41 protein-coding genes and 1 pseudogene (1 of these 42 running past the window's edge) are annotated in these 54,005 nt (G+C 70.7%); 24 read left to right on the top strand and 18 right to left on the bottom strand.

The window, feature by feature from the left end; translation table 11 throughout:
• The 3 genes and pseudogenes from hisC to M4D53_RS01140 all read left to right on the top strand — a co-directional run.
• Nucleotides 1-815, top strand: a pseudogene (gene hisC / locus M4D53_RS01130) (histidinol-phosphate transaminase) (it extends 252 nt beyond the left edge of the window).
• Nucleotides 812-2,230 carry an amino acid permease gene (locus M4D53_RS01135; RefSeq protein WP_259951487.1) on the top strand — a complete coding sequence of 473 codons (1,419 nt, stop codon included), beginning with the start codon at nt 812-814 and terminating at the stop codon, nt 2,228-2,230. Before hisC ends, M4D53_RS01135 begins: the two are co-directional and overlap by 4 nt.
• A gap of 1 nt (nt 2,231) precedes the next feature.
• Nucleotides 2,232-2,711: an Lrp/AsnC family transcriptional regulator gene (locus tag M4D53_RS01140; RefSeq protein WP_259951488.1), complete on the top strand. Its 480-nt coding sequence runs from the start codon at nt 2,232-2,234 to the stop codon at nt 2,709-2,711.
• A gap of 22 nt (nt 2,712-2,733) precedes the next feature.
• On the opposite strand, the gene M4D53_RS01145 is transcribed toward M4D53_RS01140, so the two are convergent.
• Complete coding sequence (locus tag M4D53_RS01145; RefSeq protein ID WP_259951489.1) at nt 2,734-4,287, bottom strand: dolichyl-phosphate-mannose--protein mannosyltransferase; 1,554 nt, start codon at nt 4,285-4,287, stop codon at nt 2,734-2,736.
• A gap of 96 nt (nt 4,288-4,383) precedes the next feature.
• Here M4D53_RS01145 and rsmI point away from each other — a divergent pair, with 96 nt between their 5' ends.
• The 10 genes from rsmI (at nt 4,384) to M4D53_RS01195 (ending at nt 16,394) form a co-directional block, all read left to right on the top strand.
• Entirely contained in the window at nt 4,384-5,205 is an 822-nt protein-coding gene (gene rsmI, locus M4D53_RS01150; RefSeq protein ID WP_259951490.1) for a 16S rRNA (cytidine(1402)-2'-O)-methyltransferase, read from the top strand.
• Nucleotides 5,202-5,915 (top strand): class I SAM-dependent methyltransferase, encoded by a 714-nt coding sequence (locus M4D53_RS01155; RefSeq protein WP_259951491.1) that lies wholly within the window; start codon nt 5,202-5,204, stop codon nt 5,913-5,915. Before rsmI ends, M4D53_RS01155 begins: the two co-directional genes overlap by 4 nt.
• A 199-nt stretch (nt 5,916-6,114) precedes the next feature.
• On the top strand, nt 6,115-7,209 hold the full coding sequence (locus tag M4D53_RS01160; RefSeq protein WP_259951492.1) for a LacI family DNA-binding transcriptional regulator: 1,095 nt from the start codon (nt 6,115-6,117) through the stop codon (nt 7,207-7,209).
• Between the two features lie 156 nt (nt 7,210-7,365).
• Nucleotides 7,366-9,030 (top strand): ABC transporter substrate-binding protein, encoded by a 1,665-nt coding sequence (locus M4D53_RS01165; RefSeq protein ID WP_259951493.1) that lies wholly within the window; start codon nt 7,366-7,368, stop codon nt 9,028-9,030.
• Entirely contained in the window at nt 9,027-10,007 is a 981-nt protein-coding gene (locus M4D53_RS01170; RefSeq protein ID WP_187661998.1) for an ABC transporter permease, read from the top strand. Before M4D53_RS01165 ends, M4D53_RS01170 begins: the two co-directional genes overlap by 4 nt.
• Complete coding sequence (locus M4D53_RS01175; RefSeq protein ID WP_259951494.1) at nt 10,004-10,936, top strand: ABC transporter permease; 933 nt, start codon at nt 10,004-10,006, stop codon at nt 10,934-10,936. Before M4D53_RS01170 ends, M4D53_RS01175 begins: the two co-directional genes overlap by 4 nt.
• 5 nt (nt 10,937-10,941) lie before the next feature.
• Nucleotides 10,942-12,642 carry an ABC transporter ATP-binding protein gene (locus tag M4D53_RS01180; protein ID WP_396817794.1) on the top strand — a complete coding sequence of 567 codons (1,701 nt, stop codon included), beginning with the start codon at nt 10,942-10,944 and terminating at the stop codon, nt 12,640-12,642.
• 41 nt (nt 12,643-12,683) lie between these two features.
• A complete protein-coding gene (locus M4D53_RS01185) occupies nt 12,684-13,853 on the top strand; it encodes a glycoside hydrolase family 1 protein (RefSeq protein ID WP_259951496.1) in 1,170 nt (389 codons plus the stop codon).
• 49 nt (nt 13,854-13,902) lie between these two features.
• Nucleotides 13,903-15,480, top strand: coding sequence for a methionine--tRNA ligase (metG, locus tag M4D53_RS01190; protein ID WP_259951497.1), 1,578 nt, complete (start codon nt 13,903-13,905; stop codon nt 15,478-15,480).
• A 17-nt stretch (nt 15,481-15,497) separates the two neighbouring features.
• Nucleotides 15,498-16,394, top strand: a complete 897-nt coding sequence (locus M4D53_RS01195; RefSeq protein WP_259951498.1) for a TatD family hydrolase — start codon at nt 15,498-15,500, stop codon at nt 16,392-16,394.
• On the opposite strand, the gene M4D53_RS01200 is transcribed toward M4D53_RS01195, so the two are convergent.
• Nucleotides 16,373-17,659, bottom strand: a complete 1,287-nt coding sequence (locus M4D53_RS01200; protein ID WP_259951499.1) for an MFS transporter — start codon at nt 17,657-17,659, stop codon at nt 16,373-16,375. The genes M4D53_RS01195 and M4D53_RS01200 overlap by 22 nt on opposite strands.
• Before the next feature lie 73 nt (nt 17,660-17,732).
• Between M4D53_RS01200 and rsmA the strand changes: the two genes are divergently transcribed.
• The 3 genes from rsmA to M4D53_RS01215 are packed head-to-tail and all read left to right on the top strand — an operon-like array spanning nt 17,733 to nt 20,619.
• Entirely contained in the window at nt 17,733-18,602 is an 870-nt protein-coding gene (gene rsmA, locus M4D53_RS01205) for a 16S rRNA (adenine(1518)-N(6)/adenine(1519)-N(6))-dimethyltransferase RsmA (protein WP_259951500.1), read from the top strand.
• 9 nt (nt 18,603-18,611) lie between these two features.
• Complete coding sequence (gene mgrA, locus M4D53_RS01210; protein ID WP_187661993.1) at nt 18,612-19,679, top strand: L-glyceraldehyde 3-phosphate reductase; 1,068 nt, start codon at nt 18,612-18,614, stop codon at nt 19,677-19,679.
• Between the two features lie 7 nt (nt 19,680-19,686).
• Entirely contained in the window at nt 19,687-20,619 is a 933-nt protein-coding gene (locus M4D53_RS01215) for a 4-(cytidine 5'-diphospho)-2-C-methyl-D-erythritol kinase (RefSeq protein WP_259951501.1), read from the top strand.
• 46 nt (nt 20,620-20,665) lie between these two features.
• Here M4D53_RS01215 and M4D53_RS01220 read toward each other — a convergent pair whose 3' ends face one another.
• From M4D53_RS01220 to M4D53_RS01280, 13 genes are all read right to left on the bottom strand, one after another.
• Nucleotides 20,666-21,145, bottom strand: coding sequence for an Lrp/AsnC family transcriptional regulator (locus tag M4D53_RS01220; RefSeq protein WP_259951502.1), 480 nt, complete (start codon nt 21,143-21,145; stop codon nt 20,666-20,668).
• Nucleotides 21,146-21,385: 240 nt separating this feature from the next.
• Complete coding sequence (locus M4D53_RS01225) at nt 21,386-23,047, bottom strand: PucR family transcriptional regulator (protein WP_259951523.1); 1,662 nt, start codon at nt 23,045-23,047, stop codon at nt 21,386-21,388.
• Nucleotides 23,048-23,159: 112 nt separating this feature from the next.
• Nucleotides 23,160-24,266 (bottom strand): o-succinylbenzoate synthase, encoded by a 1,107-nt coding sequence (gene menC / locus M4D53_RS01230; protein WP_259951503.1) that lies wholly within the window; start codon nt 24,264-24,266, stop codon nt 23,160-23,162.
• Entirely contained in the window at nt 24,263-25,138 is an 876-nt protein-coding gene (locus M4D53_RS01235; RefSeq protein ID WP_259951504.1) for a GNAT family N-acetyltransferase, read from the bottom strand. Before M4D53_RS01235 ends, menC begins: the two co-directional genes overlap by 4 nt.
• A complete protein-coding gene (locus tag M4D53_RS01240) occupies nt 25,135-26,271 on the bottom strand; it encodes a M20/M25/M40 family metallo-hydrolase (protein ID WP_187661988.1) in 1,137 nt (378 codons plus the stop codon). Before M4D53_RS01240 ends, M4D53_RS01235 begins: the two co-directional genes overlap by 4 nt.
• Nucleotides 26,271-29,606: a serine hydrolase gene (locus tag M4D53_RS01245; protein ID WP_259951505.1), complete on the bottom strand. Its 3,336-nt coding sequence runs from the start codon at nt 29,604-29,606 to the stop codon at nt 26,271-26,273. The genes M4D53_RS01240 and M4D53_RS01245 overlap by 1 nt, the downstream gene beginning before the upstream one ends.
• A gap of 19 nt (nt 29,607-29,625) precedes the next feature.
• Entirely contained in the window at nt 29,626-30,645 is a 1,020-nt protein-coding gene (locus M4D53_RS01250) for an ABC transporter ATP-binding protein (RefSeq protein ID WP_259951506.1), read from the bottom strand.
• Nucleotides 30,642-32,564 (bottom strand): dipeptide/oligopeptide/nickel ABC transporter permease/ATP-binding protein, encoded by a 1,923-nt coding sequence (locus M4D53_RS01255; protein ID WP_259951507.1) that lies wholly within the window; start codon nt 32,562-32,564, stop codon nt 30,642-30,644. The genes M4D53_RS01250 and M4D53_RS01255 overlap by 4 nt, the downstream gene beginning before the upstream one ends.
• Nucleotides 32,561-33,559, bottom strand: a complete 999-nt coding sequence (locus M4D53_RS01260; protein WP_187661985.1) for an ABC transporter permease — start codon at nt 33,557-33,559, stop codon at nt 32,561-32,563. Before M4D53_RS01260 ends, M4D53_RS01255 begins: the two co-directional genes overlap by 4 nt.
• 12 nt (nt 33,560-33,571) lie before the next feature.
• Nucleotides 33,572-35,164: an ABC transporter substrate-binding protein gene (locus M4D53_RS01265; RefSeq protein WP_187661984.1), complete on the bottom strand. Its 1,593-nt coding sequence runs from the start codon at nt 35,162-35,164 to the stop codon at nt 33,572-33,574.
• Nucleotides 35,165-35,237: 73 nt separating this feature from the next.
• Complete coding sequence (locus M4D53_RS01270; protein ID WP_259951508.1) at nt 35,238-36,161, bottom strand: serine hydrolase; 924 nt, start codon at nt 36,159-36,161, stop codon at nt 35,238-35,240.
• The gene (locus M4D53_RS01275) at nt 36,158-37,546 is read right to left on the bottom strand and encodes a serine hydrolase domain-containing protein (protein WP_259951509.1); all 1,389 of its coding nucleotides are present in this window, start codon (nt 37,544-37,546) and stop codon (nt 36,158-36,160) included. Before M4D53_RS01275 ends, M4D53_RS01270 begins: the two co-directional genes overlap by 4 nt.
• Before the next feature lie 151 nt (nt 37,547-37,697).
• On the bottom strand, nt 37,698-39,182 hold the full coding sequence (locus M4D53_RS01280; RefSeq protein WP_259951511.1) for an amidohydrolase family protein: 1,485 nt from the start codon (nt 39,180-39,182) through the stop codon (nt 37,698-37,700).
• A 167-nt stretch (nt 39,183-39,349) separates the two neighbouring features.
• On the opposite strand from M4D53_RS01280, the gene M4D53_RS01285 reads away from it, so the two are divergent.
• The 4 genes from M4D53_RS01285 to M4D53_RS01300 all read left to right on the top strand — a co-directional run bounded on the left by M4D53_RS01285 (nt 39,350) and on the right by M4D53_RS01300 (nt 44,585).
• On the top strand, nt 39,350-40,363 hold the full coding sequence (locus M4D53_RS01285; RefSeq protein WP_187661980.1) for a LacI family DNA-binding transcriptional regulator: 1,014 nt from the start codon (nt 39,350-39,352) through the stop codon (nt 40,361-40,363).
• A gap of 132 nt (nt 40,364-40,495) precedes the next feature.
• Complete coding sequence (gene mmsA / locus M4D53_RS01290) at nt 40,496-42,037, top strand: multiple monosaccharide ABC transporter ATP-binding protein (RefSeq protein ID WP_259951524.1); 1,542 nt, start codon at nt 40,496-40,498, stop codon at nt 42,035-42,037.
• Nucleotides 42,034-43,401 carry a multiple monosaccharide ABC transporter permease gene (gene mmsB, locus M4D53_RS01295; RefSeq protein WP_187661979.1) on the top strand — a complete coding sequence of 456 codons (1,368 nt, stop codon included), beginning with the start codon at nt 42,034-42,036 and terminating at the stop codon, nt 43,399-43,401. The genes mmsA and mmsB overlap by 4 nt, the downstream gene beginning before the upstream one ends.
• 62 nt (nt 43,402-43,463) lie before the next feature.
• Complete coding sequence (locus tag M4D53_RS01300; protein WP_187661978.1) at nt 43,464-44,585, top strand: substrate-binding domain-containing protein; 1,122 nt, start codon at nt 43,464-43,466, stop codon at nt 44,583-44,585.
• A gap of 108 nt (nt 44,586-44,693) precedes the next feature.
• Here M4D53_RS01300 and M4D53_RS01305 read toward each other — a convergent pair whose 3' ends face one another.
• On the bottom strand, nt 44,694-45,902 hold the full coding sequence (locus M4D53_RS01305) for a Cmx/CmrA family chloramphenicol efflux MFS transporter (RefSeq protein ID WP_259951512.1): 1,209 nt from the start codon (nt 45,900-45,902) through the stop codon (nt 44,694-44,696).
• A 235-nt stretch (nt 45,903-46,137) separates the two neighbouring features.
• The gene (locus M4D53_RS01310; protein WP_259951513.1) at nt 46,138-47,481 is read right to left on the bottom strand and encodes an HNH endonuclease signature motif containing protein; all 1,344 of its coding nucleotides are present in this window, start codon (nt 47,479-47,481) and stop codon (nt 46,138-46,140) included.
• A 90-nt stretch (nt 47,482-47,571) separates the two neighbouring features.
• Between M4D53_RS01310 and M4D53_RS01315 the strand changes: the two genes are divergently transcribed.
• From M4D53_RS01315 to M4D53_RS01325, 3 genes are read left to right on the top strand one after another with little or no spacing between them, the layout of a single operon-like run.
• Entirely contained in the window at nt 47,572-48,348 is a 777-nt protein-coding gene (locus M4D53_RS01315) for an alpha/beta fold hydrolase (RefSeq protein WP_259951514.1), read from the top strand.
• Between the two features lie 42 nt (nt 48,349-48,390).
• Nucleotides 48,391-50,289, top strand: coding sequence for an ABC-F family ATP-binding cassette domain-containing protein (locus M4D53_RS01320; RefSeq protein ID WP_259951515.1), 1,899 nt, complete (start codon nt 48,391-48,393; stop codon nt 50,287-50,289).
• A 39-nt stretch (nt 50,290-50,328) separates the two neighbouring features.
• On the top strand, nt 50,329-52,107 hold the full coding sequence (locus M4D53_RS01325) for a Na+/H+ antiporter (RefSeq protein WP_259951516.1): 1,779 nt from the start codon (nt 50,329-50,331) through the stop codon (nt 52,105-52,107).
• 110 nt (nt 52,108-52,217) lie between these two features.
• Here the strand turns inward: M4D53_RS01325 and M4D53_RS01330 are convergent, their stop codons facing one another.
• Nucleotides 52,218-52,856, bottom strand: coding sequence for a hypothetical protein (locus tag M4D53_RS01330; RefSeq protein ID WP_259951517.1), 639 nt, complete (start codon nt 52,854-52,856; stop codon nt 52,218-52,220).
• 264 nt (nt 52,857-53,120) lie between these two features.
• Here M4D53_RS01330 and M4D53_RS01335 point away from each other — a divergent pair.
• Nucleotides 53,121-54,005, top strand: an 885-nt coding sequence (locus tag M4D53_RS01335; protein ID WP_259951518.1) for a MetQ/NlpA family ABC transporter substrate-binding protein, incomplete at its 3' end; no start/stop codon positions are given.

The raw sequence follows: 54,005 nt of genomic DNA on the forward strand, positions 1-54,005 counted from the left end.
GTGGAGATCGCCGCCCAGCTCATCCACGCGGTCGCCGGCGAGGGCGACGAGGTCGTCTTCGCATGGCGGTCCTTCGAGGCGTACCCCTCGCTCGTCCGGATCGCGGGCGCCACGCCTGTCGCCGTGCCGCTGGACGCCGGCCACGGACACGACCTCGACGCGATGCGCGCCGCGATCACCCCGCGCACGCGTCTCGTGTTCGTGTGCAACCCCAACAACCCGACCGGCACCGTCGTCGACGCCGAGGCGCTGGAGCGCTTCGTCGCCGCGGTGCCGCACGACGTCCTCGTCGTCATCGACGAGGCCTATGTGCACTTCGACCGCACGGACAGCCGCGGTGCCGGGATCGAGCTGTTCCGTCGGCACCCGCACGTCGCGGTGCTGCACACGTTCTCCAAGGCGTACGGCCTGGCCGGCCTCCGCATCGGCTACGCGATCGCCCCCACCGCGATCGCGAGGCGCAGCGCAAGGTGGCCGTGCCGTTCGGGGTCACCGACCTCGCCCAGGCCGCGGCCCTCGCCTCGCTCGCCGCGGAGGACGAGCTCGCCGTCCGCATCGACGAGGTCGTGGCGCAGCGCGATCGGCTGTACACCGTGCTCACCGCGGCAGGCTGGCCCGCCGTCCGTTCGCAGGCCAACTTCGTCTGGGTCCCGGCGGGGGAGCGCACCGGCGAGCTCGACGCCCTCCTGCACGCCGGGGGCGTGGTCGCCCGCGCCTTCCCCGGCGAGGGCGTGCGCATCTCGTCCGGATCCGCCGCTGACATCGACCGGGTGGAAGCCGCCCTCGAGACCGAGCTCGCCGAGGTGAACGCATGAGCGATGGACGCTTGACCAACGATCCCGTGACCGAGGTCCCCGTCACCACGACGACCACGAAGGGCCTGCACCCGGGCCTCACCCGCCGCCAGATCTCCATGATGGGGCTCGGCGGCGCGATCGGCGCGGGGCTGTTCGTCGGCTCAGGGCAGGCGATCAGCGTCGCCGGACCCGCCGTGCTGATCTCCTACCTCGTCGCGGGCGGCATCGTCGTGCTCGTGATGGCGATGCTCGCCGAGATGGTCGCGGCCCGCCCGAGCTCCGGCGCCTTCAGCTCCTACGCCCAGAAGGCCATGGGGCGCAGCGCCGGAAGCGCGGTGGGCTGGCTGTACTGGATCCAGCTGGTCGTCGTGATCGCCGCGGAGGCGACCGGCGCGGCCGGGATCGTGGCGAACTGGGTGCCCGGGATCCCCGCGTGGGTCTGGGTGCTGGTCTTCGTCGTCGCCCTCACCGCGGTGAACCTCTTCGGCGTGCGCAACTACGGCCGTTTCGAGTTCTGGTTCGCGGCGATCAAGGTCGCCGCGATCATCGCCTTCCTCGTCGTCGGCGTGTGCGCGATCGTCGGACTCATCCCCGGTGTGCCGGCGACGGGGATCTCGAACCTCGTGGACGAGGGCGGCTTCGCCCCGCACGGGATCACCGGCATCGCGGCGGCGCTCCTCATCGTCGTCTTCGCGTTCGGCGGCACCGAGGTCGTGGCGATCGCCGCGGCCGAGTCCGACGACCCCGCGCGGAACATCCGCCGGATCGTGCGCGAGGTGCTCGTGCGCATCCTCATCTTCTACGTCGGCTCGATCTTCGTCATCGTCGCGGTGCTCCCGTGGGACGACCCCGCCGTGCAGGCCGGTCCGTTCTCGGCCGTGCTGGACACGCTGAACATCCCGGGCGTCGGTCTCGTGATGGACCTCATCGTGGTGATCGCGCTGCTCTCGGCCATGAACGCCAACATCTACGGCGCCTCCCGGATGGCGTACTCGCTGGGGGAGCGGGGACTGGCGCCGCTGTCCGTCACCCGGACGAGCCTCAAGGGCGTCCCGTTCGTCGCGGTGCTCGCCTCGGTGGCCTTCGGGTTCGTCACCGTCGGACTGAACTGGGCGTTCCCGGACGTCGTGCTTCCGGCGCTGCTGAACGTCGTCGGGTCGACCCTGCTGGTGATCTGGACGGCGACGGCGATCTCGCAGATCGTGCTGCGACGTCGGGCCGACCGCGCCGGCGAGGCGATGCCCATGCGGCTCTGGGGCTTCCCCTGGGTGTCGTGGCTGTGCCTGGTGCTGCTGGCCGCCGTGATCGCGCTCGCGATGATCGACCCGGCCGCGCGCATCCAACTGCTGCTCACGCTCGGGCTCACCGCGGTGCTGCTCGTCGTCGCCCGCCTGACGCGGGGTGTCTCCCGCCCCGGCATCGTCAGGGAGTGACGTGCGGATCGATCGCCTCGACGCCGCGCTGATCCGGCTGCTGACGGAGTCGCCGCAGCTGCCTCTCCTCGAGTGCGCGCGCCGGCTGGGCATCGCGCGAGGGACCGCCACCAGCCGTCTCGCGCGGCTGCACGAGGGCGGGGTGATCGAGGCGATCGTGCCGCGCATCGACCCCGCCGGCTTCGGCTACGGCGTCGTGGCGTTCTGCCTCGTCGAGATCGACCAGAAGGTCGGGCACGACGATGCGGCGACGGCCCTCGCGGACGCGGTGCCGGAGATCGTCGACATGCACACCGTGACCGGCGCGAGCGACATGCAGCTCCGGCTCGTCGCGCGCGACGCGACCCGGCTCCAGGAGGTGCTGGACCGGGTCGCCCTGGTGCCGGGCGTCGCGCGGACGGCGTCCTCGATCGCCATGCGCACCCACCTCTCCGGTCGCGTGCTCCCGCTCGTGGAGCACGTGGCCGACGAGATCCCCTGACCGGGGTTCACGGCGCGGCGGGTCAGACCCAGCCGGGCAGCCAGTTGTGCAGGCGCCAGAAGTCGTACGGCACGCTCATCCCCGTCCACAGCGGCAGGAAGAACGCCGAGACGAGGACGACGACGCCGAGGAAGATCAGGACGGTCCGCTCTCCGGACTGGCGGCGCACGAGCGGATCCTCGCGGCGCCCCGCGATGATCCGCAGCGTGACGGTGAGCGCGAGCACGAGGAACGGCATCATCACGACCGTGTAGAACTGGAAGATGGTCCGCTCAGGGAACATCAGCCAGGGGAGGTAGGTGACGGCGAGCCCCACGAGCGGAAGACTCAGGGCCGGGCCGACCGGCTGTCGGGTGATCCAGCCGCGGATGAGGCGGTAGAGCAGGTACACGCCGGCCGCGACGCCGCCGTACCAGATGAGCGGGTTGGGGACCGCCGAGATCACGCCGATGCAGTGGTCGACGCCGCAGCCGGTGGGGTCGCTGTCCACCCACACCGCCGTCGGGCGGAGCAGGAAGGGCCACTCCCACGCCGGGCTCGCGTACGGGTGTCCTCGGGTGAGGCCCACGTGGAAGCCGAGCATCGCCTCGTGGTAGTTCCACAGCGCGACGAGCGGGTTCGGATCGCTGCCGCGGTCGTAGCCGTTCGCCGTCACCAGCCATCCGGTCCAGCTCGCGAGGTACACCGCGAGCGCGGGGACGACGAGGAGCACGAACGACACCGGCCCCTGCCGGAAGACCGCGGATGCCGGCCATACGACGACCCCGCCGCGGCGGCGGGCGAGGGCGTCGGTGATCACGACGTAGAGGCCGAAGCCCGCGAGCACGTACAGTCCCGACCACTTCACCGCCGAGGCGGCGCCGAGCGCGAGACCCGCGGCGACGAGCCACGGACGGCGCCACAGGATCGGTCCCCACAGCGGATCCTCGTCGTCCGGATCCCGACGTTCGAGCAGCGGGATCGTGTGCTGGCGGTCGATGAGCACGAACAGCACGCCCAGCAGTACGAAGAAGGTGAGGATGCCGTCGAGCAGCGCGATCCGGCTCATCACGATGCTGAGGCCGTCGATCGCGAGGAGCGTGCCGGCCACGGTCGCCGCCACGACCGAACCGGTCAGACGTCGGGCGATGAGGTAGACCAGCAGCACGGATGCTGCGCCGAGCACGGCGGTCGCGAGACGCCAGCCGGCGCTGTTGTCCGGTCCGCCGATGGCCATGCCCAGCGCGATCAGCCACTTCCCGAGCGGCGGGTGCACGATGAACGCACCCTTGTTCGTCAGGGGGAGCTCCTGCAGGGTGATGAACGCGTCGTTCGCGTTCTCTCCCCACACCCCCTCGTAGCCGAGGCTCCACAGCGACCAGGCGTCCTTGACGTAGTAGGTCTCGTCGAAGGCGAGCTGATGGGGATGGCCGACGTTCGCCAGGCGCAGCACCGCGGCGAGGGCGGTGATCAGCAGCGGGGCCAGCCAGCCCATCGCCCGGCCCCAGTCCGGGGCGTGCAGCACGCGGTCGCGGAGCCGCTCGTAGCGCGTGAGCCGCTCCTCGGGGGCGGGCAGCAGGGGCTCGGGCGCGGTCACCGGTCCAGCCTAGACACACTCCGCCCTGTGCTCCCGGTATGCCGGCCCCGGTCCGCTCCGACGCCCCCGACTCAGACCCGCGCCTAAGCTGGGCGGGTGATCATCCTCGCCGCGACTCCGATCGGAAACCTGGGCGATGCGTCGCGGCGACTCGTGGAGGTGCTGGAGAACGCCGAGATCGTCGTCGCGGAGGACACCCGCACGACACAGCGACTCCTGCAGGCCCTGAAGATCGACAACCGGCCCCGGCTGATCGCGCTGCACGACCACAACGAGAAGCAGAAGGCCGCGGAGCTGGCCGCGCTCGCCGCGGAGACCGACCTCGTGGTGCTGAGCGACGCGGGGATGCCGACCGTGAGCGATCCGGGATACGGTCTCGTCGCCGAGGCCGTGGCGCAGGGGGTCACGGTGACCGCCATTCCGGGACCCAGCGCGGTGCTCATGGCCCTGGCGATCTCGGGGCTTCCCACGGACCGCTTCACCTTCGAGGGGTTCCTGCCGCGGAAGCCGGGGGAGCGCCGGGCGACCCTCTCCGCCCTCGCCGCCGAGCCCCGCACGATGGTGTTCTTCGAGTCGCCCTCGCGCCTCGCGACCACCCTCACCGACATGGGGGCTGCCTTCGGCGCGGACCGCCGGATCGCCGTGTGCCGGGAGCTGACGAAGCTGTACGAGGAGGTCCGTCGCGGCACCGCGTCCGAGCTCGCCGCCTGGGCCGCCGACGGCGTGAAGGGCGAGATCGTCGTGGTCGTCGAGGGTGCGCCGCGGCGGGAGGCCTCACCGGAGGACGCCCTCGCTCAGGTGCAGGCCCTGGTCGCGGACGGCACCCGGTTGAAAGACGCGGCCTCCGAGGTCGCGGCCCTGACGGGCCTGTCCTCCCGAGACCTGTATCAGGCCGCCCTCGCGGCGCGGTCACGGTGACTCCGGTCGCAGATTCGCACCCCGGTCGCAGGGATTCCGGGGAGGCGTGCGACGCGGGTCCGGATCTGCGACTTCCCGCCGACGGGGAGTCCGTCGCGCGAGCCTACGACGAGAGGGCCGCGGAGTACCTCGAGGTCGCGGGGGACCTGGGGCTGATGGATCCGCGCGACCGCGAGCTCATCCGCCGCTGGCGCGATGAGACTCCGGGGATGCTGCTCGACGCGGGATGCGGTCCCGGTCACTGGACGGCCTTTCTCCACGGGGATGACGGCGCAGAGTTCGAAACCGGGCGCGACGTCGAGGGGATCGACCTCTCCACGGCCTTCATCCACGGGGCGAGGGTTCGGTATCCGCACCTCACGTTCCATCACGGGTCGTTCCGGACGCTGCCGCAGGCATCGGGCACGGTCGGCGGCATCCTCGCGTGGTACTCGGTGATCCACACGCCTCCGGCCGAGCTCACGGAGGTGTTCGCCGAGTTCGCTCGGGTTCTCGCCCCCGGCGGGAGCCTGCTCCTCGGATACTTCGTCGGCGAACCCCGGGCGGCCTTCGCTCATGCGGTCGCACCCGCGTTCTTCTGGACCGCCGAGGCCCTGTCCCCGCTGCTCGCCGCGGCCGGCCTCGAGCTGCAGTGGTCCGAGGCCCGCGAGCGAGAGCCCGGCGAGATCAGCTCCCGCCCCCACGGCGCCCTCCTCGCCCTCCGCTCCTGATCCGGCCCCAGCCCGGCGTCGCAGATCTGCACCGTGTCGCAGGTTCTGGCACCATCCGTGCGACACCGACGCGAATCTGCGCCCGCGCGCGGGAGAGGACGGGGGCACCGGGGGAGACTGTCCTACGCTGACAGAACCAGAACCGGAACCGGAACCGGAACCGGAACCGGAACCACCACCGCGGGGGAGAGGAGCACGCGTGAGCAAGGCCGCGACGGTGTACGACGTCGCCGAGCGCGCCGGAGTGTCGATCGCGACCGTCTCGCGTGTGCTGCGCTCGCCGGAGGCCGTCCGTCCGGTGACCCGAGAGCGGGTGCTCGACGCGGTCGCCGCGCTGGGCTACGTCCCCAGCGGCAGTGCGCGGGGTCTGGCCGAGCGTCGGACGGGGGTGCTGGGGCTGTACTTCCCCCAGTTCGACGCCGCCGAGGACGCCCCGCCCCTCGACGTGCTGTCCGCCGCTGCTCGCCCGCCGTTCACGGTCGTGTCGGACGAAGCCGACCCGCCGCACTCCTCGATGCTGTTCCTCGATGAAGTCCTGCGGGGGGCCGAGCTGGAGGCGTGGAAGCAGGGGTTCGTGCTCATGGTGGGCGTCGGACGTGACGACCCCGACCGCTCGACCGTCCGCGACATGGCCGGCCGGGTGGACGGACTCATGGTGCTCGCCCGCAGCGTGCCGGACGAGGTGCTGGCGCGGCTGGGGCGGCGTATCCCGGTGGTCGTGCTGTCCGGGCCGCCGCGGGGCGATGCCTACGACCATGTCACGGTGAGCAACGCCGAGGCGATGGGGGAGCTGACCCGCCATGTGCTGTCGCAGGTCGGGGAGGGGGAGATCGCGTTCCTCGCCGGGCCGGCCGACTCGCCGGACGCGGAGCAACGGTGGGAGGGCGTGTCGACCGCGCTCGCCGCAGCGGGGCGTGATCCGGCAGCGGTGCGCGTGCTGCGGGGCGACTTCACACGGGCCTCCGGGCGCCGGGCCGGGCAGGAGCTCACGCGCGACGGCGTGCCCGCCGCGCTCATCGCCGCCAACGACCAGATGGCCCTCGGGGCGATGGACGTGTTCCGTGCTGCGGGCGTGCAGGTGCCGGACGACGTGCTCGTGACGGGGTTCGACGGCATCGAGGCGGCGACCCTGGTGTCGCCGCCGCTGACCACGATCCGGCAGCCGATGATCGAGCTCGGACGCGCGGCCGTGCAGGTGCTCGCGCGACGGCTGGAGCAGCCGGACGCCCCGCCGCTCACCACGCGTCTGCCCCTCCAGATCCTCCTCCGCGAGAGCTCCACGCGCCCGGCCTGAGTCGCCGCGACCGCGCCGCCCCGGAGGACCCCCTGGCTCATCATGGGGTTGCCGATTCAAAATGTATGCGCTTACAATCTGGTGTACGGCTTCGGCCGGCAGGACTCCCCACCCCCCGGGGCGCCCTTCATGACAGAGACGACATGAGGTCATCCAGTGGCAGAGACGCACACCTTCCGACGCTGGCGCCGCGCCGCCGTCGTGGGGCTCGCGGCCGCAGCGGTCGCGCTCAGCGGCTGCAGCATCCAGATCAGCTCGCAGCCCGACCCGTCGATCGGCGACGACACGATGCTCATCAACGCCGACAAGGGAAACCCGTTCTTCACGCAGAACTTCAACCCCTACCTCACCAACACCAGGACCGCCTCGCGGTGGATCTACGAGCCGCTCATCCTGGTGAACCCGCTCGACGGCGAACTCACCCCGTGGCTCGCGTCCGAGTGGACCCAGCCCGACGCCCGCACGATCGTGATGACGATCCGCGACGGCGTCGAGTGGAGCGACGGCGAGGCGCTCACCCCGGAGGACGTGGCGTTCACGTTCCAGCTCATCAAGGACGAGCCCTCGCTCGACATCAAGGGCGCGTGGCAGCACATCGACCGCATCGAGATCGACGGCGACGACATCGTGTTCCACCTGCAGAGCGACGACGCGCCCTCGCTCTCGATCCTCGGGCAGACCATGATCGTCCCCGAGCACCTGTGGACGGATGTGAAGGACCCGGCCACCTGGCGCAACGAGGAGCCGGTCGGCACCGGGCCGTTCGTGCTCGGCAACTACAACGACCAGCAGTACTCGATGGACCGCAACCCGGACTACTGGCAGGCGGACAGGATCGAGATCGAGCACATCATCCTGCCCGCCACGAACACGCAGCTCGACACCGTGACCCGCGGCTACGACTGGGCCTACTCCTTCATCTCCGACGTCGAGGGCACCTGGGGAGCGGCGAGTCCCGACAACACCTGGTGGTTCCCGCCGGGCGGCGTCATCTCGCTCGTGCCGAACCTCGAGGTCGCGCCCTTCGACGACGTGAACGTCCGCCGCGGCATCGCGCTCGCGCTCGACCGGGAGGAGATCGCGGAGACCGCCTCCGAGGGGTACATGCAGCCCGCAGGGCAGACCGGGCTCATCCTGCCCAACCAGGAGCAGTACCTCGACCCGGAGATCCCCGATCAGGGCATGCTCGCGCAGGACCGCGACGCCGCGCTCGCGGCGTTCGCCGAGTCCGGGTACGCCCTCCAGGGCGACCAGCTCGTCGGCCCGGACGGCGAGCAGCTCGCGTTCTCGTTGACCACCGCCAACGGTTTCTCCGACTGGACGCGCGCCGCTCAGACCGTGCAGCGGCAGCTGGCAGACATCGGCGTCAAGGTGTCGCTCAAGCTCCCGCAGCCCGCGGGCTACCAGAGCGCGATCGGCACCGGCGACTTCGAGATGGCGATCGGCGGCATGGGAAACGGCGACGTGTACCAGGCCTACAACAGCCTGCTCTCCAGCGACTTCTACGTGCCGGCCGGCGAGGTGACCACCAACAACTTCGAGCGCTACCGCTCGCCGGAGGCCGACGCCCTCCTGGAGGAGTTCCGCGCGACGATCGATCCCGAGCGCCAGACCGAGATCGTGCACGAGCTGCAGAGCATCGTGTACGAGGAGGTCCCCGTGATCGGCATGTACTACGGCGGGATCTGGGGCCTGTTCAACGACGCGAAGTTCACCGGCTGGCCCTCCGCGGACGATCCGTACATGATCCCGCAGAACTACGACTCGGCGCCCCTGGGGATCTTCACCCACCTGAAGCGCACGGACGGGGGAGACCAGTGAAGTACGTCCTCCAGAAGATCGGCCTGTTCGTGCTCACCCTGTGGGCCGCGATCACCCTGAACTTCTTCCTGCCCCGCCTGATGCCCGGCTCTCCCGCCGACGCCGCGATCGCGAAGCTCTCCCAGAACGGTCCGGTCTCCGACGCCACGCGCGCCGCGATCGAGGCCCAGCTCGGGGTGCCGACCGGTTCGATGTGGGACCAGTACGTGGCCTACCTCGGCCAGGTCGTCCGGCTCGACTTCGGCGTCTCGTACACGTTCTACCCGCAGACCGTGTCGAGCATGGTCTCCACCGCGCTGCCCTACACGCTCGGCCTCGTCGGCATCGTCACGATCCTCGCGTTCGTGATCGGCACGCTGATCGGCGTGATGGCCGCCTGGCGGCGTGGCACGTGGCTGGACTCGCTGCCGACGCTGACCGGGTCGTTCCTCAGCACGTTCCCGTACTTCTGGACGGCGCTGCTGCTGCTGTTCTTCCTCGGCTACGTGCTGCATTGGTTCCCGACCACCGGCGCCTACTCGGCGACGACCACCCCGGGGTTCACCTGGGACTTCATCGTCGACCTCGTCCGGCACGCGTTCCTGCCCGCGCTGACGATCCTGCTCACCTCCCTCGGCGGCTGGATCATCGGCATGCGCAACGCGATGATCAACACACTCGGCGAGGATTACATCACCTTCGGCGAGGCGAACGGCCTCCGCGGTCGCACCATCGCCCTCCGCTACGCGGCCCGCAACGCGATCCTGCCGAACCTCACCGGCTTCGGGCTCACGCTCGGCGGCGTGGTGGGCGGCTCGATCCTCGTCGAGCAGGTGTTCGGATACCCGGGCATCGGCTACCTGCTGTTCAACGCCGTGATCGGGCAGGACTACCCGCTCATGCAGGCGCTCTTCCTGATGATCACCGTGAGCGTGCTCATCGCCAACTTCCTCGTGGACATCCTCTACGGGGTTCTCGACCCGAGGACTCGACGATGACGACCCCGAACCCCACCCCCAGCACCGTGACCGTCAAGGTCCCGACCGACCGCATCGCGGCGCCCAGACCCTGGCGCGCCTTCGGCCGCGTGGTCGGCACCCTGTGGTCCAACGGCAAGGCCCGCATCGGCCTCTGCCTCCTCGCGTTCTTTGTGCTCGTCGCCGTGTTCGCCCCGTTCCTGGCCCCCTACGGGCCGAAGGAGAACGGCTTCCCGCGGAACGCCGACGCCTCGTGGGAGCACTGGCTCGGCACGACCGCCGCAGGGGAGGACGTGCTCAGCCAGCTCATCTACGGAGCGCAGGTCAGCCTCCTCGTGGGCTTCGCGGCGGGGCTCCTCTCCACGATCGTGGCCGTGCTCATCGGACTGAGCTGGGGCTACATGCGCGGCTTCGCGGGCGAGGTCGTCGGGTTCATCGTGAACCTCTTCCTCGTGATCCCCGGCCTTCCGCTGATGATCGTGATCGCCGCCTACCTGCAGAACGGCGGCATCCTGATGATCATCGCCGTGATCGTCGTGACCGGATGGGCGTGGGGTGCGCGCGTGCTGCGCAGTCAGACCCAGTCCCTCCGCGGCAACGACTTCGTCACCTCGGCGCAGTTCTCCGGCGACAGCAGGGCTCGCATCGTCTTCCGGGAGATCCTGCCGAACATGACCTCGATCATCGCCGGGACGCTCTTCGGGGCGGCGACGGCGGCGATCCTCGCAGAGGCGGGGCTGGAGTTCCTCGGGCTGGGCGACTCCAGCATCGTCAGCTGGGGCACGATGCTCTACTGGGCGCAGAACTCGAACTCCCTGCTCACCGGCCAGTGGCTGCTGCTGTTCGCGCCCGGTCTGTGCATCGCGCTGCTCGCCCTCAGCCTCACACTCATCAACTTCGGCGTGGACGGCATCTCCAATCCGCGCCTCCGCGAAGGGAAGGGCCGATGAGCGCCATGGAGCACGACGACATCCTCCTCGACGTCCAGTCGCTGTCCGTGGAGTACGCCTCCCCGGGACAGGTGCCGGTGCCGGCCGTGCACGACGTGTCGTTCGCGCTCCGGCGCGGCGAGTTCGTCGGGCTCGTCGGCGAGTCCGGGTCGGGCAAGTCCACGCTCGGCTTCGCGCTCACGCGGCTGCAGAAGCCGCCGGCGCGCATCAGCGGAGGACGCATCCTCTTCGACGGCCGCGACATCCGCGAGCTCGACGCCGAGGAGCTGCGGCGTCAGCGGCAGGGCGGCTTCGCCATGGTGCTGCAGTCCGGCATGAATGCGCTGAACCCCGTGCGGACCGTGGGCAACCACTTCCGCGACATCTTCGCCGCGCACGGCCATGTGCCCGCGGAGCAGCGCGAGGCCAGGGCGCGGGAGCTGGTCGGCAAGGTGGGGCTGAAGCCGGAGGTGCTCGACCGGTACCCGGGGGAGCTCTCCGGCGGGATGCGGCAGCGCGCCTCGATCGCCCTCGCCCTCTCGCTCGAACCCCAGCTGATGGTGTTCGACGAGCCCACCACGGCGCTCGACGTGCTCGTCCAGCACGCGGTCATGGACACGATCCAGGAGCTGCAGAGGTCGGAGCGGTTCACGGCCATCCTCATCAGCCATGACCTCGGCATCGTCCTCGAGGCGACCGACCGGGTGATGGTCATGCACGAGGGGCGCATCGTGGAGGATGCCTCCAGCCAGGACATCCTGCACCGTCCGCAGGACGAGTACACCCGGATGCTGTTGAGTCACTACGCCGACCCGCGCGCCGAGAAGATCGAGATCCCCGGGTTCGTCGATCTCGGCACCCGTCGCCGGGAGGGGCGCAGCCGCACGGACGTCACCGAGACGTTGCCGACGGTGTCGCCGCGGGACGCCCGCCGCGCCGACGCTGCGATCGTGGTGGAGGGCGTCTCCAAGCGCTATCCGGCTCCGCGACGCGGACAGGATCCCGTCGTCGCGGTCGACGACGTGTCGTTCCGGCTGGAACCGGGGGAGGCTCTCGCTCTCGTGGGCGCGTCGGGTTCGGGCAAGTCGACGATCGCGAAGATGCTCACCGGGGTCGAGAAGCCGACCTCCGGCAGCATCCGGTTCGGCGATACCGACGTCGCGTCCTTGAAGCGTCGGGGCCTCCGCGACCTCCGCAAGGACCTGCAGATGGTGTTCCAGGATCCGTACGCGGCCCTGAACCCGCTGCACACCGTCGAGTACGCGCTGACCCGTCCGGTCGTGAACTACACGAGGCTGCGCGGGGCGGAAGCCAGGGCCCGTGTGCTCGAACTGCTGGAGACGGTGGGTCTGACGCCCGTCGAGCAGTTCGCCGCCAAGCTGCCGCACCAGCTCTCCGGCGGGCAGCGGCAGCGCGTCGTTATCGCCAGGGCGCTCGCGAGCGACCCACAGGTGCTGATCGCGGACGAGCCGGTGTCGATGCTCGACGTGTCCCTCCGCGCCGGCGTGCTCGCGCTGCTGGAGGACCTCCGCGAACGGTGGGGCATCAGCATGCTCTACATCACGCACGATCTGCTGAGCGCGCGTCTGGTCACCGAGAACATCATCGTGCTCAACAGCGGCCGCGTCGTCGAGCGGGGCGAGACCTCCCAGGTGCTGCAGCATCCGGAGGACCCGTACACGGTCGAACTGCTCGACGCCGTGCCGAACCCCGCCCGCGCTCGCTGACGCGCGCCGAACGACTGCAAGAAAGAGAGAGGAGCGCATCCGTGCTCGCATTCCCCGACGGCTTCCTCTGGGGCGCCGCAACGGCCGCCCACCAGGTGGAGGGCAACAACACCACGAGCAACTGGTGGGCGATGGAACACGCGCCGGACTCGACCATGGTCGAGCCCTCCGGTGACGCCGCCGACCACTTCCACCGGTATCCGGAGGACATGCGGCTGCTCGCCGAGGCGGGGCTGAACTCCTATCGCTTCTCGGTCGAGTGGGCGCGGATCGAGCCGGAGCGCGGGTTCGTCTCGCGGGCGATGCTCGACCACTACCGCCGCATGATCGACACCGCGCGGGAGAACGGTCTGGACCCGACGGTCACCCTCATGCACTTCACGGTGCCGCAGTGGTTCCAGAAGGACGGCTTCTGGCGTGCGGACGACGCGGTGGACCTGTTCTCCCGCTACGTCGAGAGGGTGCTGCCGATCCTCGACGGGGTGCGCTACGTGTGCACGATCAACGAACCGAACATCGCGGCGATGCTGGCCGGGGGAGAGGACGCGGCGAACCTCGTCGCCTACGGCCTCCCGAACCCCGACCTCGGCGTCGCGGACACCCTGCTGCAGGCGCACCGGCGCGCGTCCGAGATCCTGCACACGGTCCCCGGTGTGCAGGCGGGGTGGACGATCGCCACCCAGGCGTTCCACTCCACGGGGGAGCCCGGCGCGGACGAGATGCTCGCGACGTACGGCGACCCGCGTGACCACTGGTACCTGGAGCAGTCCGCCGGCGACGACTTCGTGGGCGTGCAGGCCTACACCCGCACGTTCATCGGTCCGGAGGGTCCGCTGCCGGTGTCGCCGGATGTGGAGACGACACTCACGGGCTGGGAGTTCTTCCCCGAGGCCCTCGAGCTGGGCGTGCGCAGCGCGTGGGAGCGCAGCGGCGGCGTGCCCGTGCTCGTCACGGAGAACGGCATCGCCACGGCCGACGACACCCGGCGCATCGCCTACACGCAGGGGGCGCTGGAGGGGCTGCACCGCGCCATCAGCGACGGCATCGAGGTCCGCGCCTACCAGCACTGGAGCGCGCTGGACAACTACGAATGGGCGAGCGGATTCCGGCCGACGTTCGGTCTCATCGGCTTCGACCACGAGACCTTCGAGCGGTTCCCGAAGCCCTCGCTGGCCTGGCTCGGCGAGGTCGCCCGCCGCAATGGGCTCTGACGAGCCGCACGGCGTAACCACGGGCATGGGGGCACCTAGAATTGTCCCCATGCCCGCTGGCGACTCCTTCTACATCACCACGCCCATCTACTACCCCTCCGATGTGCCGCACATCGGCCACGGGTACACGACGGTGGCCGTCGACACCCTCGCGCGGTGGCACCGCCAGGCGGGGGACGACACGTGGATGCTCACGGGGACGGACGAGCACGGGCAGAAGATGCTGCGGGCCGCGGCGGCGAACGGCGTCACCCCGCAGGAATGGGTCGACAAGCTCGTCAGCGAGAGCTGGTTCCCGCTGCTGAAGACCCTCGACGTCGCGAACGACGACTTCATCCGCACCACGCAGGAGCGGCATGAGACGAACGTGCAGACGTTCTTCCAGCGCCTGTACGACCGCGGGTACATCTACGCGGGAGAGTACGAGGCGCTCTACTGTGTGGGCTGCGAGGAGTTCAAGCCGGAATCGGAGATCGTCGACGGCACGGGTCCGTTCGAGGGGCTGAAGGTCTGCGCCATCCACTCGAAGCCGCTCGAGCTGCTGCAGGAGAAGAACTACTTCTTCAAGCTCAGCGAGTTCCAGGACCGCCTGCTCGAGCTCTACAAGACGGAGCCCGACTTCGTGCGCCCCGACTCGGCGCGCAACGAGGTCGTCTCGTTCGTGAGCCAGGGGCTCAAGGACCTCTCGATCTCCCGCTCGACCTTCGACTGGGGCATCCCGCTGCCGTGGGACGAGTCGCACGTCATCTATGTGTGGGTCGACGCGCTGCTCAACTACGCCACGGCCGTCGGCTACGGCTCCGACGAGGAGACCTTCGAGCGCCGCTGGCCCGCCTACCACGTGGTCGGCAAGGACATCCTGCGCTTCCACGCCGTGATCTGGCCCGCGCTGCTGATGGCCGCGGGGCTCGACGTCCCGAAGGGCGTGTTCGCGCACGGCTGGCTGCTCGTGGGCGGCGAGAAGATGTCGAAGTCGAAGCTCACCGGCATCGCGCCGACCGAGATCACCGATGTCTTCGGCTCCGACGCGTACCGCTTCTACTTCCTGTCCGCGATCGCGTTCGGACAGGACGGCTCCTTCTCCTGGGAGGACCTCTCCGCCCGGTACCAGGCCGAGCTCGCGAACGGCTTCGGCAACCTCGCCTCGCGTACGACCGCGATGATCGAGAAGTACTTCGAGGGCATCGTGCCGCCGGCGGCCGCGTACACCGAGGCGGACCTCGCGATCCAGAAGATCGTGGCGGACGCCGCGACGAAGGCGGACGCCGCGATCGGCCAGTTCCGCATCGACGAGGCCATCTCCGCGATCTGGACCATCGTCGACGCGCTCAACGGGTACATCACGGAGAACGAGCCGTGGGCCCTCGCCCGCGACGAGGACCAGCGCGAGCGTCTGGGCACCGTGCTCTACACGTGCGCCGAGGGGCTGCGCGCGCTCGCCGTGCTGCTGTCGCCGGTGATGCCGCAGTCCACCGAGAAGCTGTGGATCGCCCTCGGCGCCGCGGAGACCCTCGGCCGCCTGCAGGACCAGCCCATCCGCGAGGCGGGAGCCTGGGGCGTGCTGAAGCCGGGCACGAGCGTCAACGGCCTCGCTCCGTTGTTCCCGCGCGTGGAGTCCACGGCCTGACATCCGGGCAGGACACCATGGCGGAGACCTACGTGCGCGAGCGCTCGGGCGACGGGCGCAAGGATCGGACCTATCCGGCGGCCCCGGAACCCCTCGCCGCGCCCGTCTACGACAACCACGCGCACCTCGAGATCGCCGATGGCCCTTCGACAGGCTCAGGGACCCAGGGGCTTTCCCTCAAAGCCCAGCTCGACCGGGCGGAGGCGGTCGGCGTCATCGGGGTCGTGCAGGCGTCCGGAGACATCGAGTCGTCCCGCTGGGCGGTCGAGGCCGCCGTGTCCGATCCGCGGGTCCTCGCCGCGGTCGCCATCCACCCGAACGACGCGCCGACCTACGCGGAGGAGGGCCGTCTCGACGAGGCGCTCGCCGTGATCGACGAGCTCGCCGCGCATCCGCGCACGCGGGCGATCGGCGAGACCGGCCTCGACTTCTTCCGCACCGAGCCGGAGCGCCGCGCTCCGCAGTTCGCCTCCTTCGAGGCGCACATCGCGCTCGCCAAGAAGCACGGCATCGCGATGCAGATCCACGACCGGGATGCGCACGAGGCCGTGCTCGAGACGCTGACGCGGGTCGGCGCTCCCGAGCGCACCGTGTTCCACTGCTTCTCGGGGGACGAGGCGATGGCGCGGGTCTGCGCCGATGCCGGGTACTACCTCTCGTTCGCCGGGAACGTGACGTTCAAGAACGCGCAGAACCTGCGGGACGCCCTCAAGGTCACCCCGCTCGACCGCCTCCTCGTCGAGACGGATGCCCCGTTCCTCACGCCGGTCCCGCTGCGGGGCCGCCCGAACGCGCCGTACCTCGTGCCGCTCACGGTGCGATTCCTGGCCGCGGAGCTCGGCCTGGACGTGGACGATCTCTCCGCGCAGCTCGCCGAGAACACCCTCCGGGTCTACGGCTCGTTCGCCGACTGACCCTCCGGCTCGACGTCGTCCGGCCCCGTCTCGGCGACGGGCTTCGCGCTGACGATGTGCGAGATGGGCTTCCACACCAGCAGCAGGGTGATCGCCGCCCCGCCGAACGCGAACCACCACGGTGCCGTCAGGCCCCAGGTCTGCGCGATGACGCCGCCGAGGGCCTGGCCAACAATCATGCCGCCGAAGACGCCGACCATGTTGACCGAGGCGACGCGCCCCTGCAGGGACGCGGGGACGAGCCGTTGCCGGACGGTCGTGGAGATCGTGCCCCACACGAAGGCGTACGCGCCGAAGAAGAACATGATGACGAGGGCGACCGTGCCCGTGGTGGTCAGCGCGAAGGCGAGGTGCATGAGCACTTCGAGCGAGAGCACGATGCGCATCAGGGTCGCGAAGGACACGTGCCGCTCCAGCCAGCCGAAGCTCAGCGTCGCGACGATGCCGCCCGCCGCGGACGCCGTGGTGAGGGCGCCGTAGCCCACGGGCCCCATCTGCAGGTGCTCGGTGGCGTAGAGCACGAGCACGCCCCACGGTGCGGCCCACGTCACGTTGAAGACGAGGATGATGAGCACGAGCATCCGCACCGGCGGGTTGCGCCACAGCCAGCGCAGCCCCTCCGCGATGTCGGTGTGCACCGGCGGGTGGGTCTCGGTCTCCCGCGGCGGCACGGGGGTGCGCGCCATCCGGGAGATCAGGACGATGGCGAGCGTCACGCACAGGACTTCGACGAGGAACGGCCACGCGCTCCCGGCGGCGAAGAGGAAGGCGCCCAGCGGCGGTCCGGCGAACTGGTTCGCCACGAGATATCCCGCCTGCAGCCGTGCGTTGCCGATGCCGAGGTCAGCCGGCTTCACGAGCATCGGCAGCAGCGTGCTCCCCGCGGTGTCGACGAAGACCTCCGCGGTGCCGTAGAGGAACGCGACGGCCAGCACGATCCCGATGTTCGCCGTTCCCGTCACGAGGAACACGCAGAGGGCGGCGAGCACGACGGCGCGCACGGCGTTGGCGGTCATCACCAGGCGCCGCCGATCGAAGCGGTCGGCGATCGCCCCGGCGTGCAGGCCGAAGAGCAGCCACGGCAGGAACTGCAGGATGGCCCCGGAGGCCACGAGGATCGGCGACGACGTCATCGAAGCGATGAGCAGGGGAGCGGCGGCCAGCGCCACGCCGTCTCCGATGTTGCTCGTCCACGACGACGCGAGCAGCCAGCGGAAGTCCCTGCCCAGGCGCCGCGGAGCGATCAGTTCACCGAGGGAGGGCACCTCCGAAGGATAGCGATGATCACGGACACTGCCCAGGATCCGGGCACGGCTCGTCATCCGGGAGAATGGATCCATGACCGTCACGTTGCTCGGGGCCACCGAGATCCGCCGTCTGGCCGCCGAGCTCGATGTCACCCCCACCAAGAAGCTCGGGCAGAACTTCGTCGTCGACGCGAACACCGTCCGCAAGATCGTCCAGGCCGCCCGCGTGCAGCAGGGGGAGCGGGTGGTGGAGGTCGGACCGGGACTCGGGTCCCTGACCCTCGCGATCCTCGAGGCGGGGGCCGCGGTCACCGCCGTGGAGATCGACCACCGCCTGGCCGCCCGCCTGCCGCAGACCGCGGCCGAGCACGGCGTGCCGGAGGGGATGCTGACGGTGGTCGACGCGGACGCGCTCCGCGTCACGGAGCTGCCGGGCGAGCCGACCGTCCTCGTCGCGAACCTGCCGTACAACGTGTCGGTGCCGGTCCTGCTGCACTTCCTGGAGACCTTCCCGTACCTGCAGCGGGGCGTCGTGATGGTGCAGGCCGAGGTGGCCGAGCGCCTGGCCGCGATGCCCGGATCGAAGATCTACGGCTCGCCGAGCGTCAAGGCCGCCTGGTACGGCGAGTGGAAGCTCACCGGGAACGTCTCCCGGCAGGTCTTCTGGCCGGTGCCGAACGTGGACAGCCTCCTCGTCGGCTTCGACCGCTCCGAGGGGGAGCGCGGACCGGTGGAGGAGCGCCGACGCACCTTCGCGATCGTCGATGCGGCCTTCAACCAGCGCCGCAAGATGCTGCGGCAGGCCCTCTCCGGGATCTTCGGCAGCTCCGCCGCGGCGATCGAGGTGCTGACCGCCGCCGGCGTCGCCCCGACGGCCCGCGGGGAGGACCTCACGGTCGACGACTACCAGCGGATCGCCCAGCACGCAACGGCGATCGAGGGTTCCGGCGTCAGCGGCTAATCTGGCACGGTGACCGACTCCCCCCGCTTCCGCCCCGATGTCCCCGAGCTGCACCGTCCGTACGCCGCCGACGAGGGCCGCTACGGACGGTTCGCCTACCGTCAGGTCGGCTCCTCCGGCCTGTACCTCCCCCCGATCTCGCTCGGGCTCTGGTGGAACTTCGGCGACAACATCCCACTCGACAACCAGCGGGCGCTCCTGCGCCACGCGTTCGATCACGGGATCACGCACTTCGACCTGGCGAACAACTACGGTCCGCCGTACGGCTCCGCCGAGAAGAACTTCGGTCGCATCTTCGCGGAGGACCTGCGTCCGTACCGCGACGAGCTGATCATCTCGTCGAAGGCCGGCTGGGACATGTGGCCCGGCCCGTACGGCGACTACGCGAGCCGGAAGTACATCCTCGCGAGCGCGGAGCAGTCCCTCACGCGCATGGGGCTGGACTACGTCGACATCTTCTACTCGCACCGCGTCGACCCGGTCACCCCGATCGCCGAGACGGTCGGTGCTCTCGACACCCTGGTCCGCCAGGGCAAGGCGCTGTATGTCGGCATCTCCTCCTACAGCGCCGAGCGCACGGCCGAGGCCGTCGCCGTGGCGAAGGAGCTGGGGACGCCGCTCGTCATCCACCAGCCCGCGTACTCGATCCTCAACCGCTGGATCGAGGACGGCCTCACGCAGACCCTCGAGGAGTCGGGCCTCGGCGCCATCGCCTTCACCCCGCTCGCCCAGGGGCTGCTCACCGACAAGTACCTCGGTGACGGCACCGCCGAGCGCGCGCAGCAGCGCGGTTCGCTGCCGAAGGGCAAACTGACCGATGACGCCGTCCAGACGCTCCGCGCGCTGAACGAGGTCGCCCAGGGCCGGGGACAGTCGCTCGCACAGCTCGCCCTGCAGTGGACGCTGCGCACCCCGGTCGTCGCCTCGGCTCTCATCGGAGCGTCCCGCACGGAGCAGCTCGACGAGAACCTCGCGGCCCTGGACGGTCCCGCCTTCACCGACGAGGAGCTCCGCCGCATCGACGAGCTCGCCGGCGCCATCGACGTCAACCTGTGGGCGACCTCGTCGGACCTGTGATCCGCTCATGAGCCTCGCCGCGTCCTCCCGGTCCGTGCACGTGCGCGCGCCGGGGAAGATCAACGTCTACCTCGGGGTCGGCGGACGCCATGACGACGGCTATCACGCCCTCACGACGGTCTTCCAGGCGGTGTCGCTCTACGAGGACGTGATCGCCAGGGAGGCCGACGACTTCTCCCTCACGGTGTCAGGGGTGGAGGACGACGGCTCGGTTCCGCTCGACGACCGGAACCTCGCGATGCGCGCGGCCAAGCTGCTGGCCATGGCGACCGATCATCCGGGCGGGGTGGCGCTGCGGATCCGCAAGAGCGTCCCCGTCGCGGGCGGCATGGGCGGCGGTTCCGCGGACGCGGCAGCCGCGCTGGTCGCGTGCGATGCCCTCTGGGGCACGGGACTCTCGGCTGCACGGCTGCACGATCTGGCCGCGCGGCTCGGCGCCGACGTGCCGTTCGCGCTGCACGGCGGCACCGCCGTCGGCACCGGCCGCGGCGATCAGCTGAATCCGGCCCTCGCCCGCGGCCGCTTCGATTGGCTGCTGGTGACCAGCGACGAGGGACTGTCCACCCCCGCCGTGTACACCCGGCTCGATGAGCTGCGCGAGGAGGAGGGCGCGCTCGCCGACGACCCGCCGCTCTCGCTCGACGTGCCGATCCCGGTGCTGCAGGCGCTGCGGACCGGAGATGCCTGGCAGCTCGCGGACGCGCTCCACAATGACCTCCAGGCGGCCGCCCTGGACCTGCGACCGGATCTGGCCCAGACCATCGAACGCGGGGTCGCGGCCGGTGCGCTGCACGGCCTCGTCTCGGGATCAGGGCCGACCGTGGCGCTGCTCTGCGCGGATCCCGAGTCCGCGCAGGCGGTGCAGACGGCTCTCCGCGAAGGCGGCCTCGATCCACTGCACGTGCACGGCGCCGTCCCCGGAGCCCGCATCATCGGCTGAGCCCGCGCGCGTTCACGCGCGGGTCCCGTCCTGCGCGCGGCCCCGCTCACTCCGCCTGCAGGAGTGCACTCACGCGATACGGGATGACCTCACGGAGGAACAGGCTCGTCGACGTGCGCAGGATGCCGGGGCACAGGCGCACGACTTCGGCCACGCGGTAGAGGTCGTCGGGGCTGGTCGCGACGACGCGCAGGAGCAGGTCGGTGTCCCCGGCGGGGGCGAAGCACTCCAGCACCTCGGGGATGCGGCTGAGCGCCTCGATGGCGGCGGTGATCTGATGCTGGTCCAACTCCACGAGGATCGATGCCGCCACCCCGCGGCCGAGTGCCGCGGGGAGGACACGGGCGCTGTACGGGCGCAGTCGGCCGCTCGACTCCAGACGTTCGAGGCGCGCATGCACGGTCCCGCGGGCAAGACCCAAATCCTGAGCGATGAGGGCGACCGGACGTCGCGGGTCGGTGTCGAGCACGGCGAGGATACGGCGATCGGTCGCGTCGAGCAGAGTGGCCATATCGTTCACCGTCATCGTCCCCACCCGTGGTGGATTGGTCAGATCGATCAACCAGAGTTCCGGCTCTGGTCTGATCGATCGTCGTCTGTTCAACTGATTGTCACATACGCAGGGTGTCGGTCACGAGCGGACGCCTGCGGCGTTCCCCCATCGGTCACGAGTCGTCGGGAGGGACGAACAGCGGCGGAGCCACGAGCTCCCCGGCCGCCCGCCCTGGTCCGTGCCGGGGCGGGCGGAGAGGCCCCGCCGTCGGGCTCAGGACTCCGGGGCGAGCAGGCGCAGCTGCACCATCGCCGAGAAACGCGCGTCCGGGTCGGACAGATCGATCCCGCCGATCTCCGCGAGCCGGCGCAGCCGATAGCGGAACGTGTTCGGATGCGTGTAGACGCGGGCTGAGGCCACGGCGACGTCGCCGAAGGCGTCGAGCCAGGCCCGCAGGGTCTCGACCAGGTGCGTCCCTCGTTCGCGGTCCTGCGCGAGCAGCTTCGCGACCGGACCGGTGGGCTGGTCACCGCGCGCGCGGACGAGGTCGCCGAGCTCGACGAGGAGGGCCTCCATCTGCACGGCCGTGAACAGGGCCACCGGCTCCGCAGAGGAGGCGTGCCGCCCCACCCGCAGCGCCCGGTCGGCGTTGGCCCGGGAGGCGGGGATCCCGGAGGCGTCGGGGGCCACGGTCCCCACGCCGATGCGGATGTCCTCGGCGGCGCCGAGGCGGCCGAGGAAGTCGGTGGCCACGCGGGCGGCTCTGGCGTCCGCATCGCCCGCGCCCTCCGCGGTCCCCGTCTCCGGCCGCAGGGCGACGACCGCGTACACGACATCGCCGATGAGCGCCACGGCGGAGCGGAGGTACACGGCGCCGAGATGCACGGCGAACGCGTCGGCGACCCGGTGGCGCTCGGCGATGCGGCGGGCTCCGGCGGACGGATCGTCGTCCGGCTGCTCGACCGCGGACAACGCGAGCACGACGCAGCGGTGGTCGTCGAGTCGCAGCCGCGACACGGCGTCGGCCGCCCCGGGGCCGCCCTCCAGGATCGTGGCGAGGAGGTCGGCACGCAGCCGCCGCTCGACGTCGGCGCCCGCTCGGAGCCGCAGCATGTGCAAGGCGACGAGGCCGGCGGAGTCCTTCAGCGCGCGAACGCGGTCGGGCGCCAGAGGCTCCTGCACCGCCGCCCAGATGGAGCCGAGGATCTCGTCACCGGCGCGGACGGCCAGCGCGACCCGCGGGTAGGACGGGAGCCCCTCGGTGTTGTGGACGGGCCCGACGTGGATGGGATCCTCGCTGCGGTACAGCGCCTGGAAGACGCCCCGCTCCTCGAGCTGGCGGGCGAAGCGCTCGGGGACCTGACGCCCGAGGACCGTCTCGATCCGGGCCGGGTCCGCTTCGTCCTGTCGCCCCGAGAACGCGACGACGCGAGAGCTCCGGTCCTCGATCGTGACGGGGGCGTTGAGCAGCGTCGCGATGGCGTTGGCGAGAGCGAACAGATCGCCGGACGGCATGCCGCCGAGCGTCGTGGCCGCCTGGTCGCCGACATCCCCTTCCGCGATGAGCGACCTCAGCATCGCGGCGAGCTGCGCCCATGAAGCGCCGCGGGTGAGGGCGAGCACGGGGACGCCGGTCGCGGTCGCGGCTTCGCGGAGCACGGGCTCGGTCCGGACCGGGGCGCGGAGGACGAGGGCGGCCGCCCCCTGCTGCCCCAGCGTGCCCAGCAGCGTCGCCACCTCCTCGGGCTCGCTGAGGCCGACCCCGAGCACGAGGGCTCCGCGCAGCGGCATCGCGTCGTCGAGGACGTCGTGGATGACGACGGTCTCGATCACGACGTCGTCGTCGACGGCACCGCCGACGACCTCGAGCAGGGTGGTGCCGAGGTCTTCGATCACGCGGCCGAGGCTGGCGCGCGGACGTGTCGTCACGGACATGAGCACGAGGCCCAGGCTAGGGGCCGGGCAACGGCCTCGGATCTGTGGGGCACGACGAAAGAGTAGCGATTCTTCGTCGCCCCGAACAGACCCGGGGGCGTCGCCTCGTCCGCTAGAACGTGATCCACTCCGTGCGTACGGTGACGTCATCGAGGGCGTCCTGGTGCGGGTTCACGCCGATCCCGGGCCCCGTGGGCACCGTGAGCGTGCCGTCCTCGACGACGAACGGGTCGGTGATGTCGCGAGAGTAGTAGCGGCCGGAGCCCGACGTGTCCCCGGGGAGGGTGAAGCCCGGCAGCGCCGCGAGGGCCACGTTCGCCGCTCGTCCGATGCCCGTCTCGAGCATGCCGCCGCACCACACCGGGATGTCGTTGGCCGCGCAGACGTCATGGATGCGGCGGGCCTCCAGGTAGCCCCCGACCCGTCCCGGCTTGATGTTGACGATCGAGCAGGCTCCGAGCGCGATGGCGTCGGCCGCGGCCCGCGCGGACACGATGGACTCGTCGAGACAGATCGGCGTGGTCATGCTCTTCGCCAGCTGGGCGTGGCCGAGCAGGTCCTCCTCGTCCAGGGGCTGTTCGATGAGGAGCAGGTCGAAGGGGTCGAGCCGCGCGAGATGGCGGGCGTCGCCGCGGTGGTACGCGGTGTTCGCGTCGACCTGCAGCAGCACGTCGTCGCCGAAGCGCTCGCGTACCGCACGCACGGGCTCGATGTCCCAGCCCGGTTCGATCTTCAGCTTGATGCGCACGTACCCCTCGTCGAGGTACCCGGCGACCGCGTCGAGCAGTTCAGGGATCGAGTCCATGATGCCGACCGAGACCCCGCAGTCGACACGGTCGCGGACGGCGCCGAGCTCGCGCGACAACGGCACTCCCGTCGCGCGCAGCTCGGCATCGAGCACGGCCAGCTCCACCGCGGCCTTCGACATGCGGTGGCCCTTGAACGGTGCGAGTGCCGGGGCGACGCCGGCCGCATCGAGGTCGCGCACTCCGGCCAGGGCGGGGAGGAGGAAGCGGGTGATGACGTCGACGCTCGCCTCGACGTACTCCGAGGAGTAGAGCGGGTCGTTCATCGCCACGCCCTCGCCCCAGCCCTCCGCCTCGTCGGACACGGCGCGCACGAGCAGCGCCTCCCGCACGGTCTGGACGCCGAACGACGTGCGGAACGGCGACACCAGCGGCATCTCGATCACGCGCAGCTCGAATCCGGTGAGCTTCATCCCTGTTCTCCTCTGTCGATGGTGTAGGCCCCCGATCGGTCGAACGAGAGCACGCGTCCCCGGGCGTCGAGCAGATCGCCGAGCGCGGCACGCAGGGCGAGCCGCCACCGCGTCGCACGATCAGGGTCACGGAGCCGGAGCGCCTCGATGTCGCGGGGGAGGGCGACGCGGACCAGACGGGCGTCGGTGGGGGTGAGCAGCGGGGCGAGGTCGTCGCCGACGGACAGCAGCGGCACCGCGTCCGCCGCAGACGGATCCGGCGCCCCGGGGGCACCCCCGGCCGCGGCCACCACCCGCGGATCGTGCAGGTACCAGGTGACGAGCATGCGATCCGTGTCGTCCGCACCGTTGAGCGCGTCCGCCATGTGCCCGTAGAAGTTGCGATGGTACGAGGTGGGCTCGGCCGCGAGCTTCACGAGGTTGAAGTGCGCGTTGCGGCTGATGAGAGGGTCGAAAGTCCAGGAGATCTCCTCGAGCCCCTCGGACAGCGCCCAGGCGCGCTGGTGCACCTTGAGCGCGAAACCCACGCTGCGTCCCCGCATCCGTCCGGACACCCCGGCGATGTGGCTGTGCAGGGCGCGCCGACCGGGCGAGGCGAAGAACCCGAAGCAGGCGCCGACGAGTTCGTGCCCGTCGAACGCGCCGCCGACGTAGCTTCCGGCCTTCGACAGCGCGCGCAGCGTCTCGACGTTGACGGGGGAGGCTTCGCCCTGCTTCGTCCAGATGCTCTGGAAGAGCTCAGAGACGCGGGTGAAGTCCTCGACGTCGTCGAGGAGCCGGATCGAGACTCCCGCCGCGCTCGCGGCGGCAGAGGCACTCGCGGCGGCAGCGGCGATCGCGCCCGTGCCGGTGTCGGTCTCCGCCATGGTCATCGCCCTTCCCCCGGTGTCGACGCCTCGGACCGCTGCTCCTGCAGCAGCCGTTCCAGGAGCAGGAGCCGCTCCGGGATCAGCGCGACGATCACGTGCTCGTCGTCGGCGTGCGCCCCGCCGCCCACGGCGCCGAGCCCGTCGAGCGTCGGGACGCCGATGCCGGCGGTGAAGTTGCCGTCCGAGGCTCCGCCGACCGCCACACCGTCGAACGGCGTCAGCCCGGCGCTCGCCGCGATGGCGGATGCGCGCGCGAACAGCTCGGCGGAGAGCGCCGCCTCCAGCGGCGGGCGGTTCGGGCCGCCCTCGATCCGCACGGTCGCGCCGGCCAGCCGCGGCGTCAGCGCACGCAGCGCGGCGTCCACGCGCTCCTGCTCGGCGACGGTCCAGGCGCGGACGTCCACCGCGAACTCCGCCGTGGCGGGCACGGTGTTCGTCGTGGTCCCCGCTGCCAACAGCGTCGGCGTCACGCTCGTGCCCCGCGCGGGGTCACCGAGCGCTGCGGCCGCGAGGAGCAGATGCGCCGCCGCGATCCCGGCGTTGACGCCGCGTTCCGGCTCCAGCCCCGCATGCGCCGCTCGTCCCGTGACGTGCACCCGGTACAGGGAGACGCCCTTGCGCGCGGTCTTCAGATGGCCGCCCTCCGCGGCGGCCTCCAGCACGAAGGCCGCGCGGCATCCGCGCGCCTCGTCCTCGATGAGCTGCCGGGAACTCGGCGATCCGAGCTCTTCGTCGCCCGTGAGCAGGATGGTCACCCCGGAGCGGTCGTCCAGCGCCGCCACCGCGTGCAGCGCCATCACGACGCCGGTCTTCATGTCGAAGCACCCCGGTCCGCGCAGCACGCCGTCGGCGATCCCGGACGGCAACCGATCGCGGGAGCCGAGCGGCCAGACCGTGTCGTGGTGTCCGAGCACCAGGACCGCGGCCGGTCCCCGGCCGAAGCGCCACCGCAGGTGCGTGCGCCCGTCGATCACGATCCGCTCGGGTGCGACCCCCAGGAGCCGTTCGCCGAGCGCGGCCACGACGTCGGCGCTCCGGGCCACCGCGGCGCGGTCGTCCGACGGCGACTCGCATGCGAGCAGGGTGTCGATGTCGGCCAGGACCACCGCGAGGTCGGCGGCCGCCTGCACCGGCATCACGAGACCTTCGGTGCGGCACGGACGCCGTGGTGCAGGTACTGTTCGCCGGTGGGCAGCGAGTAGAAGACGACGGGATGCCACGCCTGCTCGCCCTCCGCGCGCATCACGAACTCGTTCCGGCGCACGGGCACGAGGGCGTGCTCCTCCACCGGATCGGGCAGCAGCGCGGCCAGCGGGCCGTTCAGCGTGGTGCGCATGCGCAGCCCCTCCTCGTCGCGGAAGATCTCGGTGCGGACGCCGGAGCGGTCGTAGACGCCCTCGAAGGCGGAGAAGTCGTCGACGTACGGTTCCGCGGGCGGGGTGAGACCGGTGGGCAGGTGGAGGTCGGCGAGCTCGGCGAAGATCTCGTCGAAGATCTCGTCGTACAGGTCGCGGGTGTTGCCGCCGTTGGTCAGCAGCGTGACCGCGATCTGCTCGTCCAGGAGGATCCGCAGGAACGACGACTGCCCGATGGTGTTGCCGTCGTGGCCGATGAGCTTGCGCCCGTCCCAGTCGAAGAGGATCCAGCCGAGGCCCCAGCTGTCGCCGAGGGAGTAGGGGTCGGGGACATCGACCTCGTGCTGCTGCATCCGGCGCACGCTCTCCTCGGACAGCACCCGCGTGCCGTCGGCGGCGAGACCGTTCTCCAGGTGCATGCGGGCGAAGGCGAGCACGTCGGCGGTGGTGGAGTTGATCAACCCGGCCGGACCCATCGACCGCGGCAGCATCCACGCCGGAGCGAGCACGGGGCCGTCGTCGCCGATCTCGGTGTGCCCGGTGGCGGTGCGGAACATGACCGCCTCCTCCGGCAGCGTACAGGAGTGGGTGAGGCCGAGGGGCTCGTAGAGCAGGTCGCGCATGGCCTGGTCCCACGTCGTGCCGGTGATCTTCTCGATCACGCGTCCGGCGAGGACGAAGCCCGCGTTGCAGTACGACATCGTGGCGCCGAGGGGGTGGTTCTGCGCGACGCCGTCCAGATGCGCGACGTACTTCTCCAGGGTGTCGTCGCCGCGGCCGGTGTCGGTGAACACGTCGCCGTCGATGCCGCTGGTGTGGCTGAGAAGGTGCCGCATGGTGACCGTCCGGGTGACCTCCGGGTCGGAGGAGGCGAATTCCGGCACGTACTCCACGACCGGGGTGTCGAGATCGAGTCGGCCCTCGTCGACGAGCCGCATCAGGGCGGACGCCGTCCACACCTTCCCCATCGAGCCGATCTGGAAGAGCGAGTCGTCGGTGGTCTCGATGCCCGTGCGCACGTTCAGGATGCCGTGGTGGGCGTAGACGGGCTCCTCGCCCAGCCGGAGGATGCCGAGGGTGGCGCCGGGGACCATGTGCGCGGCGGCCAGCGTGCTCAGCCGCTGCTGCCAGTGCCGGGCGTCAAGCCGCGGACGGATGGGCTTCCCCGCCGCAGGGGCGTACTGCTCGACCCAGTCGACGACCCGCTGCGAGTAGTCGGCCCGATGGGAGGGCGGCCCGGACAGGAGGAACAGGTGGGATCCCCCGGGGTACAGCACCAGCCGCGTCGGGACGCCGCGTTCGCGGAGCGCCGTGAACCACTGCTCGGCCTGACCCACAGGGCAGCGGTCGTCGGCGGCACCCTGCAGGATCAGCGTGGGTGTCTGCACCCGGTCCACGTGGGTGTAGGGCGACTGCGCGGCGATCTTCTCGCGGTCGCGCCAGGGCAGGCCGCCGTTCTCCTTGGCGGAGAGATGGTGTCCGAAGTCCGACGTGCCGCCCATCGACAGCAGATCGGTGACGACGCCGCCGGCGACGGCCGCCGCGAAGCGGTCGTCGCGCGAGGTGAGGAAGCAGGTCATGAACCCGCCGTAGCTGTAGCCGGTCACGGCAAGGCGCGCCGGGTCGGCCAGGCCTTCCGCGACGAGCTGGTCGATCGGCTCCAGGAAGTCCTTCGCGTCCTCGACGCCCCAGCCGCCGGAGACCGCCGAGAAGAACGCATCGCCGTAACCGTCGCTGCCGCGGGGATTGATCGTGAGGATCGCCCAGCCGCGCTGCGCGAGGATCTGATGGTACGGGTGGATGAGGTCGGCGGCCCCGTTCCAGGCGTTGTGCGGGCCGCCGTGGACGTCGAGGAGCAGCGGCAGCGGACCCTCGGTCGCAGGGTCGCGGCGCAGCCAGCCGGTGACCACGGTACCGTCCGAGATCGTGAACCGGCGCTCCTCCGCCGGAAGGAGGTCGAGGTCGGGGACGCCGTACTCCGCGCGCACGGTGGTCGTGCCGTCGGAGAGGTCGAGCAGGGCGACGTCGCCGAAGGAGTCGGAGGTGGCGAGCACCACCGCCGCCGCCGTGCCGGCGACGGACAGCCCGGAGACGTTCGCGGTCCCGGCGAGCAGCGGCTCCGGCTCTCCGCCCTCGGGGGAGACGGCGTACACGTGCGAGGAGCCGTTGTCGCGGAGGCAGAAGACGAGGCGCCCGTCCGCCGCGAACTGCGGCATGCCCCCGGGGTAGCCGGGGCCGCCGGGCATGACGTTGCGGTCCGCCGACGCGGTGAGGTTCCGCGGCGCACCGTCGCCGTCCGCAGGGAAGAGCAGGAGGTCGGCGTTGCCGATCTCGGTGTCCAGCCGGCCCGCCGCGACCACGTGTCGTCCGTCGGGCGTCCAGCCGACCGCGGTGGCCTGCACGCCGGCGGCGCTGATGCGCACGGGGGCCCGGTTCGGATCGGTGGCGGACGTGACGAAGACCGGGATGCGCATCGTGAGGTCGGCGTCCTCCTCGTCCGCAGTCGAGAAGGCGAGGAGCGTGCCGTCCGGCGACCAGAAGGGGTCGGAGGCGTGCGAGCGGCCCCGGGTGACGACCGTGACGGCGCCCGATTCGACGTCGACGACGTGGAGCTGCTGCACGAGCGTCCCCAGCACGCCGGCCCCGTCGGCCTTGTAGCCGAGCCGGTCGGTCGCGGAGGGGGCGGAGCGGCGGGCGAGCAGGGCGTCGCGGTCGTCGCCGGGCAGCGCTGCGGTGTCGACGGGGGCGGTGAAGGCGACGCGGGTGCCGTCAGGACTCCATGCCGGGGCTCCGGCACCCAGCGGCAGGGTCGTGAGGGCCCGGGCCTCGCCGCCCGCGGCGGGCAGGAGCCAGACCTGCGCCGGGCCGTCCTCGGCGCGGAGGAAGGCGAGCTGCGTGCCGTCCGGGCTCCAGACCGGGGTCGAATCGGCCGTGCCGCGGGTGAGCGGGACCGGGGTGCCACCGGTGGCGGCGACCTGCCAGAGCGCGCGGGTCTCGCGGTCGGCCTCGCGGTCGATGCCGCGCAGCGCATACACGATGCGGCTGGCGTCGGGGGAGAGCGCCGGCTGCTCCGGGGTAGGGAGGGCCAGCAGGTCGTCGACGGTGACGCGGGTCATGAGGACTCCAATCCGATGGTCAGTTCAGCGTGTCGGCTGCGGTCGCCGGCGGTGTTGTGGCGGTGACCGAAAGCAGGACCGCGCTTTGGGGCGGCGGCACAGATCCGGCGAAATGGCAGGCGGCTCCGACCGGTCCGGTGGGGCGCAACGGCTCGGAGAGCACGCAGATCTGCCGGTCGGGCCGGGCGACGGGACCGATGGGGCACCGCGGGTGGAAGCGGCAGCCGGAGGGCGGCGCGTGCGGGTCGGCGGGTTCCACGGCGACCGGAGCGACCGGGTCGACCGCCAGCAGGTCGCCGTGGCGGGTGGGTGCCGCCTGCAGGAGCTCCCGCGTGTAGGGATGCTGCGGATCTGCGAGCACCTGCGCGGTGGGGCCGACCTCGACGATCCGCCCGAGGTACATGACCGCGATGTGGTCGCTGAGGTAGCGGACGACGGAGAGGTTGTGCGAGATGAAGAGCATCGTCAGATCGAGCTCGGCCCGCAGCTCCCGGACGAGGTTGAGCACGGAGCCCTGCACGGAGACGTCGAGAGCCGAGGTGATCTCGTCGGCGATGACGACCTCGGGGCGGGCCGCCAGAGCCCTGGCGAGCGCGATCCGCTGCCGCTGCCCGCCGGAGAGGGCGGCGGGGAGGGCCTCGGCCCGGTCGGCGTCAAGGCTCACGAGGTCGAGCAGGCGGGCGACCTCGGCGCGGCGGGCTCGGCCCCCGCGCAGGTCGCGGGGGAGCGCTTCGGCGATCGACTCGCCGATGGTCATCCGCGGGTCGAGCGAGGAGAACGGGTCCTGGAACACCATCTGGATGGGGCGACGGCGACGGAAGGAGCGCACGTCCGCGCCGTCGAGCGTGATGGCGCCCTCGCTGATCGGGGCGAGGCCGATGGCGGCGCGCGCGAGGGTCGACTTGCCCGAGCCCGATTCGCCGACCAGGCCCACGACGGAACCGGAGGGCACGGTCAGCGTCGCATCGTCCACGGCCGTCAGCCCGGACCGGTGCGATCCGTACCGCACGCTCACGTGCTCGAAGCGCAGTGCGCTCATCGGACGGCCTCCTCTTCACGGACCGGCGCGGGCGTCGCCGTCACGGGGTGCCAGCAGGCCACGCGGCGCCCGGCGTCGTCGGCGACGAGCGCTGGGTCCTTCTCGCGGCAGACGGCGGTCGCGAGCGGGCAGCGGTCGGCGTAGGCGCAGCCGACGGGGAAGGCGCCCGGCGCCGGTGGGCGTCCGGGGATCGTCCGCAGCGGCAGGGACCGGTCGGTGTCGAGTTCGGGGACGACCTCCAGCAGCGCACGCGTGTACGGGTGCCGTGCGGCGCTGTGCAGGTCGGCGGCGGGGAGGTCCTCCACGATGCGGCCGGCATACATCACGAGCACGCGGTCGCAGGTCTGGGAGACGACGGCGATGTCGTGGCTGATGAGGAGGATGGCCGCGTCGGTGTCCCGGCGCACGCGGTCGAGCAGCTGCAGCACCTGCCGCTGCACGGTGACGTCGAGGGCTGTCGTCGGCTCGTCGGCGATGATGAGCTTGGGGTGGTTCATCAGCCCCATCGCGATCATGGCGCGCTGCCGCATCCCGCCGGAGAACTCATGCGGGTACTGGTGGGCGCGGCGGGCCGCAGCAGGCACCCGTACGGACTGCAGGCGCTCGACCGCGCGCTCCCTGGCGGCCCGGCGGGTGATGTCCTGGTGCTCGGACGCGGCTTCGGCGAGCTGCGCGCCGATCCGGCGGGTCGGGTTGAACGACGTCATCGGATCCTGGAACACCATCGCCAGCGAGGTCCCCAGCAACGGTCGCAGCGCCCGTTCCGACGTGGTGAGCACCGGGACGCCGCAGAAGTCGAGGCGGGCGGCGGACACGTGTCCCGGCTGTTCGATGAGCCGAGCCGCAGCGAGCGCCGTGAGGCTCTTCCCCGAGCCGGACTCTCCGACCACGCCGATCGCCTCACCCCGGCCGACGGTGAAGGACACCCCGCGGACGGGCGTGACCCAGCCGGCAGGCGTGGGGAAGGAGACGCGCAGGTCGTCGACGAGGAGCACCACGTCGTCGCCGTCGACCTGCGCGGGCACGGTGCCGGCGTCGCCCGGGGCGGGCTGCGCGACGGCGGGAAGCCGGTGGCGGCGGCGTCCGGAGCGTCCGCCCAGCGCCGCGGCGGCGGTCTCGCCCAGGAGGTTGAAGGCGAGTCCGGCGATGATCACGGCCACGGCGGGACCGAGCGCCGCCGCGGGGTTGAGGTAGATGCGGTTCAGGCCCTCGCCGAGCAGGCGGCCCCAGTCGTACTCCGGTACCTGCACGCCGAGCCCGAGGAAGGACAGACCGGCGAACGCGAGCAGCGCGGACCCCGCGGCCACGGTCGCATTGACGATGAGCGGTTCGCCGATGTTCGGCAGGATGTGCCGGAACAGGATGCGGAATCGGGAGACGCCGGCGACCTGGGCCGCCGCGATGAAGTCACGTCCGGCGATCGCCGCGGACAGGGTCTGGGTCAGACGCGCGAACTGCGGTGCCATGGCCAGTCCGATCGCGAGCACGGATCCGGTGGTGCCGACGCCGAAGATCACGGCGAAGAAGAGCGCGAGCAGGAGCCCGGGGAAGGCGACGGCGGTGTTCACGAAACCGGCGATCGGGCGTCCGGCCCACCGCGGGAGGACCGAGGGGGCCATGCCGAGCAGCGATCCCGCGATCACGCCGATGAGGACGGCGATGACGGCGAGGACCACGGAGAGGCGGGTGGCCACCAGCACCCGCGCCAGCACGTCGCGACCGAGAGTGTCGGTGCCCAGCAGATGGGCGGCGCTGGGGCCCTGGGTGACGGCGGTCGGGTCGACCTGCTCGGCCTGCGGGCCCCAGATGACGGGCCCGAGGATCGCGGTGAGCGCGACGAGGACCATGAGGACGAGCGCGGTGGCCCCGAGCGGGGACCGGACGATCGCCGACCAGGCGTTGCGGGTGGGCGCCATCATGCCTCCCTGATGGTGGAGCGCGGATCGAGGAGGGCGAGGACCACGTCGATGACGAGGTTCACCAGGAGCACGCCGATGCCGTAGACGAGCACGATCCCCTGCACGACCGAGTAGTCCTTGGTGAGGATGGACTGCACGATCATGGTGCCGAGCCCCGGCCAGGCGAAGACGTTCTCCACGAGGACGGTGCCGGCGACCATGCCCGTAAGCAGCAGGCCGGTGAGGGTGAGGGTGGCGGTCATGGCGTTGGGGACCGCGTGCCGGGAGTAGATGCGGCGCGGGGCGAGCCGCTTGGCGCGGGCGGTGCGGATGAAGTCCTGCCCGAGCACCGAGAGCACCTCGACCCGGATGATGCGGGAGAACACGGCGATCGGCCCGATCGCGAGGGCCAGCACCGGGAGCACGAGGGCGAACGGTGCGGTGTTGCCGGCGACCGGGAACCACCCGAGGGAGACGGCGAAGACGTAGACGAGGCCGACCGCGAGCAGGAACTCGGGGATCGCGGCGAGGATCACCGTGACCGTGGCGAAACCCAGCTCCAGGCCACGGCGCCGGCCGCCGCGGGTGGCCACGGCCATCGTGACCCCGAGCGGCACCGAGATCAGCAGCACCAGGACCACCGCGAGGAGCGCGAGCTGGAGCGTGGCGGGGAGCCGGGTCGCGATGAGCTCGGAGACCGGCTGGCTCGTGATCATCGAGGTGCCCATATCGCCCGTGAACAGTCCGCCGATGTAACGGACGTACTGCACGAGCAGCGGCTGGTCGAGACCGAGGGCCGCCCGGCGGGACTCGACGAGCTCGGCCGGGGCGTTCATCCCCAACGCCGCCCGCACCGGGTCGCCGGGGACGAGATGGATCATCAGGAAGGCCGCCGTGACCAGCACCCACACCGCGAGGACGAACTGCCCTCCGCGCCGGACCAGGAAGGACACCCACGGGTTGTCCGACCGGGCGGATCTGATCAGGATCGCCTGCGTGGCGGTGGTGCTGGCCATCGGCTGCCTCCGTTACTCGAACATCCGGATCGACGTCGGGTCGATGCCGTCGCCCTCGGTGAACTCCGCCTTGTGGGCGAAGGTCGAGCGCAGGATGTTCGCATAGGGCACCACGCTGGTCGTCTCGAAGAGGGCGACCTCGGCCGCGCTCCAGTCGTCGCAGCCGTCGGTGCCGGCCTTCTCCGACGCGGCGGTGACCGCGGCGGTGTAGTCGGGGTTGTCGATGCCGGCGAAGTTCGTGCCGTTCGGCGGGGTGGGCCCGGAGTAGAATGGCACGAGCATGCTCGGCAGGGACACCGTCAGCGGGGCGGCGGAGATGTCCCAGTCGCCCGTCGAGAACAGCACCTCGCTCAGCGTGGGCGAGTCGACCGCGGTGACGGAGATGTCGACTCCGAGGTCCTTCCAGGCGGACTGGGCGAGCTCCGCCGCCGCGTTGCCGGCGTCGCCCAACTGCGCGGAGTAGATCATCTTCAGCGTGAGCGGCTCACCGTCCTTGGCGCGGACGCCATCGGAGCCGGCGGTCCACCCTGCCTCGTCCAGAGCCGCGGCCGCGGCGTCGACGTCCGTCTCCGGCAGGTGCCCGGAGACGGTGTCGGCGCGGCACGGGTTGGGCGAGACCGTGACGAGCCCGGTCGGCACGGTGGCCTTGCCGCTGCCGATGACCTGCCGCAGCTGCTCCAGATCGACGGCCTGCATGAGCGCCTCGCGGACGGCCGGGTCGGCGGTCGGTCGGCCGTCGGCCTGGTTGAACGTGAAGGAGCCGCCGGGCGTCTGGACATCGGTGTGGAAGAGTCCGGCCTCCTCCATGCGCGTGCTGTCCGGGCCGATCACCAGGGCCGCGTTGACCTCTCCGGAGAGGAGGAGGTTGGCGGCGGTCGTCTCGTTCGGGATCACCCGGAAGACCACGGTGTCCGGCAGGCCCTTCTGCTCCGGATCCCAGTCTCCGGGGCCCCAGGTGAAGTCGTCGCGACGCGTGAGCGTGTACTGGCTGTTGGGGACGATCTCCGTCATCGTGAACATGCCGGTCGCGCCTTCGCCCTTGGCCAGCGCATCCGGGTCGTCGATCACGGTGCCGCACACGATCGAGATGCTGCCCACGTTCTCCAGAAGGAACGAGTCGGGGCGGCCGCTGGTGACGGTGACCGTGCCGGCGGCGTCGTCTCCGACGGCCGAGGTGCCGGGCTGCACCTGGAGGCCGATGAGGGGAGAGCCGTTCGCGGGGTCGCCGATGTGGGTGATGTTCGCGGCCACGTCGGTCGCGGTGAGCGGCGTGCCGTCCTCGCAGGTGACGCCGTCGCGCAGGGTGAAGGTCGCCGTGGTGGTGTCGGACTCCCAGTCCTCGGCGAGACCCGACACGATGCTGCCGTCCTCGAGGACCTCCACGAGACGGGCGTAAAGGAAGCGGTCGACGGAGCGGGCGACGGACATCACGGTCACGAACGGATCCAGGCTTCCGGGATCGGTCGAGATCACCGAGGTGAACGTCTTGCCGTCGGCGAGGACGCCCTCCCCGGCGTCGCCGCCGGGAGCGGCGCCGCCGGCGCATGATGTCAGGGCGAGCGCCGTGGCGCCGAGCAGGGCGAGCAGCGGGGTACGGGAACGCATCAGGAGCCTCCAGCGGTGTTCGGGCGGTGCGGGTCGGGTCGTGCGGATCGGTGGTGCGAGGGGGTGGTGCGGTTCAGGAGTCGTGGCTCCGGCTCGGTGTCGCCGCGCGCAGGTGCTCGACGGCGGCGTACGCGGCGGCGCCGATGGACGCGTCGACGCGCGGCTGCCGGTCGGCGAGCGAGGCCGCGCGGGTGAAGACGGCGACGGCGTACTGCCGACCGTCCGGGTAGGTCACCACCCCGGCCTCGTTGCGCCAGGTGGGCAGCGTCCCCGTCTTCGCTGCGATCTGCACGCCGGAGGGGAAGGCGGACGAGAGCCGGTGCGGCCAGATCTGTCTGGCCATGATGTCGCGCGCCTGCCGGCAGGCCGCCGCGGGGGCGGCGCGGTCGCTCCACAGGGAGTCGAGCAGCATCGTGACCTCGCGGGGGGTCGAGCGCGTGGTCCGCTGCGGATCGAGCGCGTCGAGGGCGAGCACCTGGTCCGCCGACGCACCGCTCAGCAGAGCGTCCAGGTCGCTGTCCGGGGTGCCGCCGAGACCGGAGACGACGGAGGCGAACAGGTCCTCGCAGCAGCCGATGAGGTGCGTGCGGTGCAGGCCGAGATCGGTGATCACCCTGTCCACAGCCGCGGCGCCGAGGCGGTGGTAGAGGACGTCGGTGGCGGCGTTGTCGCTCATCGACATCATGTTCAGAGCGAGGTCGCGCCAGCTCACCTCGGTGTCGTCGGCGAATCCGGCCGTGCCGACACCGCCGATGCGGTAGCGGGCCGTGACGGTGGTGCGCTCCCGCCCGTCGAGCTCGCCCGCCTCGACCGCACGGACGAACGCCGTTAGCACGAGGATCTTGAACACCGATGCGAGCACGACCGGCTCGTCGGCGCCGATCGCGACCTCCGGTCCGCCGTCGACGCCGATCTCCCGCGCGTGCAGGAAGCCGACGGCGCCGGCATCGGCGAAGATCTCCGAGATGCCGGGAGCTGTCGTCGCCGCGATCGTCATGCGTCCACCCGGCGGTCGGCCCGGCCCGTGTGCAGGTACAGTGCGCGACCCGTGCCGTCGTCGCCCACGAAGGCGTGCGGCATGCGGATGCCGTTCTGCGCCTCGCGGGGGAGGAGGGTGTCACCCGCCCAGCCGACGAGCTCCACCGGTTCGGGGGCCGGACCCAGCTCCGCGAAGATGCCCTTCATGGTGCGCTCGAGCCACACGCGACCGTCGTCGTCGACGCGTACGGTCGAGTCGGACACCGAGGACGAATAGGTCCCGAGGATCCGGTCGAGGTCGACCTCCACGGGGGAGTGCGGGAGGGAGGGCAGCGCCGGCATGCGCACGCCGGCGAGGGCGGCGAGGACCCGCGAGGTGATCGCGTGGTAGACGTCGACGGCGTGTCCGCCGTTGGTGAGCACGGCGACGGCGACACCCGCGCCCGGCACCATGCGGAGGAATGCGTTCTGGCCGATCGTGCCGCCGTCGTGGCCGATGACGGGCCCGCCTTCCCAGTCGAAGAGCTCCCAGCCGAGGCCCCATGCGTCGCCCATCAGCCCGAGGTCCGGCAGCTCGACCTGACGTTCCTGCATGGCCTGCACGCTCACCGTCGAGAGCACACGGGTGCCGTCCGCGGCGACGCCGCCGTCCAGATGCATCCGGGCGTACGTCACGAGGTCGCGCGCCGTCATCGCGAGCATCGATCCGGCAGGGGCGTTGGAGCGCACGAGGCTCCACACGGGTGCCGGGACCGGTTCGTCGCCGTCCTCGGACGGGAGATGACCGAGTGCGGCGCGGAACATGATCGCCTCCGCCGCGGAGGTGGCGAGATGGGTGAGCCCGAGCGGTGTCGCCAGATGCGTGCGCAACGCCTGGTCGAAGGACGTCCCGCGCAGCACCTCGACGATCCGGCCGAGCACCACGAAGGCGGCGTTGTTGTACGAGAAGCGCTCGCCGGGTGCGAACAGCTGCGGGGCATCCGTGATCGTGGCGAGGTACTTCTCCACGGCGTCGTCGCCCACCCCGGTGTCGTTGAACAGGTCGCCCTCGAATCCGCTCACGTGGCTGAGGAGCTGGCGCGGGGTGATGGCGCTCGCCGCCGCCTCGTCGGCGATCGCGAACGCCGGGACGACGTCGCGCACCGGCGCATCGAGGTCCAGCAGACCCTCGTCGACGAGCTGCATGATGAGCGTCGCCGTCCAGGTCTTGGTGATGGACCCGATCTGGAAGACCGAGTCCTCGTCGGCTTCGACTCCGGTGTTGCGGTTCAGGATGCCGGCGGCGGCGGTGACGACCTCGCCGTCGGACAGGACCGCGACGGATGCCGCGGGGACGTGCGCGTCGGCGAGCAGCGCGGGCAGGTTCTCCCGCACCCAGCTGCCGATTTCGTTCAGTTCGGACACGTGCGCTCCTCTTCGTCGAGTCGGCCGTCGCCACGGAGGGGGACGGCGATGCGCCGAGACTATTGGCGGGTTCCGGTTCGTCGTTGGTGCCCGGCGACGAGATGTGCGCCGCCCTTGGTGCCGCCGGACGAAGAGCTCAGCGCTCGAGGCGTCAGGCGTCGCCGCGCACGGCACGTCCCGGCAGGGCATCGGGCACGATGTCGCCGTCCCGCACCACCGCCGTGCCGTGCACGAGCAGGTGCCGGACGCCCCGGGATGGGCGGGTCGGGTCGGCGTAGCTGGCGCGATCGGTCACGGCGTCCGGGTCGAGGATCACCAGGTCGGCGTCGGCGCCCACGCCCAGGTGGCCCTTCCGTCGCATCCCGGAGGCGACCTCGTCCAGCACGCGGGCGGGGAGGGTGGAGCAGCGGCGGAAGGCCTCCAGCCAGCTCCACTCCCCGCTTTCCCGCACCATCAGGCGCAGCGACTTGAGGAACGTGCCGGCGGTGCGCGGATGCGTGTGCCCACCGGGCGGGAGTGGCCAGTCCCGCTGCTCGTACACGGAGGAGCCGTCGGGCTGCGTCCACGACACCGGCATGGCGTCGCTCGCGACGATCGCGTCCGGGTAGGCCAGCGCGCGGTGGAGGTGGGCGCGGTCGAAGGGGTCGGCCTCGTCGAGGAAGGTGACGATGCAGGTGGCGCCGGGATCGGAGGCGCGGAGCTCGCGCAGCCGGGTCTCGTCGGCGATCCGCTCGCCCGTCTCCACGAGGAGGAGCGACTGCGGCGTGATGCCGAGGCCGGGGAGCTTCTCCGGCGCGAGGAAGAAAGCCCCGATGGCTGTGCTCCCCGCGCCGTACGGATAGGCCTCGACGGTCACCCGGGAGCCGGCGGCCCGACTGCGGTCGAGGAGCGCGAGCACCCGGTCGACGTGGCGGAGCGAGGTGCTGTTCACGTGGCAGTGGTGCATGGCGGCGCCGGTCTCGGCCGCAGCCCGGACGAGTTCCTCCGACCCGTCGATCGGGGTCCGCGGATCGGCCTCGATCAGTTCGCGGACGTGGGTGAAGGTCGGGGCGTGTGCGGCGGCGGCGATCCGGGCGAGGGCCAGGTACTCGTCCGGGTCGGATCGCGGGGCGTAGCCCATCAGCACGCCGATGCCGAGAGCTCCGGCGGACAGCTCGGCCTCCAGGAGGCGCAGCCAGCGGCGACGCTCGACGGGGGAGGAGGACCGCTGCCACTCGCTGAGGCCGAGTAGGTCCATCGACGCGGTGAAGTCGGCGACGGGCACGCGGCCGAGGTGAGCGAGGGCGCGGGCCTGCGCCCAGGAGGCGGAGAACCCGTAGTTCAGGGGGCGTCCGTCCGCGGCGGCGCGCGCGAAGGCCTCCGCGATCGGCATGAGCCCGGCCTCGAGGTCGAGTGCGGTGGTCACGCCGTCCATCGCCTGGAGCCGCTGACCGGCGATCGAGTGCACGTGGCTGTGCAGGTCGACGAAGCCGGGGCCGACGATCGCCCCGTCCGCCTCGATCACGTCGGCGCCGACGGGCGCGGCGAGATCCCGCCCGATGGCCCGCACCCGCCCGTCGGCGATCAGCAGGTCGGCGGTCCGGTCCGTCTCGGTCATCGGGTCGATCACGCGCCCGCCGCGTACCAGGGTGTCCACCCCGCCACCCTCGCACCCTCCGCGCGGCGCGTCCCGTGCCGTCGGACGAAACCAGGGCGTGCTTCCGGTGCGCTCCCACGAACTCCGGTGCCCCGTCGAGGTGCACGGGGCATCGTCGGCAGACATAATGAAGTAGTCATGTGACCGTGCACACGCGAGGAGGCTGGATGTCCACCTCCTCCGAGCGTGCCCGCATGCCCAGCATCCGCGACGTCGCCCGCCTCGCCGGCGTCTCCCACCAGACGGTGTCCCGGGTGCTCAACGACCACCCCAGCATCCGCCCGGAGACCAAGGCGAAGGTCCTCGACGCGATCGCCGTCCTCGACTACCGCCCCAACCTCGCCGCCCGCGCGCTCGTGACGAGCAAGTCGAACATGCTCGGCATCCTCTCCGCGACGATCGGCGAGTTCGGACCGACGTCGTCCATCGCCGGCATCGAGGACGCGGCGCGGGAGGAGGGGTACTCCGTCTCCACGCTCAATCTCCCCGCGACCACGCCGGAGGCGATCGGCAACGCCGTGCGCCAGCTCGAGCGCGAGCAGGTCGACGGCATCGTGGTGCTCGCGCCGCAGGTGCGCGTCTTCCATGTCCTACGCGGCATGAACGTCACGATGCCGTTCGTGACCCTGCAGACGGCCTCGGGATCGGACGGCGTGAGCCTCTCGGCTGACCAGGTGGCGGGGGCGAAGGCGGCCACGGAGCACCTGATCGCTCTGGGCCACAGCGACATCCTCCATCTCGCCGGCCCGCAGGACTGGATCGAGGCCGAGTCCCGGATGCGCGGGTACCTCGATGCGCTCCGCGACGCCGACCTTTCCACGTTCCCACCGATCCGCGGCGACTGGACGGCCGACTTCGGCTACTTCGCCGGCAAGGAGCTCTCGCTGCGGCGCGACTTCACGGCGGTGTTCGCGGCGAACGACCTCATGGCGATCGGGCTGCTCCACGGCTTCCGCGACGCCGGGCTGCGCGTGCCGCACGACGTGAGCGTGATCGGCTTCGACGACATCCCGGTCGCGGCGCACGTGGCGCCGACGCTCAGCACGGTGCATCAGGACTTCCCCGAGCTCGGCCGACGCGCCGTGCGCATCCTCCTCGCCGAGATCCGCGGTGAGAAGCCCCCCGCGTTCGGCCCTCTGCAGACCCTTCTGCGGGCGCGCGAATCCGCTGCATCACGGTAGCGACACGAAAACATGCCGCGGACTTGACACCGCTCCCGCGGAAGACGACGATATACCGATGTGAACGGTCACATCGAAGGTGACCGCACGTCGCGAGGAAGATCCGTGAGCACCACAGCAACGTTGCCGACCGTGTCAGGTCCGATCCTGGAGATGCGCCGCATCACCAAGGAGTTCCCGGGAGTCAAGGCGCTCGCCGACGTCTCGATCACCGTCCGCGCCGGTGAGATCCATGCGATCTGCGGCGAGAACGGCGCCGGGAAGTCGACGCTGATGAAGGTCCTCTCGGGGGTATATCCCTACGGGACCTACGACGGCGAGATCCTCCTGTACGGCCAGGAGCAGCGCTTCAAGGACATCGCTGCCAGCGAGCAGGCCGGCATCGTCATCATCCACCAGGAGCTCGCGCTCATCCCGGAGCTCTCGGTCACCGAGAACATCTTCCTCGGCAACGAGATCCGCCGCTTCGGGCGCATCGACTGGCAGGCGCAGAAGGAGCGCACGATCGAGCTCCTCGCCCGCGTGGGGCTGGATGAGGACCCTGACGTCCCGGTCAAGACGCTCGGCGTCGGCAAGCAGCAGCTCATCGAGATCGCCAAGGCGCTCAACAAGGACGTCAAGCTGCTCATCCTCGACGAGCCGACCGCGGCGCTCAACGAGAACGACTCGCAGCACCTCCTCGACCTGATCCTCGGGCTCAAGGCCAAGGGCATCGCGTCGATCATGATCAGTCACAAGCTCAACGAGATCGAGCAGATCGCCGACGAGATCACGATCATCCGCGATGGCCGTACGGTCGAGACGCTCGACATCTCCCGCGGCGAGATCAACGAGGACCGCATCATCCGCGGCATGGTCGGCCGGTCGCTGGAGAGTCGCTACCCGGACCGCACGCCGGAGATCGGCGAGGTGTTCTTCGAGGTCAAGGACTGGTGGGTCCAGCATCCGACCGTGCCGGAGCGCATGGTCGTGAAGGGGTCGAGCATCAACGTCCGTCGTGGCGAGGTCGTCGGCATCGCCGGGCTCATGGGGGCCGGCCGTACCGAGCTGGCGATGAGCATCTTCGGCCGCTCCTACGGCACGTTCCTCTCCGGCACGATCGTGAAGGACGGACAGGAGATCGAGCTCCCCGACGTCGCCGCCGCCATCAAGCACGGGCTCGCCTACGTGAGCGAGGACCGCAAGGTGCTGGGCCTCAACCTCCTCGACACCATCAAGCGGTCCATCGTCGCGGCGAAGCTCTCCAAGATCGCGCACCACGGCGTCGTCGACTCCCGCGAGGAGTTCTCGGTGGCGGAGCGGTACCGCAAGGCGCTGCGCATCAAGACCCCGTCGGTGGAGGAGGGCGTCGGCAAGCTGTCCGGCGGCAACCAGCAGAAGGTCGTCCTGGCGAAGTGGATGTTCACCGACCCCGACCTGCTGATCCTCGACGAGCCCACCCGCGGCATCGACGTCGGCGCCAAGTACGAGATCTACGCGATCATCAACGAGCTCGCCGCGCAGGGCAAGGGCGTGATCGTCATCTCCAGCGAGCTGCCCGAGCTGCTCGGCATCTCCGACCGCATCTACACCGTGTTCGAAGGCCGGGTCACCGACTGCATCCCGGCCGACCAGGCGACCCCCGAAGACCTCATGCGCAGCATGACCTCCGCGACCCAGAAAGCAACCGCATGACCACCGACTCGACCACCGCGAAGCGCGGCTTCCACTTCAAGGACATCACGAAGATGTTCGGGGGAGGGCAGTCGACCCTCCGTCAGTTCGGCATCCTCGGCAGCCTCGTCGTCATCCTCGTCGTCTTCCAGGTGCTGACGTGGATCTTCAAGGGCACCGGACTGACGCTGTCCTCCGGGAACCTCATCAACGTCGTCAACCAGTACTCGTACATCCTGATCCTGGCGATCGGCATGGTGATGGTCATCATCATGGGACACATCGACCTCTCGGTCGGATCGGTCGCCGCGTTCACGGGCATCGTCGTGGCGAAGGCCATGCAGGACTGGAACCTCCCCTGGCCGCTGGGCATCCTCCTCGGTCTCGGTGTCGGCGTGCTCGTCGGCGCCTGGCAGGGATTCTGGGTCGCCTACGTCGGGGTGCCGGCGTTCATCGTGACGCTGGCCGGCATGCTGTTCTTCCGCGGTGCGAACCAGGCGGTGGGTGACTCTCAGTCCGTGCCCGTGCCGGAGGGCTTCAAGATCATCGGTGCCGGCTACCTGCCGGAGATCGCCCTGCCCCTGCCGTTCAACATCCCGACCATGCTGCTGGCGCTCGCCGGTGTCGCATGGATCGTGTTCTGGGAGATCCGCACCCGGCGCATCCAGCGCAAGATGGGCTCCGACATGGCGCCCATCTGGGTGAGCGTGACGAAGGTCGTCCTCATCTCGGCCGTCATCCTCATCGCCGGCTGGCTGTTCGCCACGGGGCGCGAGGGCACGAGCTTCCCGATCTCGGGCGTCATCCTCCTCGCCCTCGTCATCCTCTACTCGTTCATCACGAACAACACCGTCTTCGGCCGCCACATCTACGCGGTCGGCGGCAACCGCCAGGCCGCGCGCCTCTCGGGCGTGAAGGACCGTTGGGTGGACTTCTTCGTGATGATGAACATGTCGGTCCTGGCCTCGCTCGCCGGCATGATCTACGTCGCGAGGGCGACCGCCTCGGGCCCGCAGGACGGCAACGGCTGGGAGCTCGACGCGATCGCCTCCGTCTTCATCGGCGGCGCGGCCGTCTCCGGCGGCATCGGCACGGTGATCGGGTCGATCATCGGTGGTCTGGTGATGGCGTTCCTGAACAACGGCCTCGCGCTGCTCGGCGCCGGTGCCGACGTGGTCTCGATGATCAAGGGCCTCGTGCTGCTGTTCGCCGTCGGCGTCGACGTGTGGAACAAGCAGCAGGGTCGTCCGTCGATCACCGGCTTCCTCACGCGCCGTCTCGGCCGCAAGCAGGACCCGGCCACCGACACGTTCGATCCCACGAAGACCAACTACCCCACCAGTCAGAAGTACGAAGCCCCCGCCGTCGAGGAGACGCGCGGATAGTAAGGGCCACGTCGCGCAACGCAGGCGCGGCGGGACCTGCACACACCAGAGAAAGAGATCACATGAAGAAGATCCTTCTGTCGGCGACAGCGCTTGTCGTCGCGGGCGCATTCGCCCTCACCGGCTGCTCCTCGGAGCGCGGCGGTGGGGACTCGGGTTCGGGGTCGGGCGAGGAGACCGCCTCGGGCTTCGACGCCGGCTCCACGATCGGTGTCGCTCTGCCCGACAAGACCTCGGAGAACTGGGTCCTGGCCGGTCAGCTGTTCACCGACGGCCTGGAGAAGGCCGGTTTCAAGGCGGACGTGCAGTACGCGCCCGCCAGCAACACGGTCGCCGAGCAGCAGAACCAGATCCAGGCGATGGTCACCGGTGGCGCCAAGGTCATCATCATCGGTGCCAAGGACGGCAAGCAGCTCACCACGCAGGTGGAGGCCGCCCGCGACGCGGGTGTCGCGGTCATCGCCTACGACCGTCTCATCGAGAACACCGACGCCGTGGACTACTACGTCGCCTTCGACAACTTCGAGGTCGGCAAGCTCCAGGGCCAGGCGCTGCTCGACGGCCTCGCCGAGCGCGCGGGACACGAGGCGCCGTACAACATCGAGCTGTTCTCGGGCTCGCCGGACGACGCCAACTCGGCGGTGTTCTTCAACGGGGCGATGGAGGTGCTGCAGCCGAAGATCGACGACGGCACGCTGAACGTCGTCTCCGGGCAGACCGAGATCTCCCAGACGGCGACCGAGGGCTGGAAGCCGGAGAACGCACAGCGTCGCATGGACTCGATCCTCACGTCGAGCTACGGCTCGGAGACGCTCGACGGCGTCCTGTCCCCGAACGACACCCTCGCCCGCGCCATCATCACCTCGGCGCAGCAGGCAGGCAAGCCCGTCCCGGTGGTAACCGGTCAGGACTCCGAGGTCGAGTCGGTGAAGTCGATCATGGAGGGCGTGCAGTACTCTACGATCAACAAGGACACCACGCTGCTCGTGGAGCAGGCCATCAAGATGGTCGGTCAGCTCCAGAAGGGCGACGAGGTCGACGTCAACGACACCGACCAGTACGACAACGGCAAGAAGGTCGTCCCGGCCTACCTGCTCCCGCCGGTCATCGTGACCAAGGAGAACGCGGCCGAGGCGTACGCCAACGTTCCGAGCCTCCTCGAGATCGTGAAGTCGTACGAGTAAGCAGAAGCGAGACCGTCCTCGTTCCCCGCGAACGTCGGGCACGACGAGCCGTCCGGACCTTCGGGTCCGGGCGGCTCGTCGCCGTTGTCAGGGCTCAGCCTCGTGGCGTCAGCTGCCGGAGTGCCTTCTTCGCGTGATCAGGGCAAGAAGGAGGGCACAGGCCGACAGGGTCACGGCGACCGCGACGGGGGAGAGCGGACCGGCTCCGCTGGCGAGCGTCCAGCCGCCCCAGGCCGGACCGATCACGGCACCGAGGTTCAGGGCGGCGGTCGCGTAGGACCCTCCCATCGTCGGGGCGGCGGAGGCGGCGTACAGGACGCGGGTGATCAAGGTGCTTCCCACGCCGAACGAGGCCATGCCCTGCACGAAGACGAGAACCAGCAGCGCGACCGGCTGATCCGCGACCGTCGCCAGGACGATCCAGCCGCCCAGGAGCAGCGGTCCACCGACGGCGAGCAACGCGCCCGAGTGCCGATCAGCGTATCGACCGGCGATGGTCACGCCGAGGAACGAGCCGAGACCGAACAAGACGAGCGCGACCGAGACCGCAGCGTCGGGCAGACCGGCGATCTCGGTGACGATCGGCGCCAGGAACGTGAAGACCGCGAAGGTCCCCGCGTTCACCAGCGCCGCCAGGATCATCGCGAGGGCGAGAGGCGGTGTCACCAGGAGGGCGATTTCCGCGCGCAGGGACGGTGCCTTCCTGGCGGGATGCGCCGGCGCCGGGGCTGCTCCGGATGTCGACCGGGGCTGCGCCGGCGTCGCGCCCCGGATCGTCGTCGGCACTCCACGGAGGATCCCGAGGAGTGCGGGGAGACAGAGCAGCGCGACGGCGGCGAAGGTGGCCCGCCAGCTCGATGCGCTGCCGAGCACCGCCCCCGCAGGGACGCCGACGACGGTGGCGATGGTCGTCCCCGAGAGCACCACCGCGAGGGCGCGTCCCGTGCGTTCGCGGGGGACGAGGAGAGTCACCGTACGGAGAGCGACGGCGAGGAACCCCGCGTTCGCGAGGGCGCTGAGCACGCGCATGACGAGGAGGAGCTCGAAGGCAGACGTCACCGCGCCGACGACATGGCACGCGGCGAAGAGCGCCAGGCAGGCGATGAGCGTGCGACGCGGCGGCCACTCGCGCGCGAACGCGGCCATGGCGGGCGCGCCCACGACCATGCCGACGGCGAAGGCCGAGGTGAGGAGACCGGTCGTGCCGACCGGGACGTGGAGGTCGTCCGCGATCGCGGGCAGGAGTCCAGCGAGCATGAACTCCGAGGTGCCCATGACGAAGACCGCCAGGGCAAGCGCATAGAGGGGGAAAGGCATCGAGTGCTCCGAGGTGAGAGGGAAGTGGAGGGCTTCTCGTCACCACGGTCAGCGCCCGGGTCACCGGCGCGCGCCCGCCGACAGGGCGGACGAAGGGATCAGCGGTTCACGGGGCTGACGGTGTGACCGGCAGCCCCCGACCTGTCTGATTCGGGACTCGACATGCCCTCCACCCTACGGCTGATCGGCGTGCCTGCGTGATCGGTGTGCAGGCGCGATCGGTGTGCCTGCGTGATCAGCCGGCGGTGGTCCTGGCGTCGGGCGAAGACCACGGGGGATCCTCGGCGAAGGTCACGGTGTGCGGAGGCGGCGGTCGGTCGATGTAGCTCCGGCCGGTGGGGCTCGTCCACTCCAGAACGCCGCCCGGCCCCTGCTCGACGTGCCACGGAGAGTGGTGTTTGAGCATGTGATGTCGTCGACAGAAGGTCGCGAGGTTGTCGTGCACGGTCTCTCCGCCGAGCGCCGCATCGTGATTGTGATCGAGGTCGCACTTCCGGGGCGCGAGGCCGCAGCCGGGGAAGCGGCAGCGTTGATCGCGGGCCCGCAGGTGCCGGCGGAGGTCTTCGCTCGGGCGATACCGGTCGACGGCCAGCAGCGCCCCGCTGAACGGGTGGGTGAGCACCCGGTCCCATCCGCTCGCTGCGCCGGCCAGTCGGCGGGCCGTGGCCGGATCGATCGGGATCACCCCGTCGAGCTCGGCGGCGAGGATCGGAGTGCCGCCCGTGGCCCCTTCCTGCTCGCCGTGCATCAGGGTCAGCACCGGCACGGTGACCTCGACGCGCGCTCGAAGTTCCGAGAGCAGTCCTTCTTCCGAGTCATGTCCCGCCGGAGCGCCCGTCAGGACGAGGTCGGCGAGCAGGTCCGCGCGCAGCTGATCCACGGTCCTGTCGTCGGGGATGCTCTCCTCCGCCTCCCGACGGTGTGCTCGCGCGTTCTCCTCCCGCACGGCATGCGCCATCTGGGAGAGCCGGTCGAACATGCCGTGCACGAGGGCCGCAGGGCCGCGCGCACCGAGTTCGGCCATGCCATCCTCGAGGTCGGTCACCCACACGCGGCGCAGCTCACTGGCGTCGCGGTGTCGCTCGACGAGCGTCCGCTCCTCGAACCGGTCGGCCAGTCGGCGCACGAGCCGGCGTATCCGGTTCGGAGACTCCGCAGCGGCCACCTCGACCGCCTCCGTCGCGAAACGCGAGCGGTCGTCCGGGTCATCGAGATGAGCGCCCGCCTCCACGATCAGCCGCGCGTGCGCGGCGCTGATCCGTCCGGCGCCTTGGGCCTCCCAGACGGTGGGGAACCGCTCGACCAGCCAGGACGCCTCGGACATCCGCCGTTCGATCGTGCGGTCGCTGACGCGCTGTGCGGCCCCGATCTCCGCGGCGACCGTGCGGATCGCCATGTCGCCGCCGTCCGGATGACGCGCCTGCCGAGCGATGTCGACCGCAAGCCGCCCCGCCATCGCCAGGAGACCATCCCGCGCGGCCTGCATGCTGCTCAGCGTCTTCTCGGCCGCTTCCAGCCCCTCCACCAGATCGGCGAGCATCGCCATCTGGGAGTCGGTCGCGTCGAGCAGTGCGGGCATGACGTCAGTCCATCACCGACCACTGACATTCGAACGAAGGTTCGAAGGAATCTGGCCGAAAGTCGTATCACGAAAGGATAACGACCGTGGTTGACTGGCTCCGTGCTCCTGAACGTCATCGAAGCCGGGGAGGGCGACCGCGTCGCCGTGCTGCTGCACGGCATGATGGGGTCCGCCGAGAGCTGGCACCGCGTGGTCCCGCTGCTCGTGGAACGCGGCTTCCGCGTGCTGGCGCTCGATCTGCCCGGCCACGGCCTCTCGCCGCGTGACCCGGAGCTCACGATCGAGTCGGCGGCCGATGCCGTCGTCGAGACTCTGGCGCAGGTCGCGGCCGGCTGCGATGCCGAGGGCACCCCGGGGGGCCGCGCCTGCTCCACCCTCGCCGTCGCCGTGGGGCACTCCTTCGGAGCCACGGTGCTCGCCGCCGCCGCGCCCCGCCTCGACCCGGGCCTCGCGGTCTACGTCGACGCGCCGCTCGCCCTGCAGGGCGGCCAGGATCGTGCCGTGCTCGTGTCGCAGTACGAGCATGACCGCCGCGAGCGGATGTCGCCCGCCGACCTCCGCCGCCTCCGTCCCTTCTACTCCGTCGACGACGCCACGGTCGAGGCGCGGGCGGCCGAGCGGTTCGACCCGCCGACGGCGGCCTCCGTCTCCTGCGGGGAGGACGGCCATTGGACCGCCGCCCCCGGCTCCATCGTCGTGCGTGCGGAACCCAGCGCCTGGGTGACCGATGAGGACGCGCGACGGTTCGAGCACGGCGGGGTGACGGTGCGCAGCATCCCCGGCGCCGCCCACACCGTCTGGTACAGCCACTTCGAGGTCTTCACCGCCGCGCTGCCGGAGCTCTTCGCCCCCTCGCTCGTCTGACCGGGCGACCGCCCGACGCGGCGCGACTACCCTGGAGAGGACATGGCACATCTTCTCGGGGCCGAAGCCCTGCACCTCGAATACCCGACCCGCGTCGTCTTCGACGCCGTGACCCTCGGCATCGAGGAGGGCGACCGCATCGGCATCGTCGGCCGCAACGGCGACGGCAAGTCCAGCCTTCTCGCCATGCTCGCCGGCCGGAAGGAACCGGACTCCGGGCGCGTGACCGTGCGCGGCGGCACCCGCATCGGCGTCCTCGACCAGGCCGACACGCTCCCCGACGACATCACGATCGCCGCCGCCGTGGTCGGCGACATGGCCGAGCACGAATGGGCCGGAGACGCCCGCGTCCGCGATGTGATCGAGGGGCTGCTGACGGATCTGCCGTGGGACGCGCAGATCGGCTCCCTCTCCGGCGGGCAGCGCCGCCGTGTGTCCCTCGCGAAACTGCTCACGGGCGACTGGGACGTCATCGCGCTCGATGAGCCGACGAACCACCTCGACGTCGAGGCGATCACGTGGCTCGCCGGGCACCTCAAGAAGCGCTGGCCCGCGAACGCCGGAGCCCTCCTCGTCGTGACCCACGACCGGTGGTTCCTCGACGAGATCTGCACCGAGACGTGGGAGGTGCACGACCGCATCGTCGAGCCCTTCGAGGGCGGCTACGCGGCCTACATCCTGCAGCGGGTCGAGCGCGACCGCATGGCGGCGGCGACAGAGGCGAAGCGGCAGAACCTCGCCCGCAAGGAGCTCGCCTGGCTGCGCCGCGGTGCCCCGGCCCGCACCAGCAAGCCGAAGTTCCGCATCGACGCCGCCAACGAGCTCATCGCCGACGTGCCCGAGATCCGCGACAAGGTCTCGCTGCAGTCGCTCGCCGTCTCGCGGCTGGGCAAGGACGTCGTCGACCTGCTCGATGTGGGGGTGACGTACCCTTCGACAAGCTCAGGGACCCAGGGAGGCTCAGGGACCCAGGGAGGCTCAGGGACCCAGGCGGGCTCAGGGACCCAGGCGGGCTCAGGGACCGGCGGGAAGACCGTGCTGAAGGACGTGGAGTGGCGGATCGCCCCGGGCGAGCGCACGGGCATCCTCGGTGTGAACGGTGCCGGGAAATCCACCCTCCTCGGGCTCATCTCCGGCACGGTCGAGCCCACCGAGGGGCGGATCAAGCGCGGGAAGACCGTGCAGGTCCGTACGCTCACGCAGCGCCTCGACGAACTCCTGCCGCACTGGAACGACCCCGTGCGCGTGGTCATCTCGGGTCTGCGCACCTCGTACACGCTCGGCGCCGGGTCGAAGGCGCAGGACCTCACGCCCGGACAGCTCCTGGAGCGACTCGGGTTCTCCTCCGCCCAGCTCTCGACGCCGGTGAAGGACCTCTCGGGCGGACAGCAGCGTCGGTTGCAGCTGCTGCTCGTGCTGCTCGACCAGCCGAACGTGCTCATCCTCGACGAGCCCACGAACGACATGGACACCGACATGCTCGCCGCCATCGAGGACCTCCTCGACTCCTGGTCGGGCACGCTCCTCGTCGTCAGCCACGACCGGTACTTCCTGGAGCGGGTGACGGACCAGCAGTACGCGATCCTCCCGGGGCCGGACGGCGCGGGGCGCCTGCGGCATCTCCCCGGCGGCGTCGACGAGTACCTGCGCCTGCGGCAGCGCGTCGAGAGCGCCCCGGCGACCTCGACGGCGGCGTCGGCCCCCGCAGCGAGCGGTCTCGACGGCGCGGCTCTCCGGGCGGCGCAGAAGGAAGCGGCCGCCCTCGAGCGTCGCATCCAGAAGCTCACGCAGCAGGTCGACGCGGCCAAGCACGCCCTCGCCGACCATGACCAGTCCGACTACGCGGGCCTCGGCGAGCGGATGAAGGCGATCACCGCGCAGGAGGCCGAGATCGAAGAGCTGGAGCTGCGCTGGTTCGAACTCACGGAGCAGATCGGCTGACGGAGGAATATCCTTCTCCCACGACTGTTGGGAGTAGCGATGGAAGGCCTCGAAGTAACCGTCCTGCTCGGACTCACGATCCTCGTCGGAACCCTGATCGCCCCGCGCGTGCGTCTCGCGCTGCCGCTCGTCCTCGTCATCCTCGGTCTGGCGCTGGGATTCATCCCGCCGCTGCGTGAGGTCCAGCTGCCGCCGGAGACCGTGCTGCTGCTGTTCCTGCCGGTGATGCTGTTCTGGGAGAGCCTGACCACGTCGCTGCGGTCGATCCGCCGCGACTTCCGCTACATCGTGCCGATGAGCACGCTCCTCGTCGTCGCCTCCGCGTTCGCGGTGGCCGGCATCGGCGTGCTGTTCGGCATGCCCTGGGAGATCGCGCTCATCCTGGGTGCTGCGGTCGCACCGCCCGATGCCACGGCCGTCGCGGCCCTCGGTCGGCTGCTGCCGCGTCGGATGTTCATGAAGCTCAAGGCCGAGAGCCTGACCAACGACGGCACCGCGCTCGTGCTCTACGCCATCGCCGTGTCCCTCGCGCTGGGCGGCCAGGTCACGCCGCTCTCGGTCACCTGGGACGTTCTGGTGTCGTACGTGGGCGGGATCGCCGCGGGGATCGTGGTCGCGGCCCTGGCCACGCTGCTGCTGCGCCGCATCTCCTCCACCATCGTCATCAACGTCACGCTGCTGCTCGTGCCGTTCTCCGCGTTCCTCATCGCCGAGCTCGTCCACGCGTCGGGCGTGCTCGCCGTGGTCGTCGCCGGACTGATCGTCGCCTGGGTGTCGCCGCGCGTGACGACGGCGGCCTCGCGCCGACAGGCCGACGCGGCCTGGCCGTTCGGCGTCTTCCTCCTGAACGGGGCGCTGTTCGTGCTCATCGGCCTCGAGGTGCAGTTCGTCGCGCACGAGATCTCCGCCGCCGCCATCGGCCGCCTGGTGCTCGTGACGCTCGCCGTGTGGGCGACGCTCTTCGCCGTCCGGTACGTGTTCCAGCTCCTCAACGTGCTGTTCCAGCGTCGCCCGGCCGAACGCCCGCCGCGCGGCGCCCGCTCCCGCGCCCGACTCGTGTCCACGGTCGCCGGCATGCGCGGAGCGGTGTCGCTGGCGATCGCACTGTCGGTGCCGACCGGCGTCTCCGAGGGGAGCGTCGTGGGCGGCCGTGACGAGATCGTCTTCGTCACCGCCGGCGTGATCCTGCTCAGCCTCCTCGTGCAGGCGCCTCTCCTCCCCGCGCTCGTGCGCTGGGCGCGATTCCCGGTCGACCATGCCGAGGACGAGGAGTACGAGCTCGCCGAGCGCGCGATCTCCGGAGCGGCCCTGGCCGCGCTCGACGACCTCGCCGCCGAGCACGGCATCGGCCAGGAGGTGCGCGATCGGGTGCGTGCCGAGGGGTACCAGGCGCTGGAGTTCGCGAACGCCCGGACGCTCGCGCGGGAGCAGGCGCTCATCGACGCCGAGGCCGAGGCGCTGGACGAGATGCTCGGCGAGCCCGATCCCTACGGCACCGGGGGAGATGCGCGCAGCCGCGAGGACGAGGACGCGGGTGACGTCGCGGTGTCGGCCGGGACCGCCCCCGACCCCGAGGCGACCGACGGCACGACGCTGCAGATGATCGCGACCTCCGCCGACGTCGACCTCGCCCAGCGGTCACCGCTCGTGCGACACGAGGAGCACACCCGGCTCAAGCTCGCGCTGCTCGACCGCAAGCGCGAGGTCCTGCTCGGGCTCCGCGGCGCCGGCACCGTGGACGACATGGTGGTCCGCCGGATCTCCGCCCGTCTCGACCTGGAGCAGGTGCGTCTGCAGGGCATCGAAGAGCTCGACTGACCCGCCTCGCACGCGGCTATGCGGTTTCGTCGTTCCCGTCCCGATCAGACAGGACTTGCGAAGCGGGACCGGGCGCACGCTTGCGCCCGGTCCCGCTCCGGTAGCAACGGCTACACGCCTGAAAGATCCACCCAGTGCGTCAGCTTCAACCATGCGCTCCCGGTTCCCGAGAGCTTGAACTTCACCTCGGCGAGCACCCGGGGAGAGGTGAGCGAGTTCTGCGGCGGCTTGGTCTGGAAGCCCCACCCCGTGTTGTAACTGTAGGTATTCGTCGTGGGGGCCTTCTTGATGATGGACGGTGAGCCTCCGCCGCTGTAAATCTCTACCTTTCGACCCTGGAGGGCGAACCCGGGATCTGGCGTCCATCGACCGGTGACCTTCTCTGTCCGGATCTGATCGCCTTTGCTGTTCAGGCTGTAGGTAATCGTGATGGACGACTTGACCGATCCGTTGTCGTGGTTGCCGCCCACCGAGGAGCGTGGAGCCACGACACCGGGGATTACGGGCGCGCTCGGGACGGGAGGAGAAGGAACTCGCGTCTCTATGGTGGCGGTAGTGCTGCCCTCCTCAACCGGTATCTGCTCTGTCTGCTGGTAGACGATCTCTCCAGTTCGTACGTCTGACACGACGATCGTGGATGACGCATACGAAGGCTTCTCTTCGGTAGCCGCATACGCGGCTGACGTGAGGGAGAGGGAAAGTGCCGCGGCTGCGGCGACCGCGAGTCCGGCCTTCTGATGTCTGTTCATGATTTCTCCGGTCGTTGCTGTGGCGCCAGACGGCGCCTTCGCTCGGATGAGCGCGTCGAGCCCAGCACGTGCACCGAATTCTGGCGAAGACTGTTTCCTTGTCTTACGCGATCCGGTGCCGTGGGGAATGCGCCACCGCGGGCTCCACGTACCCCAGCAACCGAGGGTGCCACGCGGCTATGACGCCGTGTGACATCCCGATTCCGCGACAACGCGGCCTCCTGCCTAACGTTGTCGAGTCCCGCCAGGAAGGAACCCCTCATCATGTCCCGCCGCACCACCTCCGCCCTCGCCGCGCTCGCCGCGGTCCCGCTGTTCGTCGCCCTTGCCGGGTGCGCCACCTCGTCCGACGCGGGGTCCGGCGACGGCGGTTCCGAGAACGAGACCGTCAAGATCGGCGTGGTCGGCGAGAGCGACCCGCAGTGGCCCGCTTTCGTGGATGCGGCGGCTGACGCCGGCATCACGGTCGAACTCGTCGACTTCGGCTCGTACGAGCTGCCCAACCCGGCGCTGAGCGAGGGGGAGATCGACCTCAATCAGTTCCAGCACGTCGTGTACCTGGCGCAGTACAACGAGGCCTCGGGGGATGACCTCGCGGCGATCGGTTCGACGCAGATCTACCCGCTCGGTCTCTACTCGACGAAGTACGACTCGGTGAAGGACATTCCTGAGGGGGAGACCGTCGCGGTTCCCGACGACGCCTCCAACCAGGCCCGCGCGCTTCTCGTGCTTCAGGCCGCTGGCCTCGTCGAGCTTAAGGACGGCGGCACGGCTTTCTCTGATCTCGCAGATGTGGACGAGAGCAAGTCGTCGGTCAAGGTCACCGCGCTGGAGGCTGCTCTCACCCCGGAGGCTCTGCCCGACGTGGCTGCGGCCGTCATCAACAACGACTTCGTCGAGGATGCGGGCCTCTCGTTCGACGATGCGCTCTTCACCGACGACCCCGAGGACCCGAGCGCGCTCCAGTATGTGAACATCTTCGCGTCTCGCGCCGAGGACGTCGACAATGAGACATACCTCAAGCTCGTCGAGATCTTCCAGACCGACGAAGCTGTGCAGGAGGGGCTGGCGAAGTCGTCCGGAGGAACCGGTGTCACTCTGCAGACGCCGGCAGATGAGCTGGCCTCGCTGCTGAAGGACGTCCAGAAG

This window comes from Microbacterium meiriae (genome assembly GCF_025143875.1).
GTDB classification, from domain to species: domain Bacteria; phylum Actinomycetota; class Actinomycetes; order Actinomycetales; family Microbacteriaceae; genus Microbacterium; species Microbacterium meiriae.

Coding starts and splice junctions, on each gene's coding strand:
- M4D53_RS01135 (WP_259951487.1), top strand. CDS start 812: ATGAGCGATGGACGCTTGACCAACGATCCCGTGACCGAGGTCCCCGTC.
- M4D53_RS01175 (WP_259951494.1), top strand. CDS start 10,004: ATGACGACCCCGAACCCCACCCCCAGCACCGTGACCGTCAAGGTCCCG.
- M4D53_RS01180 (WP_396817794.1), top strand. CDS start 10,942: ATGGAGCACGACGACATCCTCCTCGACGTCCAGTCGCTGTCCGTGGAG.
- metG (WP_259951497.1), top strand. CDS start 13,903: ATGCCCGCTGGCGACTCCTTCTACATCACCACGCCCATCTACTACCCC.
- M4D53_RS01195 (WP_259951498.1), top strand. CDS start 15,498: ATGGCGGAGACCTACGTGCGCGAGCGCTCGGGCGACGGGCGCAAGGAT.
- rsmA (WP_259951500.1), top strand. CDS start 17,733: ATGACCGTCACGTTGCTCGGGGCCACCGAGATCCGCCGTCTGGCCGCC.
- M4D53_RS01215 (WP_259951501.1), top strand. CDS start 19,687: ATGAGCCTCGCCGCGTCCTCCCGGTCCGTGCACGTGCGCGCGCCGGGG.
- M4D53_RS01220 (WP_259951502.1), bottom strand. CDS start 21,145: ATGACGGTGAACGATATGGCCACTCTGCTCGACGCGACCGATCGCCGT.
- M4D53_RS01225 (WP_259951523.1), bottom strand. CDS start 23,047: ATGTCCGTGACGACACGTCCGCGCGCCAGCCTCGGCCGCGTGATCGAA.
- menC (WP_259951503.1), bottom strand. CDS start 24,266: ATGAAGCTCACCGGATTCGAGCTGCGCGTGATCGAGATGCCGCTGGTG.
- M4D53_RS01235 (WP_259951504.1), bottom strand. CDS start 25,138: ATGACCATGGCGGAGACCGACACCGGCACGGGCGCGATCGCCGCTGCC.
- M4D53_RS01240 (WP_187661988.1), bottom strand. CDS start 26,271: ATGCCGGTGCAGGCGGCCGCCGACCTCGCGGTGGTCCTGGCCGACATC.
- M4D53_RS01245 (WP_259951505.1), bottom strand. CDS start 29,606: ATGACCCGCGTCACCGTCGACGACCTGCTGGCCCTCCCTACCCCGGAG.
- M4D53_RS01250 (WP_259951506.1), bottom strand. CDS start 30,645: ATGAGCGCACTGCGCTTCGAGCACGTGAGCGTGCGGTACGGATCGCAC.
- M4D53_RS01255 (WP_259951507.1), bottom strand. CDS start 32,564: ATGATGGCGCCCACCCGCAACGCCTGGTCGGCGATCGTCCGGTCCCCG.
- M4D53_RS01260 (WP_187661985.1), bottom strand. CDS start 33,559: ATGGCCAGCACCACCGCCACGCAGGCGATCCTGATCAGATCCGCCCGG.
- M4D53_RS01265 (WP_187661984.1), bottom strand. CDS start 35,164: ATGCGTTCCCGTACCCCGCTGCTCGCCCTGCTCGGCGCCACGGCGCTC.
- M4D53_RS01270 (WP_259951508.1), bottom strand. CDS start 36,161: ATGACGATCGCGGCGACGACAGCTCCCGGCATCTCGGAGATCTTCGCC.
- M4D53_RS01285 (WP_187661980.1), top strand. CDS start 39,350: ATGTCCACCTCCTCCGAGCGTGCCCGCATGCCCAGCATCCGCGACGTC.
- mmsB (WP_187661979.1), top strand. CDS start 42,034: ATGACCACCGACTCGACCACCGCGAAGCGCGGCTTCCACTTCAAGGAC.
- M4D53_RS01300 (WP_187661978.1), top strand. CDS start 43,464: ATGAAGAAGATCCTTCTGTCGGCGACAGCGCTTGTCGTCGCGGGCGCA.
- M4D53_RS01305 (WP_259951512.1), bottom strand. CDS start 45,902: ATGCCTTTCCCCCTCTATGCGCTTGCCCTGGCGGTCTTCGTCATGGGC.
- M4D53_RS01310 (WP_259951513.1), bottom strand. CDS start 47,481: ATGCCCGCACTGCTCGACGCGACCGACTCCCAGATGGCGATGCTCGCC.
- M4D53_RS01320 (WP_259951515.1), top strand. CDS start 48,391: ATGGCACATCTTCTCGGGGCCGAAGCCCTGCACCTCGAATACCCGACC.
- M4D53_RS01325 (WP_259951516.1), top strand. CDS start 50,329: ATGGAAGGCCTCGAAGTAACCGTCCTGCTCGGACTCACGATCCTCGTC.
- M4D53_RS01330 (WP_259951517.1), bottom strand. CDS start 52,856: ATGAACAGACATCAGAAGGCCGGACTCGCGGTCGCCGCAGCCGCGGCA.